The organism is Tardiphaga sp. 866_E4_N1_4 (assembly GCF_052076075.1).
In the GTDB taxonomy this organism is placed as follows: Bacteria; Pseudomonadota; Alphaproteobacteria; order Rhizobiales; family Xanthobacteraceae; genus Tardiphaga; species Tardiphaga robiniae.
The window spans coordinates 5,906,642-5,964,312 of record NZ_CP197242.1 but is presented as its reverse complement, the minus strand read 5'-3'; the positions used below and the strand labels follow the sequence as shown (position 1 = coordinate 5,964,312).

At 62.2% G+C, this 57,671-nt stretch carries 52 protein-coding genes (2 of these 52 running past the window's edge); 30 read left to right on the top strand and 22 right to left on the bottom strand.

Features of this window, described 5'->3' with window-relative positions; genetic code table 11:
* A protein-coding gene (locus AB8B20_RS28725; RefSeq protein ID WP_439070583.1) for an ABC transporter substrate-binding protein crosses the window boundary here: on the bottom strand, positions 1–80 show its start. 1,507 nt of this gene lie to the left of the window's left edge; the window shows 80 of its 1,587 coding nt (coding positions 1–80); it begins with the start codon at positions 78–80; its stop codon lies off the left edge, out of view.
* Between the two features lie 161 nt (positions 81–241).
* Positions 242–1,171, bottom strand: a complete 930-nt coding sequence (locus AB8B20_RS28720) for a 2-hydroxyacid dehydrogenase (RefSeq protein WP_439070582.1) — start codon at positions 1,169–1,171, stop codon at positions 242–244.
* Positions 1,172–1,415: 244 nt separating this feature from the next.
* On the opposite strand from AB8B20_RS28720, the gene AB8B20_RS28715 reads away from it, so the two are divergent.
* A complete protein-coding gene (locus tag AB8B20_RS28715; protein WP_210291527.1) occupies positions 1,416–2,294 on the top strand; it encodes an AraC family transcriptional regulator in 879 nt (292 codons plus the stop codon).
* A 16-nt stretch (positions 2,295–2,310) separates the two neighbouring features.
* On the opposite strand, the gene AB8B20_RS28710 is transcribed toward AB8B20_RS28715, so the two are convergent.
* The 3 genes from AB8B20_RS28710 to AB8B20_RS28700 all read right to left on the bottom strand — a co-directional run bounded on the left by AB8B20_RS28710 (position 2,311) and on the right by AB8B20_RS28700 (position 4,572).
* Complete coding sequence (locus AB8B20_RS28710; RefSeq protein ID WP_139285955.1) at positions 2,311–2,520, bottom strand: hypothetical protein; 210 nt, start codon at positions 2,518–2,520, stop codon at positions 2,311–2,313.
* Positions 2,521–2,537: 17 nt separating this feature from the next.
* Positions 2,538–2,756: a hypothetical protein gene (locus AB8B20_RS28705; protein WP_120288809.1), complete on the bottom strand. Its 219-nt coding sequence runs from the start codon at positions 2,754–2,756 to the stop codon at positions 2,538–2,540.
* A 274-nt stretch (positions 2,757–3,030) separates the two neighbouring features.
* The gene (locus tag AB8B20_RS28700; protein WP_089268028.1) at positions 3,031–4,572 is read right to left on the bottom strand and encodes an acetolactate synthase large subunit; all 1,542 of its coding nucleotides are present in this window, start codon (positions 4,570–4,572) and stop codon (positions 3,031–3,033) included.
* Between the two features lie 239 nt (positions 4,573–4,811).
* Between AB8B20_RS28700 and AB8B20_RS28695 the strand changes: the two genes are divergently transcribed.
* Complete coding sequence (locus AB8B20_RS28695; RefSeq protein ID WP_081422064.1) at positions 4,812–5,426, top strand: L,D-transpeptidase; 615 nt, start codon at positions 4,812–4,814, stop codon at positions 5,424–5,426.
* 105 nt (positions 5,427–5,531) lie between these two features.
* Positions 5,532–6,350 carry a DUF2927 domain-containing protein gene (locus AB8B20_RS28690; protein ID WP_089268029.1) on the top strand — a complete coding sequence of 273 codons (819 nt, stop codon included), beginning with the start codon at positions 5,532–5,534 and terminating at the stop codon, positions 6,348–6,350.
* Between the two features lie 918 nt (positions 6,351–7,268).
* Here the strand turns inward: AB8B20_RS28690 and AB8B20_RS28685 are convergent.
* From AB8B20_RS28685 to AB8B20_RS28675, 3 genes are all read right to left on the bottom strand, one after another.
* Positions 7,269–8,855 carry an MFS transporter gene (locus AB8B20_RS28685; protein WP_089268035.1) on the bottom strand — a complete coding sequence of 529 codons (1,587 nt, stop codon included), beginning with the start codon at positions 8,853–8,855 and terminating at the stop codon, positions 7,269–7,271.
* On the bottom strand, positions 8,842–10,023 hold the full coding sequence (locus AB8B20_RS28680; protein ID WP_439070581.1) for an HlyD family efflux transporter periplasmic adaptor subunit: 1,182 nt from the start codon (positions 10,021–10,023) through the stop codon (positions 8,842–8,844). The genes AB8B20_RS28685 and AB8B20_RS28680 overlap by 14 nt, the downstream gene beginning before the upstream one ends.
* Before the next feature lie 127 nt (positions 10,024–10,150).
* On the bottom strand, positions 10,151–10,843 hold the full coding sequence (locus AB8B20_RS28675; protein ID WP_439070580.1) for a MarR family winged helix-turn-helix transcriptional regulator: 693 nt from the start codon (positions 10,841–10,843) through the stop codon (positions 10,151–10,153).
* Positions 10,844–10,986: 143 nt separating this feature from the next.
* On the opposite strand from AB8B20_RS28675, the gene AB8B20_RS28670 reads away from it, so the two are divergent.
* Together AB8B20_RS28670 and AB8B20_RS28665 are read left to right on the top strand one after the other, a co-directional pair.
* On the top strand, positions 10,987–11,568 hold the full coding sequence (locus AB8B20_RS28670) for an amino acid synthesis family protein (protein WP_231077768.1): 582 nt from the start codon (positions 10,987–10,989) through the stop codon (positions 11,566–11,568).
* A gap of 48 nt (positions 11,569–11,616) precedes the next feature.
* Positions 11,617–12,816, top strand: a complete 1,200-nt coding sequence (locus tag AB8B20_RS28665) for an amidohydrolase family protein (RefSeq protein ID WP_439070579.1) — start codon at positions 11,617–11,619, stop codon at positions 12,814–12,816.
* Between the two features lie 245 nt (positions 12,817–13,061).
* Here AB8B20_RS28665 and AB8B20_RS28660 read toward each other — a convergent pair whose 3' ends face one another.
* Positions 13,062–14,570 carry a 4-hydroxyphenylacetate 3-hydroxylase family protein gene (locus AB8B20_RS28660; protein WP_439070578.1) on the bottom strand — a complete coding sequence of 503 codons (1,509 nt, stop codon included), beginning with the start codon at positions 14,568–14,570 and terminating at the stop codon, positions 13,062–13,064.
* A gap of 187 nt (positions 14,571–14,757) precedes the next feature.
* Here AB8B20_RS28660 and AB8B20_RS28655 point away from each other — a divergent pair, with 187 nt between their 5' ends.
* The 7 genes from AB8B20_RS28655 (at position 14,758) to AB8B20_RS28625 (ending at position 21,596) form a co-directional block, all read left to right on the top strand.
* Positions 14,758–15,429 carry a MarR family winged helix-turn-helix transcriptional regulator gene (locus tag AB8B20_RS28655; RefSeq protein ID WP_439070577.1) on the top strand — a complete coding sequence of 224 codons (672 nt, stop codon included), beginning with the start codon at positions 14,758–14,760 and terminating at the stop codon, positions 15,427–15,429.
* Between the two features lie 449 nt (positions 15,430–15,878).
* Entirely contained in the window at positions 15,879–17,105 is a 1,227-nt protein-coding gene (locus AB8B20_RS28650; RefSeq protein ID WP_439070576.1) for an ABC transporter substrate-binding protein, read from the top strand.
* 89 nt (positions 17,106–17,194) lie between these two features.
* A complete protein-coding gene (locus AB8B20_RS28645) occupies positions 17,195–18,073 on the top strand; it encodes a branched-chain amino acid ABC transporter permease (protein WP_175366873.1) in 879 nt (292 codons plus the stop codon).
* The gene (locus AB8B20_RS28640) at positions 18,073–18,909 is read left to right on the top strand and encodes a branched-chain amino acid ABC transporter permease (RefSeq protein WP_068738541.1); all 837 of its coding nucleotides are present in this window, start codon (positions 18,073–18,075) and stop codon (positions 18,907–18,909) included. The genes AB8B20_RS28645 and AB8B20_RS28640 overlap by 1 nt, the downstream gene beginning before the upstream one ends.
* Entirely contained in the window at positions 18,906–19,658 is a 753-nt protein-coding gene (locus AB8B20_RS28635) for an ABC transporter ATP-binding protein (protein WP_439070575.1), read from the top strand. Before AB8B20_RS28640 ends, AB8B20_RS28635 begins: the two co-directional genes overlap by 4 nt.
* Positions 19,658–20,365, top strand: coding sequence for an ABC transporter ATP-binding protein (locus AB8B20_RS28630; RefSeq protein ID WP_439070574.1), 708 nt, complete (start codon positions 19,658–19,660; stop codon positions 20,363–20,365). Before AB8B20_RS28635 ends, AB8B20_RS28630 begins: the two co-directional genes overlap by 1 nt.
* 274 nt (positions 20,366–20,639) lie before the next feature.
* Positions 20,640–21,596, top strand: coding sequence for an IS110 family transposase (locus AB8B20_RS28625; RefSeq protein WP_439070573.1), 957 nt, complete (start codon positions 20,640–20,642; stop codon positions 21,594–21,596).
* Between the two features lie 63 nt (positions 21,597–21,659).
* Here the strand turns inward: AB8B20_RS28625 and AB8B20_RS28620 are convergent, their stop codons facing one another.
* The gene (locus tag AB8B20_RS28620; RefSeq protein ID WP_439070572.1) at positions 21,660–22,775 is read right to left on the bottom strand and encodes a DSD1 family PLP-dependent enzyme; all 1,116 of its coding nucleotides are present in this window, start codon (positions 22,773–22,775) and stop codon (positions 21,660–21,662) included.
* Positions 22,775–24,241: a dihydropyrimidinase gene (hydA, locus tag AB8B20_RS28615; RefSeq protein ID WP_439070571.1), complete on the bottom strand. Its 1,467-nt coding sequence runs from the start codon at positions 24,239–24,241 to the stop codon at positions 22,775–22,777. Before hydA ends, AB8B20_RS28620 begins: the two co-directional genes overlap by 1 nt.
* A gap of 87 nt (positions 24,242–24,328) precedes the next feature.
* Here hydA and AB8B20_RS28610 point away from each other — a divergent pair, with 87 nt between their 5' ends.
* Positions 24,329–24,988, top strand: coding sequence for an aspartate/glutamate racemase family protein (locus tag AB8B20_RS28610; protein ID WP_439070570.1), 660 nt, complete (start codon positions 24,329–24,331; stop codon positions 24,986–24,988).
* Between the two features lie 274 nt (positions 24,989–25,262).
* On the opposite strand, the gene AB8B20_RS28605 is transcribed toward AB8B20_RS28610, so the two are convergent.
* Positions 25,263–26,192 carry an N-carbamoyl-D-amino-acid hydrolase gene (locus AB8B20_RS28605; RefSeq protein ID WP_439070569.1) on the bottom strand — a complete coding sequence of 310 codons (930 nt, stop codon included), beginning with the start codon at positions 26,190–26,192 and terminating at the stop codon, positions 25,263–25,265.
* A 212-nt stretch (positions 26,193–26,404) separates the two neighbouring features.
* Here AB8B20_RS28605 and AB8B20_RS28600 point away from each other — a divergent pair, with 212 nt between their 5' ends.
* The 6 genes from AB8B20_RS28600 (at position 26,405) to AB8B20_RS28575 (ending at position 34,451) form a co-directional block, all read left to right on the top strand.
* Entirely contained in the window at positions 26,405–26,947 is a 543-nt protein-coding gene (locus AB8B20_RS28600; protein ID WP_184514310.1) for a DUF4142 domain-containing protein, read from the top strand.
* 80 nt (positions 26,948–27,027) lie between these two features.
* Positions 27,028–29,145, top strand: a complete 2,118-nt coding sequence (locus tag AB8B20_RS28595) for a catalase (protein ID WP_439070568.1) — start codon at positions 27,028–27,030, stop codon at positions 29,143–29,145.
* Positions 29,146–29,371: 226 nt separating this feature from the next.
* Positions 29,372–30,985 (top strand): ABC transporter substrate-binding protein, encoded by a 1,614-nt coding sequence (locus tag AB8B20_RS28590; RefSeq protein WP_315841036.1) that lies wholly within the window; start codon positions 29,372–29,374, stop codon positions 30,983–30,985.
* Between the two features lie 24 nt (positions 30,986–31,009).
* Positions 31,010–31,987, top strand: a complete 978-nt coding sequence (locus AB8B20_RS28585) for an ABC transporter permease (protein ID WP_439070567.1) — start codon at positions 31,010–31,012, stop codon at positions 31,985–31,987.
* 2 nt (positions 31,988–31,989) lie between these two features.
* Positions 31,990–32,820, top strand: coding sequence for an ABC transporter permease (locus AB8B20_RS28580; RefSeq protein WP_068738869.1), 831 nt, complete (start codon positions 31,990–31,992; stop codon positions 32,818–32,820).
* Positions 32,817–34,451 carry an ABC transporter ATP-binding protein gene (locus AB8B20_RS28575; protein ID WP_439070566.1) on the top strand — a complete coding sequence of 545 codons (1,635 nt, stop codon included), beginning with the start codon at positions 32,817–32,819 and terminating at the stop codon, positions 34,449–34,451. Before AB8B20_RS28580 ends, AB8B20_RS28575 begins: the two co-directional genes overlap by 4 nt.
* A gap of 135 nt (positions 34,452–34,586) precedes the next feature.
* Here the strand turns inward: AB8B20_RS28575 and AB8B20_RS28570 are convergent, their stop codons facing one another.
* A complete protein-coding gene (locus AB8B20_RS28570; RefSeq protein WP_439070565.1) occupies positions 34,587–35,891 on the bottom strand; it encodes an NAD(P)/FAD-dependent oxidoreductase in 1,305 nt (434 codons plus the stop codon).
* Positions 35,892–36,015: 124 nt separating this feature from the next.
* Between AB8B20_RS28570 and AB8B20_RS28565 the strand changes: the two genes are divergently transcribed.
* Positions 36,016–36,873: a VOC family protein gene (locus AB8B20_RS28565; protein ID WP_439070564.1), complete on the top strand. Its 858-nt coding sequence runs from the start codon at positions 36,016–36,018 to the stop codon at positions 36,871–36,873.
* A gap of 189 nt (positions 36,874–37,062) precedes the next feature.
* Here AB8B20_RS28565 and AB8B20_RS28560 read toward each other — a convergent pair whose 3' ends face one another.
* The 6 genes from AB8B20_RS28560 to AB8B20_RS28535 all read right to left on the bottom strand — a co-directional run bounded on the left by AB8B20_RS28560 (position 37,063) and on the right by AB8B20_RS28535 (position 41,987).
* Positions 37,063–38,448, bottom strand: coding sequence for a M20 family metallopeptidase (locus AB8B20_RS28560; protein WP_439073722.1), 1,386 nt, complete (start codon positions 38,446–38,448; stop codon positions 37,063–37,065).
* A 1-nt stretch (position 38,449) separates the two neighbouring features.
* On the bottom strand, positions 38,450–39,793 hold the full coding sequence (locus AB8B20_RS28555; protein ID WP_439073724.1) for an aspartate aminotransferase family protein: 1,344 nt from the start codon (positions 39,791–39,793) through the stop codon (positions 38,450–38,452).
* Between the two features lie 41 nt (positions 39,794–39,834).
* Positions 39,835–40,833 carry a phosphotransferase gene (locus AB8B20_RS28550; RefSeq protein WP_439073726.1) on the bottom strand — a complete coding sequence of 333 codons (999 nt, stop codon included), beginning with the start codon at positions 40,831–40,833 and terminating at the stop codon, positions 39,835–39,837.
* 349 nt (positions 40,834–41,182) lie between these two features.
* A complete protein-coding gene (locus AB8B20_RS28545) occupies positions 41,183–41,419 on the bottom strand; it encodes a DUF6719 family protein (protein ID WP_439073728.1) in 237 nt (78 codons plus the stop codon).
* Positions 41,420–41,424: 5 nt separating this feature from the next.
* Entirely contained in the window at positions 41,425–41,565 is a 141-nt protein-coding gene (locus AB8B20_RS28540; RefSeq protein WP_439073730.1) for a hypothetical protein, read from the bottom strand.
* 161 nt (positions 41,566–41,726) lie between these two features.
* Complete coding sequence (locus AB8B20_RS28535) at positions 41,727–41,987, bottom strand: hypothetical protein (RefSeq protein ID WP_141137206.1); 261 nt, start codon at positions 41,985–41,987, stop codon at positions 41,727–41,729.
* A gap of 318 nt (positions 41,988–42,305) precedes the next feature.
* On the opposite strand from AB8B20_RS28535, the gene AB8B20_RS28530 reads away from it, so the two are divergent.
* Positions 42,306–42,704 carry a hypothetical protein gene (locus tag AB8B20_RS28530; RefSeq protein WP_439073732.1) on the top strand — a complete coding sequence of 133 codons (399 nt, stop codon included), beginning with the start codon at positions 42,306–42,308 and terminating at the stop codon, positions 42,702–42,704.
* 39 nt (positions 42,705–42,743) lie between these two features.
* Here AB8B20_RS28530 and AB8B20_RS28525 read toward each other — a convergent pair whose 3' ends face one another.
* From AB8B20_RS28525 to AB8B20_RS28515, 3 genes are all read right to left on the bottom strand, one after another.
* Positions 42,744–44,063 (bottom strand): UDP-glucose dehydrogenase family protein, encoded by a 1,320-nt coding sequence (locus AB8B20_RS28525; protein WP_089268057.1) that lies wholly within the window; start codon positions 44,061–44,063, stop codon positions 42,744–42,746.
* Between the two features lie 71 nt (positions 44,064–44,134).
* Entirely contained in the window at positions 44,135–44,926 is a 792-nt protein-coding gene (locus AB8B20_RS28520) for an FkbM family methyltransferase (RefSeq protein WP_089268058.1), read from the bottom strand.
* Positions 44,927–45,052: 126 nt separating this feature from the next.
* A complete protein-coding gene (locus tag AB8B20_RS28515; RefSeq protein WP_068738572.1) occupies positions 45,053–45,820 on the bottom strand; it encodes a sugar transferase in 768 nt (255 codons plus the stop codon).
* 818 nt (positions 45,821–46,638) lie between these two features.
* Here AB8B20_RS28515 and AB8B20_RS28510 point away from each other — a divergent pair.
* From AB8B20_RS28510 to AB8B20_RS28470, 9 genes are all read left to right on the top strand, one after another.
* Positions 46,639–47,367, top strand: a complete 729-nt coding sequence (locus tag AB8B20_RS28510; RefSeq protein ID WP_439074059.1) for a metallophosphoesterase — start codon at positions 46,639–46,641, stop codon at positions 47,365–47,367.
* Between the two features lie 191 nt (positions 47,368–47,558).
* A complete protein-coding gene (locus tag AB8B20_RS28505; protein ID WP_439073734.1) occupies positions 47,559–48,098 on the top strand; it encodes a polysaccharide biosynthesis/export family protein in 540 nt (179 codons plus the stop codon).
* 309 nt (positions 48,099–48,407) lie between these two features.
* Complete coding sequence (locus AB8B20_RS28500; protein ID WP_439073736.1) at positions 48,408–49,832, top strand: outer membrane beta-barrel protein; 1,425 nt, start codon at positions 48,408–48,410, stop codon at positions 49,830–49,832.
* Positions 49,813–52,125, top strand: a complete 2,313-nt coding sequence (locus AB8B20_RS28495; protein ID WP_439073738.1) for a GumC family protein — start codon at positions 49,813–49,815, stop codon at positions 52,123–52,125. The genes AB8B20_RS28500 and AB8B20_RS28495 overlap by 20 nt, the downstream gene beginning before the upstream one ends.
* Positions 52,122–53,543 carry a VpsF family polysaccharide biosynthesis protein gene (locus AB8B20_RS28490; protein ID WP_439073740.1) on the top strand — a complete coding sequence of 474 codons (1,422 nt, stop codon included), beginning with the start codon at positions 52,122–52,124 and terminating at the stop codon, positions 53,541–53,543. The genes AB8B20_RS28495 and AB8B20_RS28490 overlap by 4 nt, the downstream gene beginning before the upstream one ends.
* Positions 53,540–54,622 carry a glycosyltransferase family 4 protein gene (locus AB8B20_RS28485; RefSeq protein WP_439073742.1) on the top strand — a complete coding sequence of 361 codons (1,083 nt, stop codon included), beginning with the start codon at positions 53,540–53,542 and terminating at the stop codon, positions 54,620–54,622. The genes AB8B20_RS28490 and AB8B20_RS28485 overlap by 4 nt, the downstream gene beginning before the upstream one ends.
* Positions 54,623–54,689: 67 nt before the next feature.
* A complete protein-coding gene (locus AB8B20_RS28480) occupies positions 54,690–55,796 on the top strand; it encodes an acyltransferase family protein (RefSeq protein WP_439073744.1) in 1,107 nt (368 codons plus the stop codon).
* Between the two features lie 4 nt (positions 55,797–55,800).
* Complete coding sequence (locus AB8B20_RS28475) at positions 55,801–56,853, top strand: acyltransferase family protein (protein ID WP_439073746.1); 1,053 nt, start codon at positions 55,801–55,803, stop codon at positions 56,851–56,853.
* A gap of 2 nt (positions 56,854–56,855) precedes the next feature.
* Positions 56,856–57,671, top strand: partial view of a lipopolysaccharide biosynthesis protein gene (locus AB8B20_RS28470; protein WP_439073748.1) — the 5' portion only. It continues 624 nt past the right edge of the window; 816 of the gene's 1,440 nt are visible here — the first part of the coding sequence; it begins with the start codon at positions 56,856–56,858; its stop codon lies beyond the right edge, outside the window.

Below are 57,671 nucleotides of genomic sequence, written 5' to 3'. Positions count from 1 at the left end.
GCGCGGGTAATGCCGAGCGGGATGCCTGACAGCGCTGTAGCGCTCAGACCCAGCAATTTCGCAAACTCACGTCGATTCATTCAGCTCTCCCGATGGACACAGAGGGTTGAACGTCAGGGTTGCACTGACGCGCAAGGATGAGCTTGCAAAATTCAAGCCGCCGCCGTCGCCGGGCCGATCATCATCGCGATCGGGCCGGCGTTGTCCGAGAACCGAGCATGTTCCGTGAATGAGCAGGCATTCAGTATCCCAGTGCCGGATCGACGCGGTTGAGTAGAATCTCTCCAGTCTTGAGACGGCGGATATTCTCGGCAATCTGGTCGGCAATGACGCGCGGTTTGGCCAATCCGGCCATGTGCGGCGTCACCAGAATACCCGGCTCCGTCCAGAGCGGATTGTCAGGCTGCAGCGGCTCTTTGTCGAACACATCAAGAATTGCGCCGCGCAGATGGCCCGATCGCAATGCGGCGACGAGGTCTGGAACGTTCAGATGCTCGCCACGGCTGCAGAGAATAAGCGCCGCCCCTTTCGGCAGGCGGGCGAAGCGGTCAGCATTCAGAATTCCCACCGTGCTCTGCGTTAGCGGCAGCAGACAGACCAGGATGTCGGTCTGCGCCAGGAAATCGTCGAGCGCGGCGTCGCCGGCGAAGACGTCCACACCCTCGACCTGTTTTGCGGAGCGCGACCAGCCGGAGACCTTGTAGCCGACCGATTTCAGCAGCGTGGCAGCCAGGATTCCGAGGGTGCCGAGACCGAGGATACCGACGCGCTTGTCGGCGGCAGCGACCTGATCGTAGCGATGCCAGTGGCCGTTGCGGGCATTGGCGGAGACACGATCAAACTCGCGGTGAAAATACAGCGTGCCCCAGAGCACATATTCAGCCATCGCCTTGCCCAGCAACGGATCCACGATCCGGCACAGCGGCAGGTCCGGCAGTGCCGTGTCGGACAACACATTGTCCACACCAGCCGCAATCGAATGGATCAGCCGCAAGTTCGGCATGGCCGCCATCACGCCCGCGGGTGGTTTCCAGCAGACCACAACCTCCCCGTCCAGCGCGCCCTGCTCCGGCCAAGTGGTCACGACCGCGCCGGGAACCACCCGCTTCAGGTGGTCCTCCAGAAAGCCCATGGTGTTGGACAGGGTCGTCATGAGAGTAATGCGGGTCATCGAATTCCTGCGTTTGTTTCTGCCCGAGCCTTTTCCGTTCCAATTGAATCGGAACGGGGCTCAGGATTGTTGTTTTACGTGTTTTCTTAACGCGAACCGGTACCCACTTCGCTGGAAAACGCGCTAGTGGCATGAAGCCTGCTTTGAGAATGGCAACGTTGGGAACGATGCGCCCAAAACCTCTATCCTAGGGTACGATGTCGGCGCATCATCTCCGTCTTCACAGGGTCAGGATTTGTCGCGTATGGGCCATATCTCTTCAATTTCGTGCAACACGCCGCGCCAGCGCGTCGCGCCGCCGGCCATGGTGAGTTTTTCCGGCTTCGAGGCCAGCGGCCGCCGCGCCGATGCACTCCAGGGTGCACAACGCCCGGTGGTTGCGATGGCCGCCGAATTCTCCTCGGGCGGCGTTGGCGTGCGGCACAGCCACCGTCGCGCGCAATTTCTGCACGGCCTGACCGGGGTCATGACCGTGATCACCGAGACCGGCAGCTGGACCGTATCGCCGCAGCACGCGCTGTGGATCCCGCCCGGCGTTGTCCATCAAAGCCGCTGCTGGGGCACCGTGCAGCTGCGTACGCTCTATGTCGAACCCGACGCGACGATCGGCCTGCCGACCTCGTGTCAGTTGATGGAAGTGTCGTCGCTGGTACGCGCGCTGCTCAACGAGGCCGTCACTTTCCCGACCGAATACGACATGGATGGCCGCGAAGGGCAGATCATGAATTTGATGCTCGCGGAAATCGGCCGCATGCCGGCCGTGCCGCTGCGTGCGCCGATGCCGCAGGATCGCCGCCTCGCGCGTATCTGTGAAGCGATCCTGCGCGAGCCCGGCAACAATCAGGATCTGGAATCCTGGTCGCAGATCGGCGGCCTCGGCCGACGGACGCTGACACGGCTATTTCGCCGCGAGACCGGCATGAGCTTCGCCGAATGGCGCCAGCAGGTGCGATTGATGGAAGCGCTGTCGCGCCTGACCATGCGCGAGCCGGTGACCAATGTGGCGCTCGATCTTGGCTATGATAGTCCAAGTGCCTTCAGCGCCATGTTCCGTCGCTCGATGGGGATTTCACCACGCGACTATCTGCGCTGGAGCGAACAGACGGAGGACTTGGCAACGTAACCGACGCGCACCGAGCTTAGGACTCGACCGCTGGCCGCGCTTCCATCGAAGCACGCAATCGGCGAATACCGGCTTCGATTTCGCGGATGTCGTCGTCGAGCTGCCCGAGCAGTACGCCGAAATTGAAGTCCATTCTGTTGCGGACGGACGCCGCCAGCGTTTCGCGATGCACCTTGAGATCTTGCAACGCACTTAGCTGGTTCGTATCGACATAGGCGGCAACCACAAGCTCAATCGCGCTTTTCACCGCAACGCTTTCTTCTCGGCTTCATCGATTTGGGCCTTCAACCGCGCTTTAGTCGCTCGAACACCGGGGAATGGTGCTCCGAGCCGGCGTGCCTGGATCTGAACGGAACTCTGCGGTCGTTTCATGATCACTGCGGCTCTGGCCAGCGATACTTTACGCGCGATAAGCCCTTTCAAAATTTCAATCTGTTCCTCGTCCCAACGATTTTTTGCCATCTGATCTTATGAGTGCGCTGAAATAACTTGTCTGTACGGTAGCTGTCCCTTTGCAACGCGATGTTCACAACTATTGTTCCCGATGCGCGCAGGTTGCAGAGCACAATCCCTGCCGGAGAAAGCGCTGCGTGGAGTTGCGCCGAAAAATCGGAACGTGTTTCAATTGATATCGTTTCGCCAGCAGGGAACACTACTGAAAAGGCTCCGGAGTGATCCGGAGCCTTTCTCTGTTTGGCAGGCACCCCGCTTGGTAGCGGGGTATTTGTCAGCGGGCTTACATCACCACTTCGATCAGCTTCGGACCTTTCGCAGCGATCGCGTTGGCGAGCGCCTTGTTGAAGTCGTCGACGTTGGACACCGAAACGCCGGGGACGCCCATGCCCTTGGCGAGCGACACCCAGTCGAGCGTCGGACGGTCGAGGTTGAGCATATCGAGGGCGCGCTGGCCGGGCTCGCCGGCATCGACGCCGGCGAATTCACCGAGCAGGATTTGATACTTGCGGTTGGCGAACACGATGGTGGTGATGTCGAGCTCTTCGCGGGCCTGGGTCCACAGCGACTGCAGCGTGTACATCGCGCTGCCGTCACCGACCATGCAGATCACCTTGCGGTCCGGGCAGGCCACCGCGGCGCCGGTGGCGACCGGGGTCGAGAAGCCGATCGAGCCACCCATGTTCTGCAGCCAGTCATGCGGCGCAGCCGCTGCGGTCGGCGGGAAGAAGCCGCGGCCGGTGGTCAGCGACTCATCGACCATGATGGCGTTTTCCGGGATCGCATAGGCAATCGCCTGCGCAATCGTGGTGTGGTTCAGCGCGCCGGTCGGCTTCACCAGTTCGGCGAGCTTCTGCGGCTTCACATCCGACGGCTTGGCACCGAGCGCGCCGGCCAGCGCTTCCAGCGCAGCGATCGAGTTCTCGCCGCCTGCGGTGATGCGATGCACTTCGCAGCCTTCCGGCTTCAGCATGCTCGGCTTGTTCGGATAGGCGAAGAATGCGACGGGATCGTTGGCTTCCACCAGCACGATGTTCTTGAAGTCCTTCAGCAGCGGAAGCGCGGCTTCGATCACATAAGGAATGCGATCGATGGAGAAGCGGCCGCGGCCGCGTGCCATGCGCGGATTGTAGGTCTGGCCCATCACCTTGCAGCCGGTCTTGCCGGCGATCTGCTCGGCCAGCGCCAGGCCCTTCTCGGTCAGCCCCTGGCCAGTCATCAGCAGCAGTGTCGAGGCGCCACCGTCCTTCATGATCCTGGCGGCGGTCTCGACGGCCTGTGCCGAATAGCCGGCGCTCTGCTTCTCGGCCGGCACCGGCGCCACACCATCAGCCGCGCCCCATGCGGTGTCAGCGGGCAGGATCAGCGTCGCGATCTGGCGATCCTTGGCGGCGGCAATTGCTGCGGCGCCGTCCTTGGCCACCGACTTGGAATCCGGCGAGGTGTGCACCCACTGCGACATCGGACGGGCGAGGCCCTCGATGTCCGAGGTCAGCGGCGCGTTGTATTCGATGTGATAGACGGCATGCTGGCCGACGATGTTGACGATGCCCGAGTTGGCCTTCTTGGCATTGTGCAGGTTGGCAAGGCCATTGGCGAGGCCGGGACCGAGATGCAGCAGCGTCGAGGCCGGGGTGCCCTTCATGCGGAAGTAGCCATCCGCCGCGCCGGTGACGACGCCTTCGAACAGGCCGAGCACGCAGCGCATGCCTTCGACGCGGTCGAGCGCCGCAACGAAATGCATTTCCGACGTTCCCGGATTGGCAAAGCAGACATCCACATTGCCCGCCACCAATGTCCGCACCAGGCTTTCCGCACCGTTCATCGTCTCACTCCGTTTGATTCAGGGTCGTATCTCGGTTTCTTGATCTCGGGGGCTGATGAACCATTGTTCGGAGGGCCCGTCAAAGGGTCGGAACGCAAGGCTTCGTTGTGAGGGCCGCGGGGCGGGCTGAACGCCGGTTATTATCGCTCCATCCGGGCTGTCCTCACACGGCCGTGGGTTGCGGATCGGGGCGATTTATGGCCTGTCTTGGGCCTCAATTTTTTCTGGCGAGGACCATGATGAAGCGCCTTTTTGCTCTCTTTTTTGCCGCAGCCGCGTTCACCACAATTGCGTTTCCTGCCGATGCACGCGTTCGCAACCAGCCGCCGGCACAGGACTTCGAGGTCGACGACGGCCCGTCGCTCTCCAACTTCTTCTCCAATTTCGGCAATGGCGGCGGCAACAGCTCCGGCCCGATCCAGCGCCAGACCGTCGGCTTCCACAGCAATTACGCCCCGGGGACCATCGTTGTGAACACCGCCGAGCGCCGGCTCTATCTGGTGCAGCCGGGCGGCCAGGCGCTGCGCTACGGCATCGGCGTCGGCCGCGATGGCTTCCGCTGGGGCGGCGTCCACCGCGTCACCGCCAAGAAAGAATGGCCGAGCTGGACCCCGCCGGCCCAGATGCTCGCCCGCCGCCCCGACCTGCCCCGCCACATGCCCGGCGGCATCGACAACCCACTCGGCGCCCGCGCCATGTATCTCGGCTCGACGCTGTACCGCATCCACGGCTCCAACGAGCCGGAGACCATCGGGCAAGCCGTGTCCTCGGGCTGCTTCCGCATGACCAATGACGATGTCACCGATCTCTATAACCGCGTCTCGGTCGGCGCGACGGTCATCGTCAAGAACTGAGCTTGACCTGAGAACGAAGGCTTCCTGCGGGAAGCCTTCGAATTGTCCGCGGGGGCGGCACTGAACGCTTGCGCAAATACGCGCATTGCGAGAACTTGAGTAATAATGCCCGCCCCGACACCAGATCGATTCATCGTCCGGACGATTGCCGCGCTGCTGGCGCTAGCGTCTTTGACCGCCTTCGTGCCGCAGCCGTCTTATGCCGGTGCGAGCGAGCCGCCCGCCGTTACGGCGCGCCAGCGCACCGAGAAGAAAACCTTTACCGACAGCGAGATCATCGACGGTTTTTTCAAGACCGCCTTTGGCGCCGAATATCACCTCGCCGGCCGCGTCGATCGCATCCGCAAATATGAGCTTCCGGTGCGGGTCTTCGCCGAGGGCCGTGCCGACCGCAAGGCTCAAATCGCCAAGGTTGTGACCGATATCGCGCGCCGGGTGCAGCATCTCAACATCGCCATGGCGGACAACCGCGACGACGCCAATGTACTGGTGAAGCTGGTGCGCGACCGCGATCTCTATCGCACCATCTCGACCTTCTATGGCACCGACCGGGCCAACGAGATCCGCGACTCCCTCGATCCGCAATGCCTGTCCGGCTTCCGCAAGAACGAGGCCTTTGAGATCGAACGCTCCGACGTGATCCTCACTGTCGACAATGGCGACTTCGTCTTTCTCGACTGCGCCTATGAGGAATTGCTGCAGTCGCTGGGCCCGATCAACGATACCAGTACGGTGCCGTGGACGATGTTCAACGACAACGTCCAGATGGGCTTCTTCGACGTCTACGACCAGTACATCCTCAACATCCTCTACGATCCCCGCATCAAGGCCGGCATGACCGTGCAGGAGGTCAAGGACGTGCTGCCACAGGTGCTCACTGACGTGCGTATCTGGGTGAGCAAGGTGAACGAGCTGCAGGATTAACGGCGCTTCTCTTATCCCTCCCCCGCGCGAAGCGAAGCTTCGCCAGGCGGGGGATTCCACGAACGCCTGCGCGTCATTGCTGATCCAAATTTCAAACAGCCACTACCCTTCAGACATGCGCCATCGCCCCCATTGTTTGCGGCGCGGGGGGCGCCGTCGTTGCTTGCATTCCCGCCCCCTTGTGAGAGCGCGTGCGGAACGCCGGGTGCCCGTTGCACCCTTGGGCCTGATGCGAATGCGGTCTTCCGCAATCTAGAGTGCATCAGGACTTTCGGAGGCGCCGAGCAAGTGCCCGACGTTCCGCCTGCGGTGTTTTTTCGGTTGCTTGCACTTTGCCTCGACGAACGCTCCGATCGCGAATTAAAGTCCCAAGGCGATGGGAAGGGAGCCTCAAGCGACTAGGCCGAACGCGTTTCGAGTTGGTCGTCCGTCACACTGTCCAGGAGTCTTTCCATCCGAAGGCCAAACGTCTCCTTGCCAGTGGCAGTGCTGGCGCAGATCCGTCCTGCCCGAAGACAGACGTTCCCCCATGAACCGCGTGACGCCGCAGCTCCGGCGTCCACCGCATCCCACCCCGCGAACGTGACGATCGCGATCGCCCCTCTCGGTGGGGCGGGACGGAGGAGAATATAAACCTGATGGGGATGGTGTCAACGGAAGATAGGAAAAAATGTTTAGGCACTGTCTTGCCGCCCCACCCCCGTCATTCCGGGGCGGGAGCGGCGCCGGAGGCGACGGGACCGAGCCCGGAATCTCGACCTGTTTTGCGCTGAACATGTCGGGATTCCGGGTTCGCATTGCAGCGGCTTCGCCGCTTTCATGCGCCCCGGAATGACGAGCTTGGATCGAGATTCCGAGCTCAGTCCGACCCCCAGGCACACCAATTGGTGTGCCTGGGAATGACGAGAGAGATCCCCCTCACCCCCGCGGCTTCGGCGTGAACGGGCCCTTCGGCGCATTGCCGATCAGCGACACGACGATCAGCGCTGCCATCGCGAACCAGAAGGTGAGCCAGAAGCCGTCGATATAGGCCAGCGTATTGGCTTCGCGCTGCACGAGGCTTGCGAGCGTCCCGATGCCGCGCGCTTGGGCGAGACCCTCGCCATGGCTGGCGAAGCGGCCGGTGAGTTTGGCAAGAATGCCGACGACATCGGCATCGCCGCTGGCGACATGCTGGCCGAGCAGATTCGAATGGATCTGCTCGCGCACGCGCAGCCAGGTGCCCATCAGCGCAATACCGATCTCGGCGCCGCCGAGTCGGAAGACCTGGATATAGGCCGCAAAGGCGGTGGCGCGCGACGGATCGGAATTCGACAGTGCGATGATCACGATGGGCAGCAGCGTGAAGCTCTGCCCAAGCGACTGCAACATCACCATCGGGATGAAGTCGCCAAGCGCCCATTCATGGGTGAGCTGCGTGCCCAGGAGGGCGGCGGCGGCGAATGCCGCAAGGCCAATGATCAGCGTCAGCTTCACGTCGTAGTAGCGAATGAGCCAGATCGACAGCGGCACCAGCACGATCATCGGCACGACGGCATAGAGCAGAAACAACATGCCGGACTGCTCCGGCCGCAACAGCGCGATGTTGGTGAGAAAATTCGGCGCCAACGATGAATTGGACAGGCTGGTCATGGTGTAGAGAATGATCGTCAGCAGCGCGAGACCGATATTGCGCGACAGCAGCACCTCGGCATGCGCCCATGGCCGTTTGACCACCGACTCATTGATGAAGAAGCCGACGGTCAGGACCGTGCCGCCGCCAAGCAGCGCCACCACCGTACCCGAACCCAGCCAGTCCAGCCGGTTGCCCTGATCGAGCCCGGCATAGATCATGGCCATGCCGGTGCCGAGCAAGAGCATGCCGCCCCAATCGGCCTCACACAGCACGAAGCGATTGATCGGCTCGCGCGGTGTGCCGAGCCAGACGAACAGCGCGAGCAGCGGCGCGATGATGACATCCTGCCAGAACATCCATTGCCAGCCGATGTGGCTGACATAGAAGCCGACCAGTGCAGTGCCGGAATTGAGCGAGAAGCCGACGCGAATGGAATAGATCGCAATGGCCGGTAGCCACCACTTCATCGGCAGATTACGAAAGATGATCAGCAGCGTTGCCGGCACGAAGGTGCCAAGCAGCATGCCGTGCACGATGTTCAGCACCAGCAGCAGATTGTAGTCGCGCACCAGCGGGATCACCAGCGAGATCGCCGCATAGACCAGGGCAGGAATGCCGAGCACGCGGCGCAGCCCGAACACGGTGGCCATCCAGGCCACCGCCGGCGCGATGAAGATCTGCGACGCGGTTCCGGCGGTGGAGAGCCACGCGCCTTCGTCGAAACTCAGCCCTAGCGCCCCGCGCAGATCGGCGAGGCCGATGGAGAAGATGCGCGTATCGAAATTCGCGAGGAACGCGCCGAGCAGCACTGCGCCGACCGCAAAGATCGGATGGTGCGAAACGCCCCCGGTCGAGACCGGGCCGCTTTCGATGACCTTACTTTCCGCCATTGCCGGCCGCCGGCGCGTCGGTGTTGATGCTCGCGGTTACCGACATGCCCGGCAGTAAACGGTCGAGCAGCGGCTGTCCCTTGTCGAGCGTGATGCGGACCGGCACGCGCTGCACGACCTTGGTGAAATTGCCGGTAGCGTTATCCGGCGGCAGCAAGGCGAATTGCGATCCCGACGCCGGCGAGACGCGCTCGACACGCCCGCGCAGGGTCTCCGCGGAGAACGTATCGACCACGATATCGACAGGCTGGCCGGGCTTTACGCGGGTAAGCTGCGTTTCCTTGAAATTGGCGATCACATAGACGTCGGGCAGCGGCACGATGCTGATCAGGCTGGAGCCGATATTGACATAATCGCCCGGCTGCACCTGACGCTCGCTGACCACGCCATCGAAGGGCGCCACGATCTTCGTATAACCGAGGCGTAGCCTGGCAGCATCGAGCGTCGCCTTGGCGCCGAGCAGATCGGCGGCGCGCTGCTTGCGCGTGCCGGCAAGCACTTCGAGCTGATGCTTCTGGGCGGCGATCACCGCGCCGCTTGCCTTCACGTCGGCCTGTGCCTTGGCATAGGCGGCAGTCGCCTGTTCGAAGCGCTGCCGCGTGCCGGCTTCGGTCTGCGTCAGCGAAGCCTGACGTTCCCGCTCCTGCTGCGCCTGCACTTCCATCGCCTGCGCAGACACACGCTGCGCCTCGGCCTGCGCGATGGTGGCATATTGCAGCTCGACCTGGTTGGCGAGATTGTCCAGCGCCGCCTGCGCACCGGCCACGCCCGCCTCGGCCTGCGCTACCTGCGCCTCGTAATCCGCGGGATCGATCTGGATCAGCAGATCGCCGGCTTTGACGTGCTGGAAGTCGTTCACCGGCACGGCTTTCACGGCACCGGCCACGCGGCTCGACAGCCGCGTTGTCTGCGCGCGGATATAGGCATCGTTGGTGGTTTGCACCGCGCGGTTGCCCATCCAGATGTCCCAGCGGGTGGTGGCCAGAACGATGAAGACAACCGCGGCAGCAACGGCCAGCAGCGGAATCGCAAGACGACGCCACGCCTGCTGTGCTGGCGTCAACGCCGCAGGCTGTGCGGGCGGTTGCGCAACCGGTTGTGCCGGTGTCGGCGCAACAGGTTGTGACGGCGCCGGTTGCGGCGTTGGGGATGCATCAAGCTGGGACATGTCTTCCTCGCAGCGACCTGAGTGACATTATGTCTCATGTCGTCGCACCCGATTCAATCGCCCGATATCGGCAATCCATACCGGTGCCGCAGCATTCGGGTTCGATTCGTACCAAAGACCGCAGATTTTATATCTTTTTGCGGCGTGCCGGTTTGTCGCCGCCCTGAGATGGCGCCGGAGTATCCGGACCGCGCGGCTGCAGATAGCGTTGCAGCGCAATGGCGCGCTCGCTGGATTCGACGAGTCGCTCGACGCTCCCCAGCAATTGATGAAATTCGTCCGCGTTGAGACAATCGAACTGTACGTCATTGACCTGACGCTGCGTGAGATTGAGGCTTGCCAGCAGCGCATCGCCGGCCTGCGTCACCATGAGACGCAGGCGCCTGCGATCGGCGGGATCCACGAGCTTGTCGAGCAATCCCATCTGCTGCAGCTTGTTGGACACCGTGGTGACGAAAGCGCCGCTGAGATGCAGATGCGCTGCGAGTTCGCGCACGCTGACATCGCCTTCGGCGGCCAGATATTTGACCGAGATCAGCACAGTGTATTCGATCCCCGCCAGGCCGATCGCGGCGGCATGCCCCTCACGCACGGTCTCGTGACGCGCGAGGAACGCCAGCAATGTGTGTACGAGTTGCCGGAATGCATGATCGGAGCCATCGACCAGCAGCGCCTTGCGCGACGTGGTCAGCGCCGGGGCCGGAAGTTTCGCCTTGAGCGCGGTTTTGGCTCCCGTCTTCACCGCGGGCTTGGCCGCGGCCTTTTCGGATTTACGCAGTGCCGGCGTCTTGGAGAGCGGCGCAACCTTGGAACGAGACATACCGCTTCCCAGTGAACGATCCGCTACAGGATTGGCTGGCGCCCCCTGCTTCGTCAAGCGATTCTGCATACCTTCTTAACGAAGCTATTGATCAAATGCATTTACTGGGTCAGGATCGGCGCCAAATCTGACGGGAGAACATCATGAAACTCGATATCAGGCGCCTGCTCTGCTTCACCGACCACAAGGAGGTCGAGGCCGGCCACCGGCACGAGCAGCCGCTGCGCCGCGTCGCCGCCGTGGCCATCGTCGCCAATCCCTATGCCGGACGCTATGTCGAAGACCTCTCCGAGGCAATTGCCGCCAGTGTCGATGTCGGCGCCGTGCTGGCCAAGCTCGCCGTCGAGGCGATGGGATCATACAAGGTCGAGAGCTACGGCAAGGGCGGCGTCGTCGGCCTCGGCGGCGAACTCGAACATGCCAATGCGATGCTGACCACGACTTTCGCCACGCCGCTGCGCGAGGCCGTGGGCGGCGCCGAAGCGTGGATCCCCTCTTTCACCAAGCTCGCCGCTCCCGGCTGCCTGATCGACGTTCCCCTGGCGCACAAGGACGCGCTCTACGTCCGCTCGCATTACGACGGCGTCTCGGTGACGCTGCCACCCGATGCGCCGGCCGCCGATGAAGTCGCGCTGATCGTCTGTCTCGCCAATCGTGGGCGGCTCAATGCGCGGGTCGGCGGGTTGAATGCGAGGGATATCGGCGGCAAGGACGGCTTGCGCTAGGCTGCGGCTTTGTGCGCCTTGGACGGCCTTGAGATTGCGGAGACGGGTATGAAAACGGCCATCGTCAATATCGGCACCATCGTCACCGGTGATCTCAAGGCGCCGTTCGCCGACGGCGACGGCATCCTGATGCAGGATGGCCGCATCAGCGCGATCGGCACGCTGTCATCGGACCAGGTCTCATCGGCCGATGTGGTGATCGACGCCGCCGGCACCACGGCGATTCCCGGCCTGATCGACAGCCACGTGCATATCACCTTCGGCGATTACACGCCGCGGCAGCGCGTGGTCGGCTATCTCGAAAGCTACGTGCATGGCGGCACGACGACGTCGATCACGGCATCGGAAGTGCACGTGCCCGGACGTCCCAAGGATCCTGCGGGCGTCAAGGCGCTGGCGCTGGCCGCCCGCGCCTGCTTCCTCGACTATCGCCCCGGCGGCATGCGCGTGCATGCCGGCTCGATTATCCTCGAGCCGGGACTGACAGAGGCCGATCTGGAAGAGCTGGTCAAAGCGGGTCTGTGGCTCGCCAAGGCCGGCTTCGGCGCCTTCGAGACACCGTTCGACTATGCGCCGCTGATGCAGGCGGCACGCAAGCTCGGCATGGTCACCACCATGCATACCGGCGGTTCATCGATCCCCGGCTCATCGGGCATCTGGGCCGAACATGTACTGAAGTCCAATCCAAGCGTCTCGTTCCACGTCAATGGCGGACCGGTGGCGATGCCGGAAGCCGGCTTCGCGCGGCTCGTCAATGAGAGCGACATCGCGCTGCAGCTCTGCACCGCCGGCAATCTGCGCACCGCCCTGCTGACGGCGAAGCTGCTCGACGAGGCCAAACAGCCAGAGCGGCTGCTGATCGCGACGGATACGCCGACCGGCAGCGGGATCATGCCGCTCGGCATGTTCTACACCATCAGCCATCTGGCGAGTCTCGGCGGCATGCCGCCGGAACAGGCGATCGCCGCGGCGACGGGGAACAATGCAACGGTCTACCGGCTCAACAGTGGGTTCCTGAAACCCGGCAAGGATGCCGACGTGGTGCTGATCGACGCCTGTGCCGGCGGCTCGCAGGACAATGCGCTGTCGGCGCTCCGTAATGGCGACGTGCCGGCGGTGAGCGCCGTGATCACCGACGGCGTGCCGCGCTTCGTCGGCCGCAGCCGGAACACGCCAGCGGGGATGCGTAATGTGCGCGTGGCGGAGACGAGATTGCCGCGGGATTTCTCTGGCGCTGCGGCGCATTGATTGGATTTACGCTGGAGTCGCGACAAGCGCTGCAAGCTCCCTCTCCCCGTTCTGCACAGGGAGAGGGGTGGGGTGAGGGGCAGGGCACAAGACTCGCCGCAATTAATCCCTCGCAGATCGGCACGTTCTCCGAACTGCACACACTGCGCTTGCATTGAACACCGAGAATGGCCCCTCACCCGCCGCGAAGACGCGGCGACCTCTCCCCGTAAAGGACGGGGAGAGGTTAAGGAAGCGACTGCGCTTTAGTTGCTGTCCTTGAACTCCGGCAGATCATATTTCGCCGTCATCTTCTCCGCCATGCCCGCCGCGCGCTCCCAGTCATAGGTGCGATAGCTGTGGCCGCGGGTGACAAACTGGGCGCCGGCATAGAACATCTCATATTGCAGATGGCGCGAGGCGAATTCGGAGCCGACGGCGTCCCAGGTCAGCTTCAACAGCTTGACGCGGTCCTGGCCCGACATCGCCGGCGAGATCTGGGTCAGCCCAATAATATCAGCGATCTCCGGATTGCTGAAATCATCCACCGAGGACGGCAGCATCAACAGCGCGCCGCCGGCGAGCTCGCGGATAGTCGCGATGATCTGGCCATACATCTCCTGCGACTGCACCTGCGCCGCATAGAGCAGATGCCTGTTGGGCAGAAAGTAGTCGCCGCGCATCGCGCCGCCGGCTTCCATGCCGAGCACCATGCCCTCGATCAGCGCCGCCTGCGAGGCCAGCTTGCCAAGCGTATCGACCACGGGCGGGAAATTGATGGTGCCGATGGTCTTGGCGATGCCGCGCGCGAGGCCGACCAGGAAACGCAGCTTTACCGACAAGCGGATCTGCGCCTGATAGTTCTGATAGACATGGGCCGGTGTGTCATGGAGCTGGGCGCGGCACATATCGGTGTTGCGCAGCAGGAACACGCGCTCCCACGGCACTTTCACGTCGTCGAAGAACACCAGCGCGTCGTTCTCGTCATAGCGATAGGCCAGCGGATTGTCGTATTCGTTTGGCGCATGGGCCTCGAACGATTTCCGCGACAGCATCTTGAGGCCCTTGGTGCCCATCGGCAGCGCGCAGGAAAACGCCAGATGCTCCTCGCCCGGCCGCAGCGGCTGGCCGGAGCCGACGAAGATCTCGTTGGCCATGATGGCTGACGTGGCGAACAGTTTGGCGCCGCGGATGGTGATACCCGACGCATCCTCGTCGACAATGCGCGCCACCATGTCCTGCGCATTCTTGCCCTGATCGCCGAACGCCTTGGAGCGATCGCCCTGCACGTTGTTGATCACATAGGTCAGGAACAGGTCGCTCTTGCGCGCGTAGTCGTACCAATCGCGGAACGCCTGTGCGCGTTTCGGGTCGTAACTGTCGAACACCTCGATGCCCATCATCATGCCGGACATGGATGAGGCGACATGATCGGGCGAGCGGCCGAGGAAGCCGCCGGACAGTTCGGCCCATTCCACCAGCGCCTTGCGACGCTCGACCAGTTCCGCGTAGCTGGTCGGCAGTTGCCAGGCGCGATTGACCCGGCGGCCGCCTCCGATATCGAAGGTCATGCGTTCGATATTGGCGGGGTCGGCCTGATAGTCATACAGCGCGCCGGCCGAGGCGACCGCATGGCGATAGGCCGGATGGGTCGAGACGTCGTCGACCTTCTTGCCGTCGAGATAGACCGCACGGCCGTCGCGCACAGCGGCGACATGCTCGGCGCCAGTCTTGACGCCGGCAACTGCCGCCCCGGATCCAAATGCCTTGTTCATCACTTTTCTCCGTCACCTGCTGCCGGCCGCGCGCCGGTCATCACTATTAATAGCTATCATCCGAAGCTATTTTGAATCCGTTGTCAAGCGGACCTGTGGCATTCGCACACTTGCATCGTTCGTCGTGATTGCAATTACCGCGCGAAGCCGCCAAGCTCGGGCAAGTTTTGATACATGGGATCATCACGTGGCCAAATCCGCAGCGCGCTCCACTTCGATCGGCAAATCAGTTGGCAAGGAGATCAGCAAGAAGCCTGCCACAGGCCGGCCGGCGTCCCGCGCCGCATTGACGGTCTCCCGTCCGGAGCTGCTGGTGGACGGTTCGGATGCCCAGTTCCGCCGCCTCGTCCACAGCCTGTTCGGCTTTCTGGTCCGCCATCAGACCTTGCGCGAAGGTCACGCCGCCGTCATCGGCCTCGCCGGCATCGAATACACGACCTTGATTTCGATCCGGCATCTGTCGGCGCAAGGCGACGTCCATGTGCGCGCCGTCGCCGATCACCTGCATCTGAGCGGCGCCTTCGTCACCACGGTGACCAACAAGCTCGAAACCAAAGGGCTGATCACCAAGACCTCGCACACCGGCGACCGCCGCCGCATCAGGCTCGTGGTGACGCCGCATGGCGCCGAATTGCTGGAGCGGCTCGCGCCGACTCAGGCGCAGGTGAACGACGTGCAGTTCGGTTGCCTCGGCACCCGGGAATTCCACCAATTGCTGGACATGGTGCAGCGGCTGGTCGATTCCAGCGACCGCGCCATTGCATTGCAGCGTTATCTGGCCGACACCAATGTGAAGCAGCTCTCGCCCGAGGCCCAATCGATCGCCCTCGCCAAGCGCGGCAAGCCGCGCAAGGGCTGAATCCGGCCTTGTAATCGGGCACGCGCCAGGACCAGCGGTTGCGCCCGGCCAAGGCCCCGGGGACAGCCATAGCCCGCGTCGCCATTGCTGCGACAAAACGGCGCGCGTGCGCGCAGCCCCTGCCCGCCCAGGGGCGACACGGGAATCAGCCGCGACGCGCCCGCAACCACCAAACACCCGTGAAACAGGCAATTGCGCGCATTCCCGCCAGCTTCGAATTGCTGCATTTCCGGGCCGCACTGCCGCATAAATTAGCTTCTTAAGAGAACTATTTTATAAAGATACTCAGAATGACGATTGTCAAAGCCTGAAATTTATTGGACGATCCGACCAACGCTGTCATTCCGCTGTCACAGCCGGCGATGGCACATGGCGTGCATAGAAATCTTTATCTGGATTATGCTGCGGATCGCTGCAGCAAAAGCATCAGCAGAAGAGGACGATCGTCGATGTCACGGATCAAATCGAATTTGCCGCGCGTATTGGGCACAGTTGCCGCCGTCACGCTTTCCGCCATGGTTGGCGGTCAGGCATGGGCGCAGGAAATCGCCATCGGCGCGGTGGTGCCGAGCTCCGGTCCGTTCGCCGAGTGGGGCCGCAGCAACACCGTGACGCTGAAGATGCTGGAACAGCAGACCAACGATGCCGGCGGCATCAATGGCGCCAAGCTGAAGATCACCATCCTCGACGACGCCGCCAAGCCGGCGCAGGCCGCAAGCTCGCTGCGCAAGCTGGCCGGCGACGAGAAGGTTCTTGCCGTGGCCGGTCCGCTGACCTCGAGCGCTGCCGAAGTGACCTTCCCGGTCGCCAATGAAATGAAGGTGGTCTCCACCTCGCAGGCCTCCTCGAAGCCGGGCGTGGCGAAGCTCAACCGTCCGTGGGCGTTCCGTAACACCATCGACGAAGGCGTTCTCGCCAAGACCACCGTGCCGTTCTACAAGAAGGCCTTCAACATCAAGACCGTCGCCGTGATCTTCGACGCCAAGGACGCCACGGCGTCCACCGTCGGCAAGGTGATCATGCCGGCCGTGCTGAAGGCCAATGACATCATCGTCGCCAACGAGAACGATCTGCTATCGTTCAACACCGGCGACCTCGACGTCTCCGCACAGGTCACCAAACTGAAGGCCCTGAATCCCGACGGCGTCGTTGTCAGCGCCGATTACAGCCAGGCCATCACCGTGCTGCGCGAGATGAAGCGCCAGGGTCTGATCAAGCCCGTCGTCGGCGCCACCCAGTTGATCTCGTCGGCGATTCTCAAGGCTGCGCCGGAAATCCCGGTGATCGCGCCTGCGACCTTCTACGCCACCATGACGGGCCCGGCACCCGAGAAATTCACAGCAACCCTGACGCCGCTGCTGCGCAAGGAATCGGGCCTGCCGAAGGACATCGAACCCTCGATGTATGACGCCAACATCTACGAGATCGTCTCGATGTATATCGACGCGATCAAGAAGGCTGGCGTCACCGGCAAGCCGGCCGATCTCGAAGCCGACCGCACCAAGATCCGCGATCACCTTGCCAAGCTCGAAGGCTTCGCCGGTCTCGGCGGCCCGATCGGCTTCAACGACGACGGCGACGCGATCAAGGCCTTCTATGTGCTGCAGGGTCAGAACGGCGCCTGGGACACCAAGGTCAAGGGCTGCAGCTCCGCGCCGAACCATCCGGCCTGCTGATCTTCTGCACCATCCACGCCGCTGCGGCCGGGAAGTCTTCCCGGCCGCAGTCATGATGACGACCACCTGATTTAACGATTGCAATCCCCATGCTGATACAGCAACTCGTCAACGGCCTGACGCTCGGAGCGGTCTATACGCTGCTGGCGCTGTCGTTCTCGCTCGTGATGGGCATTCTCGGCATTCTCAATCTCGCGATTGCCGAACTCTTCATGATCGGCGGCTATCTCGGTTTCACGCTGATCACCGCAGGCTTCCCCCTTCCGGTCGCCGTGCTCGGCGGCATGCTCGGCGCAGCCGTGATCGCCATCGCCATCGAGAAGATCGGTTACCAGCCGCTGCGCGACGCGCCGCTGGTGACGCCGATGCTGTCGACGCTGGGTTTCTCGATCATCCTGCAGAACGTCGCCACCAACATCTGGGGCTCGGATCCTGCCCAGCTCCCCGACGAGTATTTCGGCAAGCAATATGCGTTCGGCCCGGTCAATATCGGCGAGATGCAGCTGATCGTGCTCGTCGCCACCGTCGTGCTGGTCGCGCTGGTTGCCTATATCGTGCAGAAGACCCCGATGGGCCGCGCGCTGCGCGCCGTCGCCGAGAACCGCGAAGTCGCAAGAATCCTGGGCGTCTCCGCTGACCGCCTGACCATGCTGGCCTTCATCCTGTCGGGCTCGCTCGCCGGCGTCGCCGGCGTGTTGATCGCGCTGCATTATGGCACCATCACGCCCTATCTCGGCGTCGAGATCGGCCTCAAGGCCATCGCCGTGATGGTGATCGGCGGCACGCGCCAGATCTGGGGCGCGCTGGTCGCGGGTCCCTTGATCGGCATCGCCGAAGTGCTGACGGTTGCTTACGGCGGCTCGCAGGTGCGCGACTTCGTCGTCTACGGCTTCATGATTTTGATTTTGTTGCTGCGTCCGCAGGGCCTGCTCGGCGGCGCGCGGTCCGATCAGGGGCAGCGCGTCTGATGTCGACCTATTATGCAAGCCTGCTCGCCGAGTCCGGCATCCTCCTGCTCGGCGCACTCAGCGTCTATATCATCCTCGCCACCGGCCAGCTCTCGCTCGGCAATGGCGCCTTCATGGGAATCGGCGCGTATCTGTCGTCATACCTCACCGTCGCGCTGAACGTGCCGTTGACCCTCGCCCTGTTGATCTCGGCCATCGCCGCCGGCATCATCGGCGCCATCGTTGCCTTCCCGGCGCTACGCCTGAAAGGCATCTATCTCGCCATGGCCACCGTCGGTTTCGGCGAAATGGTGCGCAGCTTCTTCCTCAATTTCGACGCCATGGGCGGCTCCGGCGGCTATCGCGGCATGCAGCACATCTCGGTCGGCTATGTCTGGCTGTGGGCCGGCGGCATCCTGATCGCCGTGATGCTGCTGGAGCGCTCGCGCGTCTGGCTGGAAATGCAGGCTGTCCATGATGACGAGACGGCCGCAGGCCTGATCGGACTCAACACCACCGTGACCAAGATCGGCGCCTTCGGTGTCGGCGCCGCCGTGGCCGCGATCTCCGGCGGATTGTTCGCGCATCACAATGTCTATATCGAGCCGGCCAATTTCGGCTTCGATCGCTCGATCGAATTCGTGCTGGCCGTGATCCTCGGCGGCTCCACCGTCGGACCGGGATCGCTGGTCGGTTCGCTGCTGCTGGTGTTCCTGCCTGAATTCCTGCGCCCGATCGCCGACTGGCGGCTCGCCGCCTTCGGCACGCTGCTGATCGTCGTGCTGCTGGTACGGCGTCAGGGCATTCTCGATCGTTCGCTGATCCGAACGCTTACCTTCCGGAGGGCTGCGGCATGAGCAATGCGCTGCTTCAACTCACCGGCGTCACCAAGACGTTCGGCGGCATCCATGCGCTGTCCGGCATGGACTGCGAAGTGCCGGAAGGCAAGATCGTCGGCGTGATCGGCCCGAACGGCGCCGGCAAGACGACTTTGTTCAACACCATCACAGGCGCCTATCGCGCCGATGCAGGCGAAGTGAAACTCAAGGGCGTGGACGTCACGCAGTGGCCGTCCTATCGCATCGTGCGCGAGGGCATCGCCCGCACCTTCCAGAACATCCGGCTGTTCGGCAGCATGACGGTCTGGGAGCATTTGCTGGTGGCGCAGCCGCATAGCGAAAGCGCATGGCGGCGTCTGCTGCCGATCTCCTGGGCCAATCCGGCGGCGCAGGAACGCGCCGAGGAAGTGATGGCGTTCTTCGGTCTCACCGAACTGCGCGACCGCCCGGCCAAGTCGCTGCCCTACGGCATCCAGCGCAAGGTGGAGATGGCGCGCGCCGTCACCGCCAGGCCGAAGCTCTTGCTGCTGGATGAGCCCGTCGCCGGCATGAATCATGACGAGGCCGAGGAGATCCGCGCGCTGATGATCCGCTTGCGCGACACCGGCCTCACCATTCTCCTGATCGAACACGACATGAATTTCGTGATGCGGCTCTGCGACTATCTCTATGTCCTCGATTTTGGCGTGCTGATCGCCGAAGGCAAGCCCGAGGAAGTACGCGCCAACCCTGTCGTCCTCGACGCCTATCTCGGAAAGGACGACTGATGCTCACCATCCGAGGCTTGCAGGTCCGCTACGGCGCCATCACCGCGGTGCGCGGCGTCGATCTCGATATCAAGCAGGGTGAGATCGTCGCGCTGCTTGGCGCCAACGGCGCCGGCAAGAGCACGATTGCGCGGTCCATTGCAGGACTGCTGCCATTCCAGGGCGACATCACCTATCAGGGCGAGAAGCTCGTGCCGAATGCGGCCGAAAAGAACCTCCGCCGCGGCATCGCGCTGGTGCCGGAAGGCCGCGGCATTCTGGCCCGCATGACGGTCTATGAAAATCTGCTGATGGGCATCTACACCCGCAGCGACAAGTCTGCGGCGATGGCCGATGTGGAAAAGATGCTCGAGCGCTTTCCGATTCTCGGCAAGCGCCGCGACGGCCTCGCCAGTCTTCTCTCTGGCGGCGAGCAGCAGATGCTGGCCATCGGCCGCGCGCTGTTGTCGAAGCCGAAGCTGCTGTTGCTCGACGAGCCATCGCTCGGCCTCGCACCGCTGATGACCGCGAGCCTGTTCAGCATGATCGCGCAATTCCGCGATGAAGGGCTGACAGTGCTTTTGGTCGAGCAAAAGGCGCGGCAGACGCTGAAGATCGTGGACCGGGCTTATCTGCTGGAGACCGGCCGCGTGGTGACCTCAGGCACGGCGCAGGCGCTGATCAATGACCCGACGGTCTCGGATGCGTTTTTGGGTGGGCCGCATTAACGCAGTACTTGTCTTAGCCACACTCTGTCATTCCGGGGCGCGGCCGACTCTTGTCGGACGCGAGCCCGGAATCCCGAGATAGTTGAAACGCCGGGGAGCCAAGCCACTCCGGGATTCCTGTATCTGGCGATCTGTCACGCGCATAGTGACGGCAGGCGGAGATAGCCCGTTAGATTCCAGGCCCAATCGGCCGTAACCCGGCATGGCATCTCGCCTGTTTTGTCTGATCGAACAGTCGCAAGGGCACCGGTTGCCCGCATACAGGTCTGATCCCATGACAGCTCAAGCGCTTGCAGTCGCAGCCGGCATCGATGTCGGCCAGCGTTTTCTCGATATCGGCCTTGCCCCCTCGGGCAAGACCTTCCGTGTTGCCAATGCGTCGACCGGCATCGCAGCCATCGTTGCGCGCCTGGCGCAGGATGGCGTCAGACGTGTCGTGCTCGAGGCGATCGGCCCCTATGCGCAGCGATTGGTCCTTGCGCTCGCCGCCGCAGGCTTCGAGGTCGGCGTCGTCAACCCACGGCGGATCAAGGCATTCCGCGATGCCGAGGGCCGCCGCGCCAAGACCGACGGACTGGACGCACGGCTGATTGCGCGGTTTGCTCTCGCCATGACCGATGCGATCCGCCCGCTGCCATCTGCCGATCAGCTTGCTCTCAAGGCCCTCTCGACGCGCCGCCGTCAGCTCACCGAGATGATCGCCATGGAGAAAAGCCGGCTCAAGCAGACCGACGAGCCGCTGCTGCTCGCCAGCCATCGTGCCGCCATCGCGGGCCTCACCGAGCAATGCCGGCAGATCGAGGCGGAGCTGGCGCGACGCATCGCCGACAATACCCGCCTGGCAACGAATTTCGGGATCCTGACCTCGATCCCGGGGATCGGCGAGCGCATTGCCACCGTCCTGATGACCGATCTGTCCGAGATCGGCACCATCGACCGCAGGGCCATTGCAAGCCTTGCCGGGCTGGCGCCGCATGTCAGCCAGTCCGGCAATGCGCCACCGCGGGCGATGATTGCCGGCGGTCGGCCCTGCGTTCGCGCCGCGCTGTACATGGCAGCTCTCGTTGCCTGCCGCCATCATCCGCAGATGAAACAAGCCTATCAGGCCCTGCGGTTGCAGGGAAAACCGGCCAAGGTGGCGCTCATCGCCATTGCCCGAAAGCTCCTCATCACCGCCAACGCGCTCGTCAAAGCCAACAAACACTATGACGGAGAGACCCAGCCCCATTGACAGACAAGACAGTCGCCGGGTTCGCGAACTTCGTTCGCGCCCCGGAATGACGAGCGTGGGGCGCTACGCCCCATACCGCGCCAGCACCGGCCAGGTCTCCACGCCATTATTATGCCCGACCACCTGATAGCTCGCATGCAAATTCACCGTGGGATCGCAATGCGTCGTCAGCAGCAACACGCGACTGCCGAGCTTCGGCGCCTCGGCCCCCGCCGGCGTCGTGATCATGCCGTGCTCATCACCGCCGAAGCGATAGGTTGAACCTTCCGGGGCGCCGATCATCCGCGACGGCACCGGGCCGTTGAAGGCCATCGCCTTGACGCCGGCATCGACGGTGAATTCGCCGGCACGATTGACCGACGTGACCGTCGCGAGAATGAACAGACTTGGATCGTAAGGCAGCGCGCCACCCTCGTGCTCCAACTTGCCGTAGTCAGAATCCATGAACACGTAGGAACCGACCTGCAACTCGGTGAAAGTGCCCGTTGCATCATAGGCACAAGCTCCAGTGCCACTGCCGGTGACGATCTCCGCCTTGATGCCGGCTTCCGTCAGCACATGCAGATGCTCGTCGAGCATGGCGCGCACGCGCGCAGCACCTGCCCTGCGCTCCTGCGAGTCGATCACGTGCTGCACATGCCCCGCAAAACCCTGGATGCCGCCGAATGTCATGCCCGGCGTGGCTTCGATCAGTTGCGCGAGCGCGAGTGTCGATACCGTATCGACCACACCGGTGCGGCGCTGGCCGACATCGATATCGATCAGCACCTGCAGCGGACGACTGCCCGCATCGAGCAACTCGTGCAGCACGTGAACCTGGTCGGCGTGATCGACGACGATGCTGATGTCGCTGTGATCCGCGACAGCGGCCAGACGGGCGAGCTTCGGCCGGTCGGCGACCGGCGTGGTGAGCAGCAGACCTGTGATACCAGCCTGCGCAAAGGCCTCGATCTCGGCCACCGTCGCGCAGGAAATGCCGACGGCACCGGCCTCAATCTGCAACTGCGCGATACGTGTCGACTTATGAGTTTTGGCATGCGGGCGAAGCGCAACGCCGTTGGCTTTGGCGAACTCGGCCATGGCCGTGATGTTGCGCTGAAGCGCCGACGCATCCAGCACCAGCGCAGGCGTCTGGATATCGGCGAAGGCCGGCAGATTAGGATCGAGCGTGTTTGGCATCACAGCAACTTCGCGCCGAAGTTCTTCGCGGGGTCCATTTCGGCAGCGAGCTTGCCTGACGGCGTCGCGGCCCTGCCGCCCTCGCGCAGCATCAGGCGTCCCTCGCCCGGCTTGCTGGTGAACGTATCGCCATCGACCAGCACGCGGCCGCGCAACAACACCTTCTCGGGCCAGCCGGTCACGGTGCGGCCGGAGAACGGCGAGAAGCCGGTGAGATCGTGCATCATCTCGTCCGTCAGCGTCACCTTGCGGACGGGATCCCAGATCGCGATATCGGCATCGTTGCCGATGGCAATCGAGCCCTTCTTCGGCAGGTTGTAGATCTGCGCCGGCGCGGTCGATGTGAGCTCGACGAATTTCGACAGGCCGAGGCGCCCTTTCGACACCATCGCGTCGAACAGCAGCGGCAGGCGAACTTCGAGGCCCGGCAGGCCGTTGGCGACCTGCTTGAACGTCGGGTTCGGCCCGGCGCGCAGCTTGCCGGTCTCGTCATAGCGATAGGGCGCGTGATCCGACGAGATCAGTTGCAGATCGCCGAGGGCCAGCGCGTGCCACAGCGCCTCCTGATCGTCCGTGGTGCGCGCCGGCGGGCTGCACATCCACTTCGCGCCTTCGGCGCCGGGCTTGTCCATGTCCTCGGCGGTCAAAAACAGATATTGCGGGCAGGTCTCGGCGAAAATCTTGACGCCGCGGCCGCGCGCCTCGCGGATCACGGCGGCGCCTTCGCGCGTCGAGACGTGGAAGATCATCACCGGCTGGTCGAGCAATTCGCTGAAAGCGATCAGCCGCGTGAAGGCTTCGGATTCCGACACGCGCGCATGGCTGACAGCGTGATATTTCGGCGCGGTGTAGCCCTTGTCGATCAGGCGCTTCACCATCCAGGCAATGACGCCGTGGTTCTCGGCGTGAACGCAGACCAGCGCCTTCGCCTCACGCGCCGCGGCGAGAATATCCAGCAGCTTCTCGTCGTCGACCTTGAGACGGTCATAGGTCATGAAGATCTTGATCGAGGAATGGCCTTCCCTGACCAGCGCCGGAATATCCTCGGCGATGACCTTGTCGGTGACGTCGGAGACGATGATGTGGAAGGCGTAGTCGATCATTGCGCCCTTCTTCGCCAGCGCCGTGTAATCGGTCACGACCTCGCGCACATCCATGCCAACATGCTGGGCGGCGAAAGAAATCACGCTGGTGGTGCCGCCAAAGGCCGCGGACCGCGTCGCGCTCTCGAAGGTGTCCGCATTCATGATGCCGGCGGCGGAGAGCTGCTCGATATGGGCATGGGCATCGACGCCGCCGGGCAGAACCAGCTTGCCTGTTGCATCGATCTCCGTCATGCCGGCTGCAAGCCCACTGCCCAAAGCCACGATGGTCTCGCCGGTAATACCGACATCGGCGGCAAATACATCGCTCGATGTGGCGACGGTGCCACCGCGGATTACGAGATCGTAGACGGGATCGGACAAGGGCAGAACTCCAGATATGCGAACAATTTACAGGCTTTGACGGTGCGCACTTTCCGGTAATACTGCTGTCCTGACAAGGAGCCGAATATGCAGCCCCGCAAGAAGATTCTGGTGGTCAATCCGAACAGCAATCCGCAGGTGACGCGCAACCTCGCGGAGGCGTTGCAACCGGTGATGTTCGAGGCCGGGCCCGAGATCGAATGCGTCACGCTGGCGGAAGGACCATTGGGCGTGCAGACGCAGGCCGATCTCGAAAGCGTCACGATACCGCTGAGCCGGCTGGTGGCCGCGGACAATTCCGCCGATGCCTTCGTCATCGCCTGCTATTCCGATCCCGGCCTGCACGTTTGCCGCGAGGCGACGCAGCGCCCGGTCTTCGGCATCGCCGAATCCGGCGTGCTGACCGCGTTATCGCGCGGCGACCGCTTCGGCGTCATCGCGGTGGCGCAGGGCTCGATCGGCCGGCACATGCGTTATCTCCGCCAGATGTGCCTGATGGATCGCTTCGCCGGCGAACGACCGCTCAACATGAGTGTGGCGGAAGCGGCTTCCGGCGACGACACGCTGGTGCGTATGATCAAGGTCGGCCGCCAGTTGAAGGACGAAGACGGAGCCAACGCCGTGGTGATGGGCTGCGCCGGCATGTCGCGTCATCGCAGCGCGCTCGAGGATGCGCTCGGCATTCCGGTGATCGATCCGACCCAGGCTGCGGTGAGCATGGCCATCGGCACGGTGATGTTTCAGTAGTGGATTTCACTCCGGCGGGAATGCGCTCCCTCTCCCCGCCTCTTGCGCGGGGAGAGGGTTGGGGTGAGGGGCGAGGCACGAACTCAGCCTTAACTCTACAGCAAGTGAACTGCTCGACGACCGACACGAGAATCCGACATTAACGCGACTGCGGTGAACCGCCCCTCACCCGCCGCGAAGACGCGGCGACCTCTCCCCGCCTAGCGAAGCTTCGCTTCGCCCGGGAGCGGGGAGAGGTTAGGTCAGCGCTTCTCGTCGATTTAAGAGCGTCGCCTCACTCCGGCGGCAGGACCACGCCGGTCTGGCTGGTGATCCGGCCATAATGCTCGATGCGGCGGTGGCGCTTGAAGTCGAAGATGGTGTCCTTGCCGAATTTCGTGTCGTCGAGATCGACGGTGCACACTAGCAGCTCATCGCCTTCGGTCTTGGCTTCGGCGAGAATGACGCCGTTGGGATCGACGATCAGTGAACCGCCGATCAGGGGATGACCGTCTTCATCACCTGCCTTGGCGACGGCGACGACGAAGGTCGAGTTCTGATAGGCGCCGGCCTGCACCGACAGGCGATTGTGGAACAGGCGCTGCTCCGGGCCCTCGACCGACTTCTGCGAATTCACCGACGGCGTGTTGTAGCCGAGCACGATCATCTCGACGCCCTGCAAGCCCATCACGCGATAGGATTCCGGCCAGCGGCGGTCGTTGCACACCATCATGCCGAAGATGCCGTCCAAAGCGCGGAACACGGGGAAGCCGAGATCGCCTGGTTCGAAATAGCGCTTTTCCAGATGCTGGAACGCACGCTCGGTGTCGAATTCGACATGTCCGGGCAGATGCACCTTGCGATATTTGCCGACGATCTTGCCGGTCTTGTCGGTGAGGATCTGGGTGTTGAAGTGATGGCCGTCGGGCGTCAGTTCGGCGTAGCCGATCGACAGCGCGATACCGGCCTTGGCGGCGGCGTCGAACAGCGGCTGCGTCGCAGCGTTCGGCATTTCCGACTCGAACCAGGTGTCGACCTCCTTCTGGTCGGTCATGTACCAGCGCGGGAAAAATGTCGTCAGCGCCAGTTCCGGGTAGACGACGAGGTCGGCGCCCTTCCCCTTGGCTTCGTCCAGCAGCGCCAGCATGCGCTTGACCACGGCCTCGCGGCTTTCGGCTTTCTGAATTGGGCCCAGTTGGGCAGCGGCGACGGTAAGCTTACGCATAAAATTATCCGGGTTCGAGTTGCGTGCGGTTTGTACCAGAACCGAAAGCAATGATCGAGCCAACACGAGGCCCTTCCGGCACGGTTGGGACCGGGCGGCCCAGACAGGCCTGATCCGGGCCTTCGCCCCCATGACTCATTTGGTCCGGAACACAACACGATTGATCCGGTTGTGCTGACACCTGATGCCCTCGTCCAAACAGTGGAAAAATCATGAAACGCCGCACCCTCATTGCCGCGAGCCTGTTGCTCGTGTCCTCCGCCCTCGCCCCAGCCGTTTACGCACAGTCCGTCGGCGAAAAGACGGGCGTCAATTCCGTTCTCGGTGTCAGCCCGAGCACCCCTGATTTCGTCAAGCAGGTCGCGATCAGCGACATGTTCGAGATCCAGTCCAACACGCTGGCGGAAAGCAAGGGAAATGCCGCCGAGAAATCCTTTGCAGCCATGATGGTGAAAGATCACACCAAGACCAGCACCGAGCTGAAGGCGATGGTCAGCAGCGGCAAGGTCAAGGCCGAACTTCCGGCAGCGCTCGACAGCGCGCATCAAAGTAAGCTCGACAAGTTGAAGGAACAAAGCGGAGCTGACTTCAGCAAGAACTTCAATTCGATCCAGGTCGACGCCCACAAGGACGCGGTTGATCTGTTCGAGCGCTACGCCAAAAGCGGCGACAATGCCGAATTGAAGGACTGGGCGGGAAAGACGCTGCCGGCGCTGAAGCATCACCTCGAAATGGCGCAGAACCTCGGCAAGTAGCGCCTGCCCAACGCCGAACTCCCTGAGGCCCGCGAACGCAATCGCGGGCCCTTCTCCCGGTAACTTCTGCGAGACATTCCATGGCTAAATCATCGACGCCCAAGAGCGACACCACCAATGTAACGATTCACGATCAGACACTTGTTCGCGGTGAAGGCGGCGAACTCCATCAGATCGCCGGACCAGATGACGCGTTGCTGACGACGGCCCAGGGCGGCCCGGTTTTCGACGATCAAAACTCGCTCAAGGCCGGATCGCGCGGACCGACGTTGCTCGAGGATTTTCACTTTCGTGAAAAGATCTTCCATTTCGATCACGAACGGATTCCCGAACGCGTGGTCCATGCACGCGGTTATGCCGCGCACGGCTTCTTCGAAAATTACGGTTCACTGGCCAAGCATACCCGCGCAGATCTGTTTCAGCGCGCAGGCGAGCGAACCCCCGCCTTCGTTCGATTCTCGACGGTCGCGGGCAGCAAAGGCTCGTTCGACCTCGCACGCGACGTGCGCGGCTTTGCCGTCAAACTCTATACCCAAGAGGGCAACTGGGACCTGGTCGGCAACAACATCCCGGTGTTCTTCATCCAGGATGCAATCAAGTTTCCCGATCTGGTTCATGCCGTGAAGGAAGAGCCCGACAGCGCCTTCCCTCAGGCGCAGTCGGCGCATGACAACTTCTGGGATTTCATTTCGCTGACGCCCGAAAGCATGCACATGGTCATGTGGCAGATGTCGGACCGAACGATTCCCCGCTCTTTCCGCTTCATGGAGGGGTTCGGCGTCCATACGTTCCGCTTCGTAAACGCCAAGGACGAATCGACCTTCGTCAAATTCCACTGGAAGCCGAAGCTCGGTCTGCAATCGGTGCTGTGGAACGAGGCCGTCAAGATCAACGGCGCCGATCCGGATTTTCATCGCCGCGACTTGTGGAGCGCTATCCAGTCCGGCGACTATCCCGAATGGGAGCTGCGGGTGCAGCTGTTCAACAACGAGTTTGCTGACAAATTCGATTTCGACGTGCTCGACCCCACCAAGATCATCCCCGAAGAACTCGTGCCCCCCATCGCTATCGGCCGTCTGGTGCTGGACCGCATGCCGGACAATTTCTTTGCTGAGACCGAGCAGGTCGCGTTCATGACGCAGAATGTTCCGCCCGGCATCGACTTCACCAATGACCCGCTGCTGCAAGGCCGCAACTTCTCCTATCTGGATACACAGCTGAAGCGACTCGGCAGTCCGAACTTCACCCATATCCCGATCAATGCTCCGAAATGTCCGTTCGGACATTTCCAGCAGGACGGGCACATGGCCATGCGCAACCCGGTCGGTCGCGTCAACTACCAGCCGAATTCGTTCGGCGTAGGCCCGCGCGAGTCAACCGCCAAAGGCTTCAAGACATTTGCTGACATAGAGCAAGGCGCGAAGCGTCGGCTGCGCGCGGAGAGCTTTGCGGATCACTACAGCCAGGCACGGCAGTTCTTCATCAGCCAGACCAGGGGCGAGCAACACCATATTGCCGCAGCGCTGACTTTCGAATTGAGCAAAGTGAAGACACCGGTAATCCGCGAGCGCATGGTCGCGCATCTCCTGAACATAGATGAAGGACTGGCCAACAGGGTCGGCACCATGCTGGGTCTTCCGACGATGCCGAAGCCTGCTGACGCGGCGATGCCCACGCGGCAGGATCTGGCGGAGTCGCCAGCGCTCAGCATTGTCGCAAATGGCCCGCAGCGTTTCGAGGGCCGCAAGCTCGGCATCCTCGTCACCGACGGGGTCGATGCCAAACTGCTTGCCGCCCTGCAAGGCGCGGTGACGGAGGCCGGCGCAACATACGAGATCATTGCGCCAAAGGTGAACGGGGTTGAAGCCAGCGATGGCAGCCTGGTCGCCGCCGACCAGATGATCGATGGTGGCCCGTCCGTTCTCTATGACGCAGTCGCCTTGCTCCCGGCGGAAGCCGGAATCGACGACCTCTTGCAGGAATCAACCGCCCGCGACTTCGTCACCGACGCCTTTGCCCACTGCAAGTTTATCGGACATTCCGAGGCCGCCGAGCGGTTGTTCGCCAAAGTGGGAATCGCGGACGACCTCGATGAAGGCGTCGTTGCGCTGGGCAGCGCCGACGACGTGGCGGGCTTCATGGACAAGCTGGCCAAGCTGCGGCTCTGGAGCCGCGAACCGAGCGTCAAGATGCGCTGAAACGTGCAGTTGTCCGCCCTGTGTGCGGGCCGGCATAACTTTTGAGCAAAGCTTTCAGATCGAAGCAATGGCGCGGCATTTTATGCTGCGCCATTGCTATGTCTTGCAAGAATTCTCTGAGCCGCCGCAGCATTAGGGAATGACTTGGCCGCCGGTTATGCCCTAGGTTGCGCGGGCTATGCGCTGGTTCCATCTGCGCAGGCACGACGCAGGAGACTTCGACACCATGACCCGCCTGGAAATGACCCGCCGCACGGCGCTGCTGACCTCCGCCGCCATTGCCGCCAATGTCGCGAACCCGCTGCGCGCCTTCGCGCAGGAAACGCCCCGCAAGGGCGGCGTGTTCAATGTCCATTACGGTGCAGAACAGCGTCAGCTCAACCCCAGCATTCAGGCCTCCACCGGCGTCTACATCATCGGCGGAAAGATCCAGGAAGCGTTGGTCGATCTCGACGCCAATGGCCAGCCGGTCGGCGTGCTCGCGGAGAGCTGGGAATCCACGCCGGACGGCAAGACCATCACCTTCAAGTTGCGCAAGGGCGTGACCTGGCACGACGGCAAGCCATTCACCTCCGCCGACGTCCAATTCACCGCCATGAACATGTGGAAGAAGATCCTCAATTATGGATCGACCCTGCAGCTGTTCCTCACCGCTGTGGAAACGCCGGACGCACAGACCGCGATCTTCAAATATGAGCGGCCGATGCCGCTCGGCCTGCTGCTGCGCGCGCTGCCGGACCTCGGCTATATCTCCGCCAAGCACCTCTATGAGGGCAGCAGCGACATCCGCCAGAACCCCACCAACCTCGCCCCGGTCGGCACCGGCCCGTTCAAATTCGTCAAATATGAGCGCGGCCAATACATCATCGCGGAGCGCAACGAGAATTACTGGCGCCCGAATGCGCCCTATCTCGACCGCATCGTCTGGAAGGTCGTCACCGATCGCGCCGCGGCCGCCGCCCAGATGGAAGCCGGCGACATCCAGTACAGCCCGTTCACGGGTCTCACGATTTCCGACACGGCACGGCTGAGCAAGGACAAGCGTTTCATCGTCTCCACCAAAGGCAATGAAGGCAACGCGCGCACCAACACCATCGAGTTCAATTTCCGCCGCAAGGAGCTGGCCGATATCCGCGTTCGCCGCGCCATTGCGCATGCGATCAATGTGCCGTTCTTCATCGAGAATTTCCTCGGCGACTTCGCCAAGCTCGGCACCGGCCCGATCCCCTCGGTCTCCACCGACTTCTATCCGGGTCCGGACACGCCGCAATATGCCTATGACAAGAAGAAGGCGATCGCGCTGCTCGACGAGGCCGGCTTTAAGCCCGGCGCCGGCGGCACCCGCTTCTCGCTGCGTCTCCTGCCCGCGCCATGGGGCGAGGACATTTCGCTGTGGGCGACCTTCATCCAGCAGTCGCTCGGCGAAGTCGGCATTCCCGTCGAGATCGTCCGCAACGATGGCGGCGGCTTCCTGAAGCAGGTCTATGACGATCACGCCTTCGACCTCTCAACCGGCTGGCACCAGTATCGCAACGATCCCGCCGTCTCGACCACGGTCTGGTACCGCTCCGGCCAGCCGAAGGGCGCGCCCTGGACCAACCAGTGGGACTGGAAGAACGACGCCATCGACAAGGTGATCGACGATGCCGCCACCGAAATCGATCCGGTCAAGCGCAAGGCGCTCTATGCGACCTTCGTCAAGGAAGCCAACACCGAACTGCCGGTGTGGATGCCGATCGAACAGATCTTCGTCACGGTGATCACGGCCAAGGCGCGTAACCATTCCAACACGCCGCGCTGGGGATCGTCGAGCTGGCACGATCTTTGGCTTTCCGCCTGAGCCAAACTTCGCCACAATAGCCAGATGCGCATCCTGAGCCTTGCGGGGCGGCGGCTCGCCGCCTCGATACCCACACTATTCCTGATTCTGATCGGCGTGTTCCTGCTGCTGCAATTCGCACCGGGAGACACCGTCGATGCCATGATGGCGCAGATGGGCGGCGGCGATGCCGCGACCGCCCGCGAGCTGCGCAAGTTCTATGGGCTCGACCTTTCGATCCCGATGCAGCTCGGCAACTATCTGTGGCGACTGATCCGCCTCGATCTCGGCTTCTCCTCGATCTATGGCAAGCCAGTCGCCACCGTCATCCTCGAGCGGCTGCCGCCGACGATCCTGCTGATGACCGCGTCGCTGTCCTTTGCGTTTTTCTTCGGCCTGCTGCTCGGCGTCATCGCCGCACGCGGCGTCAACAAATGGCCGGACACGCTGATCTCCACCCTCGGCCTCGTCTTCTACGCGACTCCGTCGTTCTGGTTCGGTCTGATGGCCATCGTGGTGTTCTCGATCTATCTGCAATGGCTGCCGGCCGGCGGCTTCGAGGATATCGGCGCCGTACAGACCGGATTTGGCCGCACCATCGACATCGCGCTGCATCTGATCCTGCCGACGCTGACACTGGGCCTGATCTTCCTCGCGATTTATCTGCGCATCATGCGCGCCTCGATGCTGGAAGTGCTTAACCTCGATTTCGTGCGCACCGCGCGCGCCAAGGGCCTCGACGAGACCCGCGTGGTGGTGAAACACGTGCTGCGCAATGCGCTGCTGCCGATGGTGACGCTGATCGGTCTGCAGGCCGGCACCATGCTCGGCGGCTCGGTCGTGGTCGAAAGCGTATTCTCCCTGCCCGGCCTCGGACGGCTGGCTTATGAGTCTGTCGTGCAGCGCGATCTGAACACGCTGCTCGGCATCGTCTTCGTCTCGGCGCTTCTCGTGATCCTCGTCAACTTCCTCGTCGACCTTCTCTATGCGCGGCTCGATCCGCGTATCCAGGCGGAGGGCTGACGATGGACGCCGTAAAACGCTATTTCCGCAGCCCGGCAGCCGTCGTGGGCCTGCTGCTCCTGCTGGTGGTCATCGTGATGGCGATCACCGCGAGCTGGATCTATCCGCGCGATCCGCTGGCGCTGGCCGGCCGGCCGCTGATCTGGCCGTTCTCCAATCCGCGCTTCCTATTGGGCACCGATAATTCCGGCCGCGATATCGCGGCGCAGATTTTCTACGGCGCGCGCATCTCGCTGCTGATCGGCGGTGTGGCGACTGTCATCGCCGTCGTCATCGGCGTGCTGATCGGCGCTTTTGCCGGCTATTATGGCGGCTGGGTCGATACGGTCTTGATGCGCATCACCGAGGCGTTCCAGACGCTGCCGAATTTCGTGCTGCTGCTGGTGCTGGTCGCCGTGTTCGGCTCGACCATCACCACCGTCACCATCGCCGTGGGCATCGTGTCATGGCCGGCACCGGCGCGATTGACGCGCGCGGAATTCATGTCGCTGCGCAGCCGCGAATTCGTGCAGGCCGGGCGGACGCTCGGCATGAAGGACATTCAACTGATCCTCGGCGAGATCCTGCCCAATGCGCTGCCGCCGGTCATTGTCTATGCCAGCGTGGTGATGGCGCTGTCGATCCTGCTGGAAAGCGCCCTCGCCTTCCTGCGCCTGTCCGATCCCAATGTGGCGTCATGGGGCAATCTCATCGGCCTCGGCCGCGACGTGCTGCGCGTGCAGTGGTATGTCTCCGCGATCCCCGGCATCGCCATCCTGCTCACGGTGCTCGCGGTGTCACTGGTCGGCCAGGGCCTCAATGACGCGCTCAATCCGAGACTGAAAAGCCGATGAGCGCCGTGGACAATCCGATCCTCACCATCGACGGCCTCAGCGTGAAGCTGCCCAAGGGCGCCGACCGCTCGCATGCGCTGAACGGCGTCTCGATGGCGATTTCCGCCAATGAGATCGTCTGCGTGGTCGGCGAGTCCGGCTCCGGCAAGTCTGTCATGGCCAACGCCATCATGCGGCTGCTGCCCGGCGAAGTTGCCATCGATGGCGGCCGCGTGCTGTTCGAGGGCAAGGACCTTGCCAGCGCGTCGAATACCGAGATGCGCAAAGTGCGCGGCGCCGGGATCGCGATGATCTTCCAGGAGCCGATGACGGCGCTCAATCCGCTGCGCACCATCGGCGACCAGATCGGCGAGATGTTCGAGATCCATACCGAACTCTCCAAGACCGAGATCAAGGCACGCGTGCTGGGGCTGCTGCAGGACGTGCACATTCCCGATCCCGTACAGGCCGCGCGTGCCTATCCGCACGAACTCTCCGGCGGCCAGCGTCAGCGCGCGATGATCGCCATGGCGCTCGCTCTTGATCCGCGGCTGTTGATTGCCGACGAGCCGACCACCGCGCTCGACGTCACCACACAGGCGCAGATCCTGAAGCTGGTCAAGGAATTGCAGAGCCGCAGGAATACCGCGGTGCTGTTCATCACCCACGATTTCGGCGTGGTCGCCGAGATCGCCGACAGGGTCGTGGTGATGCAACACGGCAAGGTGGTCGAACAAGGCGCGGTCAAGGACGTGCTGACGAATCCGCAGCATCCCTATACGCAGCAACTGATCGCCGCGGTGCCGCCACTGACGGCGCCGCCGCCGCGCGCACTGTCCGACGACATCATCCTGACGCTCGACAACGTGTCGAAGACCTATCGCAATGGCGGCTTTCTCGGACGCGGCGTGCGTGTGACCCATGCGGTGAAGTCCGTCTCCCTGAAACTGCCACGTGGTGCGACGCTCGGCATTGTCGGCGAGTCAGGTTCGGGCAAATCGACGCTGGCCCGCTGCATCATCAGGCTGATCGATCCCGATGGGGGATCGATCGTGCTGGAAGGCAAGGACTGGGCGAAGCTCACGCGCGACGAGGTGCGCCGCGAGACCAGACACATCCAAATGGTGTTTCAGGACCCGTTCGCCTCGCTGAACCCGCGCCGCAAGGCCGGCGACCTCGTGGCGCAGGGTCCGATCGTACACGGTACGCCGCGTGCGCAGGCAGTGGCACAGGCGAAGGAGCTGTTCCGACTGGTCGGCCTCGATCCCTCGGCCATCGATCGCTTCCCGCACGAATTCTCCGGCGGCCAACGCCAGCGCATCGGCCTCGCACGTGCGCTCGCGCTGAAGCCCGACGTGCTGGTGGCCGACGAGGCTGTCTCGGCGCTCGACGTCTCGGTGCAGGCGCAGGTGCTGAAGATGCTGCACGAACTGCGCGAGCGGCTTGGGCTCTCGATCGTCTTCATCACGCACGATCTGCGCGTCGCCGCGCAGATCTGCGATCTCGTCGCGGTCATGAAGGACGGCGAAGTCGTCGAACATGGATTGGCCGGCGAGGTGTTCGGCAATCCGCAGCATGCCTATACGCAGGCGCTGCTGGCCTCGATCCCCGGCGGCGATTTCGCGCGCAGCCGGAAGCCGGTGACGGTGTAGCTCCATCCCTCATGGTGAGGAGCGCGCACTTGCGCGCGTCTCGAACCATGAGATGGCTAGGTTCCGAGCTCGCGCCCATCCTTCGAGACGCCGCTGCGCTGCTCCTCAGAATGAGGGCTGAGTGCGTGGCGTACGCTAAGCCATCTCCTTCGCGTCCCTTCGCCGGTACACCAGCAGCATGAACGGCGCGAGCAGGCGCATCAGGCCGTGGGCTGCGATCGGGACTGGCTCGGAGAATGGCAGCGCCAGTTCGCTCTCCGGCACACCGCGCACCACCTTCGAGAATTCATCGCCGAGCGCCACCGACAGCGCCACGCCGCGGCCGTTGCAGCCGGTCCAGCCATAGGCATTCGGCCCGAGCTTGTGCATGCGCGGCAGGAAGTCCGTGGTCATGCCGACATAGCCGTTCCAGACATAGTCGAACTGGACATCGCCTATCTGTGGCCACAGCCGCTTCAGACGTTCCGCGACCATAACTTTCAGCCGCTCCGTCTTGTCGCCGAGCCCAACGACATTGCCGCCGGTGACGAGGCGATTGCGCGCGTCGTAGCGCGCGAAATAGAGCTCACCATGCGTGTCGGACATCGACTGCCGACCGGGGATGATGGTCTTGCGCGCCTCGTCCGACAGCGGCTGCGTCGCCATCTGCCAAGACAGCACCGGCATCACCTCATTGGCGATGCCGGGCGAGAGCTGCTTGGAGAATTCGCCGGTATAGGCATTGGTGGCGACGATCAGGCTGCGCGCGCTGATCTCACCATTCTTCGTCTTGACGATCCAGCGATCGCCCTTGCGCTCGTAACTCGCCACCGGCGAGCGCGCATAGATGCGACCGCCCTGCTCCAGCACCACGCGCGCAAGACCGCGCGCCAGCGCCAGCGGATTGATATGGCCGCCGGTCTTGTTCCAGAAGCCGCCGAACCATGCATCGGAGCCGAGCAGCGTGCGCATCTGTTCGCGCGACAACAGCTCGACCGGCGCGCCATGCTTTGACCACTGCCGCACGCGGCGCTCGGCGATCTTGATGCGGCCCGGCGAATGCACCGGCTGAATCCAGCCATTCTGTTCAGCCTCGGCCTGGATCTGATAACGGCGCGTGAGGTCGAACAGGATCGAGGCGCTGTCGCGGATCAGCCCGACGAGGCGCTCGCCGGCGGCGCCGTAGCGCTTGATGATGTCTTCGGGATCGGGCCGCGACAGCGTCGGGATCACCTGGCCGTTGTTGCGCCCCGACGCACCCCAGCCGGGCTCCATCGCCTCGACCACGGCGACATCGACACCGGCTTCTCGCAGATGCAGCGCCGTCGAGAGCCCCGTGAAGCCGCCGCCGATGACGACCACATCGGCATCAACAGCGCCTTTCAGCTCGGGCAAGTCCGGACCCGGAGGCGTGACGCCGGCCCAGAGCGACTTCGGCCAGGGCACAGTTGCGGTATCCATCGTCACGCCTTTCTGCAGCATCAATCATGCATTGCGCCGCGCAAACCGAACATAACCGTTCTCTTGCGGCACCCCTGCATTCTGCATAGTTTACGGCCCTGATCCATTGCAAGGTAATGAGCACGTGACGCTGAAAAACATCGTTGGAATCGACCACGCCGTGGTCGTCGTCAAGGACCTCGACGCTGCTGCTGCGAACTGGAAGAGCCTCGGCTTTACGGTGTCGCCGCGCGGCACCCACAGCGCCAAGATGGGCTCCGGCAATTACACCATGATGCTCGGCCCGGACTATGTGGAGCTCTTGGGCGTGCTTAACGAGACCGAGCACAACGCGCCGACGCGGGCGTTTCTCGCCAAGCGCGGCGACGGTATCGAGCGCATCGCCTTCACCACCACCGACGCCGCTGTCGGCGCCGAGGAAATCCGCGCGCGCGGTTACACGCCGATCGGCCCGACCGATTTCGAACGCCCGGTGACGATGCCGGATGGCAGCCTGAGCGCGGCGAAATTCGCCACCTATCAGTGGCCCTATGAGGAAGCCCCCGGCGGCCTCCGCATCTTCGCCTGCCAGCACAAGACCCGCGAGACCGTCTGGATTCCCGAGCTGCAGGTGCATGCCAATACGGCGAAGCGCCTGAAGAAGGTGTTCATCGTCACGCCGGAGCCGGAGAAGGACGCACAGCATATGGCGAAGCTGATCGACGGCACTGCAAAGACGGAAGCCGACGGCGCTGTCGTCGTGCCGTCGGGCGGCGACCGCGCCGACTTTGTGTTCGTCACCAAGGACGTGCTTGCGAAACACTTCCCCGGCACATCGCTGGCCGGCATTCCCGAGCGTGGCGGCATTTCGCTGGTGTTCGGCGTGGCTGATATTGCAGCGGCCGAGAAGGCCGTTGGATCAGCTGGCAGCCGCAGCGATGTCGGCGTCGTCGTGCCGCCGAGCAAGGGCAACGGTGTGTTGCTGGCGTTTGTGAAGGATTGATCTTGCTTACCTCGCCCCGCTTGCGGGGAGAGGTCGACTTTCACTTGCGCGAGCAAGTGGAAGTCGGGTGAGGGGGAGCCAGTGTTTCACTCGCTGGCTCCCCCTCACCCGTCTCGAATGACCTTCGGTCATTCGATCCACCCTCTCCCCGCCTAGCGAAGCTTCGCTTCGCCGGGCGGGGCGAGGGACCTACGGCGCCCGACTCTTCACTTCACCCAAATCCCAGAACAGCCCCGCCATGATGTTCAGCGCCTCCTCCGTCACCGGCAGGAGAATGTGCTCATCGGGCGCGTGCTGCGAGCAGCCGGGATAGGAATGCGGCACCCACACGGTGGGCAGGCCGAGAATATCCGTGAACACGTCATTCGGCAGCGAGCCACCGAAATTCGGCAGCAGCGCCGGCGCGCTACCCGTGGTCTTGCGAACGGATTCGACGGCCCAGCCCACCCATGGATTGTCGATATCCGTGCGCGAGGCCGAAAAATATTGCGACTGGCTCACCTTGATGTCGGCGAAGCCGTTTTCAGCGAGATGCTTCTGAATGGCCGGCACGACATTTTCGATATCGGTGCCGACCACGAAGCGCAGCTGCAACACCGCGCTTGCCCTGCCGGGAATGGCATTGGCCGGATTATTGATATTGCCGGCATTGATCGCCAGCACTTCCAGCGTATTCCAGGCGTAGAGCCGTTCCGCCGGCGACAGGCCGTCCTCGCCCCAATTCTCGGAGAGTGCAGGCTCATCGGCCGACGGCGCGACGACCACATCGGCCAGCGCTGCGCGCACCTGATTGGAAATGCGCGGCGGCTTCAATGCGTCGAGCAGGATGTGGCCGTTGCTGTCGACCAGCGTCGCTATCGCCGAAGCGAGGATCGTCGCCGGATTGGCAAGCAGCCCGCCCCAGTTGCCGGAGTGATGCGCGCCGTCGCGCAATTCGATATCGAGATGGATGCGGCGGCCACCACGGCAGCCGAGGAAGATCGTCGGACGCTCGGCAGAGAGACGCGGGCCATCGGAAGCCAGAAACAGGTCGGCCTTCAGCGCATCGCGATGGGCTTCGCAGACCTTCGGCAGATCGGGTGAGCCGATCTCCTCGCCCATCTCGATGATGAACTTGGCATTGAAGCCCAGTTTGCCGCCGCGCGCTTCATGCACGGCGCGGAGGGCCGCGATGTTGATGGCGTGCTGGCCTTTATTGTCGGCGGTGCCGCGGCCATAGACGCGCTCGCCGACGGTGGTGCAGCGCCACGGATCGAGCCCGTCGCGCCACTCGCCTTCCATGCCGGGGACCACATCGCCATGGCCATACATCAGCACGGTCGGCAGGTCGTCGCTCTCATGATAGGTCGCGAGCAGATGTGGCCCGCGCCCCGACGGCGACGGGATGATGTCAGTCGTAAAGCCGAGCGCCGTGAAGGTCGGCGTCAGTTCCTGCTCAAGATAGGCGCGCAGATCGTCGGCGCGCTTGTCGCTCTGGCTCTCGGTCTTGTAGCCCACCATGCGATCGAGCGTGGCGAGGAAATCACCCGACGTGAACTGCGCGTTGACCCGCGCGATGGCATCGATCCGTGTCATCTCAGAGCGACGCCATCACGGCTTCGGCCTCGGTCAGCAGCCGGTCGGCATTTGCCTCGGTGAACACCAGCGGCGGACGAACCTTCAGCACATTGGCATGAGGGCCCGTCGCCGAGATCAGCACGCGACGTGCGCGCAAACCATTGACCACGGCAGATGCCGCAGCGGCATCCGGCTCCTTGGTGCTCCGATCCTTCACGAGTTCGACGCCCACATAGAGGCCCGAACCACGCACATCGCCGATCTGCTCATATTTCTTCGCCAGCGCATGGAAGCCGTCACGCAGGATCTTGCCGACGCGGAGCGAATTCTCGACCAGCTTCTCGTCGCGAATGACGTTCAGCACGGCCTGTGCGGCCGCCATCGCGACGGTATTGCCGCCGAACGTGTTGAAGTAGCGGTTGTCGCGGCCGAATTTCTCGACGATCTCCGGCAGCATCACAGCAGCAGCAACGGGGTAGCCATTGCCCATCGGCTTGCCCATGGTGATGATATCAGGCGTGATGCCGTGGCGCTGATAGCCCCACAGTTTCTCGCCGCTGCGGCCGAAACCGGACTGCACTTCATCGGCGATGAACACGCCGCCAGCCTTGTGCACGACATCGATCACCGGCTTCAGCACGTCCGTTGGATGCGAGAAGATGCCATCGGACGAGAACATCGAATCCGCAATAAAGGCGGCAACGCCGGCACCGCGGCGCTGCAGGTCGACGATCTGCTCGGACACTTTCTCCGCCATCCATGCACCAATCTTCTCCGGCGCGATGCGATAGGAATCCGGCGCCGGGACGCGGCGCACGAAGGTGCCGAGCGGCGAATACGGCCCGAGCGACGGCGAGAAGCCGGCAGTCAGCTCCGAATTGCCGTGATAGGCCTCCTCGGTGATGATGATGCCCTGATTGCCGGTGTGATGCTTAGCCATGCGGACGGCCAGATCGTTGGCTTCCGAGCCGGTGCAGGTGAACATCACATGCCGCTTCGGCCCGTCGAACGTGCCGAGCAGATCCTCGGCGTAATCGAGAATGCCCTTCTGGATGTAGCGCGTGTGGGTGCAGATGGTCTGCGCCTGCTGCGTGATCGCATCGACCACGCGCGGGTGGCAGTGACCGACCGACACCACGTTGTTGTAGGCGTCGAGATATTCGTTGCCCTCTGAATCATAGAGCAGCACGCCCTTGGCGCGCGCGACCTCGACCGGGTTGCTGTAGAACAGCCGGTAGGCTGGACCGAGCAGATCGCTGCGGCGCTTCACGAGCTCGCGGCTCTCTTCGGTGAGGCCGGTTGCCGTGGCGGGGTCGAAGCCGTTGACCATCTTGCCGCGCGGGGCGCTGGTGACTGCGGTCATGTTGTTGTTTCCTCTGGAAGCAGGGTCGGATGTGGCGGAGATTATCTGGCGAAGTCCATCAACTGATCGGAGATCTCGTCCATCGAGCGGGCGATGAACCAGTCCATCTGCACCCAGGTCTGCTCATTGTTGCGCAGAACATAGGCGGCGACGGACGGCACCCGGTTGGCCATGGCCGTGGACAGCAGCAGGCGCGTCGCCAGACGCGAGAAGATCAGATGCGGAATGAGGCTCAGTTCTTCCGCCGTCAGATCGGCGATGGAGAGATAGCCTTTCAGCAGATCGCGGCCATCGGCAAAGACATCGCCGTCCATCGCGACGGGCAACTGATTGAGCATCGCCGTCGATGCATCAATGGCGATCGCGGTGCGGACCGTGTCGCCGAAATCGATGATGCCGCTGACAAAACCCGGCAGCGACGCATCGACGACGACATTGGAGCGGGTAAAATCATTATGCAGCACCTGCATGCGGCACTGCTTGAGCCGGGTTTCGATGGCGGCGAAGCGCTCCAGTGCAGCCTCGACCTTGCGGCGCTGGCCGGCATCGGTGATTTCCGCCAGCAGATCGCGCAGCGTCAGCAGGTTCTTGACGTCCCATGCGACAACCCTTGAATCCGACGGATGGCTGAAATCGGCCAGCGCGAGGCGGAGCCGCGCCAGCAATTTGCCGATCTCGGCCCGACCCGACGCCGTGGACGGCACCTCGCTGAGAGGCTGGCCTTCGAGATAGGACATCATCCGCACCTGCCGGCGCTGGCCGGCACGATCCAGATAATTGAAATGCCGCTCGCCCTTGTCGTTGGGAATGACGCGCGGCACCGGCAGATCGGGCGCACGCGCCGCGACGTGATCGAGCACCTGCACCTGCAGATCAATCTCGGGAATGTCCTCGATGGGGTTCGCAACCTTCAGGATAAAGCGCGGCCCGCTTGCCGGCGCGATTCGGAAGGTGTCGTCCTTCTCGGTGGCAAAGCGCGTGGGACGGCCTTCGATGCCAAAACGCTCGCGGGCGAGATCGACGGCCTCATCATCCGTCATATTTATATACGATGCCGCGAGTCCGCCCTGCATTGCACCCGGACGCGCGGAAGGCTCAAATGTCACCTGAACTGATCCATCTCGATTCGGAACCCGGCACGTCGCGGCCGGTACGCGCGACCATAGCAATGCTGTTCCCGCTTGTCAGGGCGTCCGCGCGGATGCGGGCATTTTCGACGAATTAAGCCCGTATTTTCTGCCTTTGCTGCCCATTTGGGCATGGATGCCACGGAAGCCACATCCATCGCATATGCGCGGCATCGATGCGCCGGGCGCCGTCAACGCCTATGGCGTGGGCCGACCGACGATACAGCAGGCGACGGCGTAAGCGCCGTTGCGGTGGCCTTGGCTATCTGCCCTTGGCGGCGCCAGGCCGCACATCGCTGATCGGCACACAGCTCTTCTTGCGACGCTGGTTGTTCGGCGCACCTTGCACCTTCAGCACCTTGCCCGCCGAACACGAACCGTTGTCGACGAACACGGTCGCATACGGATCCATCATCAAAGGTTCGAAGGAGAGAAATTTTTGCGCGAAACACGGCTGGGCGACGGCCGTCAGGAACAGTCCAAGTAGAATAGTACGCACGACGATTATCTCACATAGATGACAAGACCGCCGATGATCACCAGGGCCGCGATAGCAAGAACATGGGCGCATGCGATCGAAACCGCCTCAAGGGCGGAACCGACCTTCTGCCTGAGCTTCGACTCCTTGAATCGGAGCATAGGCATGCGAGACGCCACTTGCGCCTTGAAACGAGAGTCAGTCAATGAGCAGTCCCCAAATGCCGGCGCAAGATGTGTCCCACTTTGCCGACGAGCAAAGACTTGCGGTCAAATGAGGCGACAGTGAGTCAGGGTAACAGCCGACAATGATCGCCGAGATTCGTCGGTCAGTTGGATTCCATGATCCATGCCCTGCCCGCTTGCGCGACGGACGGCGCAACATCGCGGCCGCAGAACTCCGCAGCGCGTTCGAATTGTTCCTGAATTTCCGATGTTACCACCCCATTTGCGGCATCGAGTTCCCGCAGCGAGATGGTCGATGTGAAGGTTCCGGCAAAACAGCTGCAGAACTTTTTGGAATCGCTCGAAGGTTTGTTCGGCCGCTTGCGAAAGTGGTTCGAACAGCTTGTTTCCAGATTGTTCGCCATCTGATCAATTTCGTTCGCATAGATCGGGGACGCGATCACGGCGGCAAGTGCCAGTATAAATGTAGTTTGTCTCATAGTGCGATCATAACCTCGGTACTCCAGCAACGCATCGTCACTCTGTCGTCATCCTCAGGTTCCACGGGAGAAAGCTCGTGCTCACGCGCCTGTGTTCGGTATTCCGACATTCGGGGTTGAATTGTTGCAATTGTGACGGTTGAACAAATGAGCCGCATTGGCGATGTTCGCGGATGGGGGGATGCCGAAAGTGATTGTGATTCTGCGATCTGCGGTCTGAGCGCCGCATTATTCGCTTATTCAATGGGTTCTCTGCTACGCGACGATCTCGGCATTTCCAGCAGACATGTCAGGTCGATAACGCTACACTGTCCGGGATTGATTGCGCTGTTGCTTGCGCTCGAATTCCTGAGCACCAACTGGACCACGCCGTTGCAGGATCGCGGCATGCCCCACAGGGACGCCTTCATGGACAAGATCGCTCCGCATAAAGTCACGAAAGCCGATATCGTCTTCTCCGTCGGCCGCGGTCTCGTGATGGCCGCAGCTATCATCGGGGCTACATATTTCCTTGGAAGCTGGTATCTCGGCGGCAGCGACCTGGAATCGATCTATCAGACCGAAAGCTATAACGACGCCTCCACGACGCCGCGAATCGAACATGCGACTGCGCCCGGCACGACGGAGGAAGCGACGCAGTAAGACACTGCGCGCCTCCCCTTATCTGCGCAGATGCGCGAGCTAGTAAGCCACCGCTTGCGGCCGCCCGACGCCGCTATAGAGAAATCCGTTCCGCGTCACTTCATCCGGCGAATAGATGTTGCGGAGATCGATGATCACCGGACAGGCCATGATCGCCGCCATCTCCTTCAGATCGAGCGCGCGGAACTGCTCCCATTCGGTGACGATGACCATGGCGTGACACCCGCGGGCGCATTCATAGGGGCCCTCGCAAAAGGTGACATTTTCGAACACCTTCTTCGCCTGCTCCATGCCCACGGGATCATAGACCCGCACCTCGGCGCCCATATCCTGCAGCGCCGTGATCAACGGGATCGACGGCGCGTCGCGCATGTCGTCGGTATTCGGCTTGAAAGTCACACCGAGAATGGCGATGGACTTGCCGCGCAGATTGCCGCCGAAGGCATGCGCCACCTTGCGTGCCATGGCGCGCTTGCGCTGGTCGTTGACGGCAACCACGGTCTCGACGATGCGCAGCGGCGCTTCGTAATCCTGGCCCGTCTTGATCAGTGCCAGCGTGTCCTTCGGAAAACATGAGCCGCCATAGCCCGGTCCGGCGTGCAGGAACTTCAGGCCGATCCGGTTGTCGAGGCCGATGCCCCGCGCGACTTCCTGCACATTGGCACCGACCTTCTCGGCGAGATCGGCGATCTCGTTAATGAAGGCCACCTTGGTCGCCAAGAACGAGTTGGCGGCGTATTTGGTCAGTTCGGCCGTGCGGCGATCCGTATACATGATCGGCGACGAGTTGAGGTGCAGCGGCCGGTAGACTTCCGCCATGACATCCTTGGCGCGCTGATCGCTGGAACCGATCACGATACGGTCGGGATGTTTGAAGTCTCTGATAGCCGCGCCTTCGCGCAGAAATTCCGGATTCGAGACCACGGCGAATTCGGCGTCCGGGTTCTCCTCGCGAATGATGCGCTCGACCTCGTCGCCGGAACCGACCGGCACCGTCGACTTGTTGACCACCACGGTGAACTTCTTGATGGCTTTTGCGATCTCGCGCGCCGCTGCATAGACATAGGACAGGTCCGCATGGCCGTCACCGCGCCGCGACGGCGTGCCGACGGCGATGAACACCACCTCGGCTGCACCGACGGCGGATGTGACATCGGTGACGAATTTCAGCCGTCCCTGCTTGGCATTGCTCGCGACCAGCGCATCGAGACCAGGCTCATGGATCGGAATCTCGCCGTTGTTCAGCGCGTCGATCTTTCCCTGATCGGTATCGACGCAGGTGACGTGATGGCCGAAGTCCGAAAAGCACGCCCCCGACACGAGCCCCACATAGCCAGCGCCAATCATGGCAATTCGCATTGCATGTCCTGTCTTGTAAACAGTCCGCGGTCAGAACGACCCGGACATCCCCCGAGAATTCCGCATGCGCCTCAGCTGTTGAGGATCAACTCGCCGTCGAGATGCTGCGGAAAGAAAAAGAAGTTGTTGACGTAAGCTTGCCCGGGTTTACGGCCACCATTGGGCAGCAGCGCATCGGCGTCCTGCATTTCCCCGGCGTTGAAATGATCGATGGAGATCACCTCGTCGTCCTGGAGGAAAAAGCCGCGATAGGATTTGTCGCGAAAGAAATCGAACACCGAGCGCGTCGCCTCGGCACGGTGACGATCCTCTGCCTCGACAAGGAAGACCGGCTGGCACCGGTCGATCAGGCCGACGGCTCCATGCAAGACGCTCAACTCGTGCCCCTCGACGTCCACCTTCACGAAGGACACGTCCTCGCGCACGACACCATCGAGACGCGCCAACGGAACATGCGTCGTGATCAGTTGCTTCACCGACGGCTCATATTGCTGTTCGAGCGATGCCCGCCCGTAAACAAGGCCATCCTCGCCTTGCGGTGTGTAGAGCTCGGCATCGCCTTCATGATCCGAGAGAGCCACTTCATGAATGCGGACATTGGACGCGGAGGTGCGCCGGAGGAGATCGGCCATCTCATGCGACGGCTCGAACGCATGGACCTGACCGGACAACCGCGCCAGTTGCTGGGTATAGAGACCGCAATTGGCGCCGACATCCACCGTGACGGCACCCTGCGGCACGATCTTGTCGAGATAGGCCAGTTCACGCTCCGCCGACTTGGGACGCTTCAGGAAGCGCCAGCGCAGATACATCGACGGGAAAGCGTCTTTCAGAAGCTGCTTGGTCCGTTGCGTCGCCGTCATGGCTGTCACCCTTCGTTCGAGGCTGGTTTCAAGGCAAAACAATTCCGGGCGCCGGACGGAGGTCCGCCAGCGCAATGTCTGCAATGTGTGGTTTGATCGATGCCGCCGCTCAATCGGTCGTGGGCATCAGAAGGCATTACCGGAGAGGAATTCGCGCCGGACCGTCTGCACGATGATCATGATGTCCATACGCATCGACCATTTCTCGATATATTCGAGGTCGTAATCGATGCGCGAGATCGCCCGGGGCGCCTCCACGGTGCTGCCCCGGCAGCCGCTCACCTGGGCCAGACCGGTGATGCCGGGCCGTGCGCTGTGACGCGTAAAGTAATACGGCACGAGATCTTCATAGAGCACGTTGGCGGCCAGCATGCCCGGGACATGGGGCCGCGGCCCAACCAGAGACATATCGCCCTTGAGCACGTTGATCAGCTGCGGAATTTCGTCGAGGCTGGTCTTGCGCAGCAGCTTGCCGATCCGCGTCACCCGGGCGTCGCCTTCGACCGTCTGCTGAATGCCGCGCTTGTCGCCGGCATCGGTGCGCATCGAGCGGAACTTGTAGATCTTGAAGAAGCGGTTGCGGTAGCCGTAGCGATACTGGGTGAAGAACACCGGTCCCGGCGAGGTCGCCTTGATAATGATTGCGATCGTGATCAGCAGCGGCGCGAGAAACAGCAGGGCCGAGCCCGCGGCCGCAATGTCGAACAATCGCTTGGCAATCGACTCCGACGGCTCGCACCGGGCAACCTGGTTCGTCCGGCGGCTGCGATAGGCGCTGTTCCGATAGGACCCGTGGCCGGCAAACTCGACCGGCCGCACTGAAATGAACTGCCGCTCTTTCCAGAGCGGCGTCACCTTGTTGCGATCAAAACCAACTGAAACTGTAGAGGCCATGCTCTCGCTCCCTGCTGGAACTTTGGTGCGCGATAATCGAACAGAAACATGCCTATGTGGCAGGCATGCGAATTCAGAACCCTTCCCTTCGACGAACATTCGCAATTGCGAAACCATCTTCGTCGATCAGCAAGAACCTTCATCCCTGAAGATTTCTTAACTGTGCGAACGAATTAGGGCGGCAAAACGGTATTGGCGTGTAACATTACGCAGTCGCAATATTGATACAATTGTGCGGCGCGCAAAAATCTTTGTGCACGGAAGCGCTTAGATCGTTTTGTTAGTCTATTGCGCTGCATCACGCTCACAGCAGCCATGCAAAATAATTACACGACGCAGATCGATGAATTGCATCGCGTCGCTGTGAGATCGGGTGCATGATCTCTGCAATTAACAAATAGCCACCAAGCGGCAATCGATTCGAGCTTGATTTTTCACTCGATACTAAAGCGCACCCATTATGTTGCGCACTGAGACTGCTCACTCCGCCAGATATTTCGGCATCGCCATGGTCGCTCGACGAACACCTCAGATGACTACAGGGGACATTTCATTTCCCCCGCGCGCGATCGCCGTGGATAAGGCGGCGATCTCAAGCCCTGTGGACAGTTCTACCAGCGATGTGCACAACGCATCTGGCCGCAAACTGCGAAACAGACTTCTTCTTATCAATGCAGCCGTCTGGGTCGCTGTGATCGTCGCCGTTCGCATCATTTTCTTCTGAGCTCATCGCTATCCCCAAAGCTTTATGAGTCCCAAGGCGTTGCGCGGCCGATTGAATTTGACCGCGACGGTTCCCTGATCGTAGCTTGCGCGAAATGCCGCGCTCCCTCTCCAGGTCAGATTCGAACAAGGCGGCACTGCCGCCCGATACGCGTATCTATGCCATCGGTGACATTCACGGACGCGCCGACCTGCTGCAGGAAACCATCGCGCGCATCGATGAGGACATCCGACGTCGCCCAATCACCTATGCGGCGGAAGTCTATATCGGCGATTACATCGATCGTGGCGCAGATTCGAAAGGTGTGATCGATTTGCTGGCAGTCCGCATGGTGCACAACCATGCAATCTGCCTACGCGGCAATCACGAAGCCATCATGGAAGACTTCCTGGAGGATGCCAGCGTGCTTGAGCACTGGCGCCAACTGGGCGGACTTCAGACTCTCGCGTCCTATGGCGTTTCTCCATCGCGCACGGCAACGGCGCGCGATGTACAGAACGCCTTTCGCGCCGCATTCCCTCCGGCACATGACGCTTTCTTGCGTTGCCTGCGGAACAATATCAGATGCGGCGACTTCTTGTTCGTTCACGCGGGCATTCGTCCCAATGTTCCGCTGTCGTCTCAAGATCCGCATGATCTGATGTGGATCAGGGACGAGTTTCTGAATTCAAAGCGCAGTCATGGCGTCTATGTGGTGCACGGACACACACCGGTTCCCCATGCAGATATTAGAGATAACCGTGTGAATATTGACACAAGTGCGTGGCGCAGCGGCATCCTCACGTGCATTGCCATCGAAGGCACAGAGATTCTGGTTCTCTAAGAAGACATTAGTACGCAATCTGCGCACTCTCTGAGTACGCCACATTCTTTCGCCGTTTTTTGCCGGACACTCTCGCGCAATTGTCGTCTGCATCAATTGTCATCGAATTGATGCAGATGATCACATTGATGTTGTGTTGGGGGTCTACCATGTTGCGAACGAACCGATGCGCCGGCATTTTGATAGTACCGGTGCTTTCATTTTTCCTTGCTGGCGTCGCTCCGTCGATCGCGCTGGCACAGGACCAGCGGGTTTCTGCGGCTTCGCCGTCAGGCACCTATCTTCTTGGACCGACTGACCGCGTTCGTCTGAAGGTCTATGGCGAAGCTGATATCACCGGTGAATATGAAGTCGACAGCAACGGATTTGTATCGATTCCCCTTGCGGGCCACGTGAAGGCCGCAGGCCTGACCACACGGCAATTAGAGAAGGGCATCTCCTCCGCGTTGGCCAAGGGAATCGTGCGAGACCCACGCGTGAATGTGGAAATCGCACTGTATCGCCCCTTCTATATCCTCGGCGAAGTGAAGAAGAGCGGCGAATACCCTTATCGCATGGGCCTGACCGTGATGGACGCCGTCGCAACTGCCGGTGGATTCACCTATCGCGCCAATGAGAACAAAGTGTATTTGCGGCGATCGGGCTCAACGGTCGAAGAGATCTATGCGCTCGATGCGCCAGTCCTGGTATTTCCCGGCGACAATGTGCGTGTCCCAGAACGATACTTCTGAACTCATCATTTTTGATTTTGTCTGATGTGTAGTGACCGATGCGCGCCTTCATGTCGCGCGTCGCCATAGTCTCGACTTTTTGCGGTGCGTATTCTTGTGCAGTGCGACGAACTTTACTTCGTACTTCGCATTGTGGGCAGCAAAGAGAAGGGCGTTTCATCAGACGAGTGTTGAGTGCGCTAGTGGGGGCGCGACATTCATCACGGGCTTGCTGAGTTTGTAAGCGCCGGGATGAATTTCTAAGCGGCAATCAAGTCTCGACGACAATTCGATAGCGGAGGAATGCATGTCCTTCGCAAGGGATGAGTGATGAAATGTACGTTTGTATCAGCAGGATCGGATGCGATCGGCGAAGGACCGGAGGGGCTGCGGCCGATTCCCGTCACGCGCCGCACTCTCCGTATCGCGCCATGGCCGGTCACGGCGATTCTGCTTGGTATTGCATCACCCGCCAATGCTCAGGCGATCCCGGCAACCAGCGACGAGCTCGCGCCGCCCTGGAATGCGCAACGGATTTTCGAACCGTCCGCGCTGCCCGATCTGGTCGACCGGGATAACCGCGAAGCAATAGCGCCAGAGGACATGCCAGTAAAAAAGCGACAGCAACCTGGTTATGAACCCGTCGGCATCCGCCAGGGATCCTGGATGTTCAACCCGTCGCTGATGACGGGCGCGCTCTATGACAGCAATGTGTTTGCCTCGAACACCCAGAAGCGCGGCGACGTCGCAGCGGTGATCGAACCCAGCCTGCGTGCGCACACGCTGTGGGAGCGACACGGCATCGACATCAAGCTCAATTCACGAACCACGGCCTATAATGAAAATTCGAGCCTCGACCAGACCGATGTGAGCCTGAAGGGCGCCGGCTGGATCGATATCGCCAACGACATGGTCGTGCTGGGCAGTTTCCAGATCGCGCATCTCAATGAGGGTGTGGGTTCGCTGAGCTCGCCTTCCAATGCCGTGACACCGACGCCTTATAATCTGATGTCCGGCGACCTGACCGTCCGCAAGGAATTCAACCGGCTGGCGACATCGATCGGCGCACGCGTCGACTCGTACGATTACGGCACGGCGCGCGCGCAGGATGGCAGTCTGATCGACCAGAGCAGCCGCGACGGCCAGATCTATGCGCTTCACGGCCGCGTCGATTATGCGTTCTCGCCTGTGCTCGGCTGGTTCGGCGGCGTCGAAGGCAACCAGCGCAACATCCGCGGCGTGCCCGGGCAGACGCTGGACTCCACCGGCTATCGCGCTTTGTCCGGCTTGACCGTCGGTTTCGGCAATCTGCTCCGCGGCGAGTTCGGCGGCGGCTATGTCGAGCAGCGCTTCGACAATCCTCTGATCGGCACCGTCGACGGACCGTCCTATCGCGCCAAGCTCACATGGAGCCCGACGCGATTGATGGACATCCACGTCAAGGCCGAACAGCTGGTCACGCAGACATCCGATACCAGCTCGACCGGCGTGCTGGCCAATGCGGTGCAGGTCGGCGTCGACTACGAACTGCGTCGCAACGTCATCCTGTCGCTGGCGGGCGCCTATGAGATCGATCGTTTCTTCGGCCAGGCCCGCAAGGACCGCGTGACCACGACCAATGCCAGCGTGAAGTATTTGATGAACCGCTTCAGCGCGATCTCGGCCTATCACCGCTACACATCGCGCGACAGCGATATACCCACCTTCAGTTACGACAAACACCAGGTAGGGCTCAATGTTACAGCGCAATTTTGATCAGCCTTATCCGGCGGCACCGGAACCGGTTCCGACCGCCGTTGCCGGTTGGCAGGCGCCGACCGTCGATCTCCGGGAAATGGCGCGCATCCTGCGCCGGCGCTGGCGCGCGGTCGTGCTGCCCGCCGCCGTGCTCGGTGGTATCGCCCTCGCTTATGTGGCGACGGCGACCACACTCTATACTGCGAACTCCACCGTACTGGTCGATCCCCGGCGCGCCAATGTGGTCGAAACCAATCAATCGGTGCTGACCAATTTCGGCACGGACGATGCGACCATCGAAAGCCAGACGCTGCTGATCCAGTCGCTCACGATCCTGCAGCGCGTGGTCGACAAGTTGAAGCTGACGCAGGATCTCGAGTTCATGCCAAAGCCCGGCCTGCTCGATCCGATCCGCAATCTGTTCCGCAGCAGCAGCCCGGTCGATGGCGTGAGCCCCGAAGACGCCGCGCGTGCATACTCTATATATCTGCTCCAGCGCCGCATGAAGGTGACACGACAAGGCACGACATTCTTGGTCGATATCGCCGTCAGCTCGGAATCGCCGCAGAAAGCCGCGACCATAGCCAATGCGGTGGCTGACGCCTATTTCGAGGAACAGGTCCGCGCCAAATTCGACGCGACGCGCATCGCAGCCAAATGGCTCGGCGGCCAGATCGATGCGCTGAAGAACCGCGTCGTCACCTCCGAACAGGCCGTCGCGGACTATCGTTCCGCCAATAACCTCGCGGTCTCGCAGGGCGTGACGGTCAACGACCAGCAGATCACCGATCTCAACAGCAAGCTGATTGCTGCCCGGGTGCAGACCGCCGAGGCGCGTGCCAAGTTCGATCAGGTGCAACAATTGGCGAAAACCGGCGGCGATGCCGGCGGGCTCAATGCCGCCGTCTCCTCGGAGATGGTGACCAAGCTGCGCGCGCAATATGCCGATATCGCCAAGAACGAAGCCGACCTGACCAGCAAATATGGTCCGCGGCATCCGCAGGTCGCCAATGTGCGGGCACAGCTCAAGGACACGCAGCGGCTGATCAACGAGGAAATCGGGCGCATCGTGCAGGGCACGGCGCATGATTATGACGTTGCGAAATCGCGCGAGGCGTCGCTGCAGGACAGTTTCGACAAGCTGCAGGGCGTCTCCAGCACGTCCGGTCAGGCCGTGGTCCGGCTGCATGAGCTGCAGCGCGAGGCCGAGGCCAACCGCACGCTCTATGAGTCATATCTGGCGCGCTCGAAGGAGACGACGGCGCAGGAAAGCCTGGAGATGCCGGACTCCCGCATCGTCAGCTTTGCCAGCATCCCGCTCAAGCCCTCCGCACCGAAGACGATGCTTATTCTCGGCTTTGCGATCCTGCTCGGCCTCGGCGGCGGCACCGTGCTGGCATTCCTGACCGACTATCTCGACGGACGGATCAAGACGCTGGAACAGGCCGAAGAGATATCAGGCGTCCCCGCTCTGGCCGCTCTACCCTCGATCAGCAGTCGCGAACTCGCCGGGCGTGCCAAACGCGGCCGCACCGAACTCGGCAGTTACGATCCGCGCACCATGCGGCTGCTGCCGGCTGCATTGCAGCCACCACTGATGCGCTATGCCATCGAGGAGCCCGGCACATTCTTCGCCGAAGCGATCCGCGCCGTTCGTCTGGCAATCCAGCGCGCGCGCAAGATCGACACGGTCAAGGTCGTGCTGGTAACGTCGGGCCTCGAAAGTGAAGGCAAGACGACCTTCGCCGGCAATCTCGCACTGTCCTTTGCCACGCTGGGCATCAAGACGCTGCTGATCGACGGCGATCTGCGCAATCCCGGCCTGACCCGCGCCGTCAGCCCCAATGCCGATGCCGGCCTCCTGCAGGTGGCAACTGGCGAAGTGACGCTGGAGCGCGCCATCCTGCTCGATCGCAGCACCGGCCTCTCGATCCTGCCCTCGCCTGCCATCAAGGATGTCGATGCCATCACCGAGTTGATGTTCTCCGAGCAAATCGTCGAAATCCTCGACCGCCTGAAGTCGCACTATGAACTGATCATCATCGACTCGCCGCCGCTGATTCCGCTGGTCGACGGCCGCGCGCTGGCCGAACTCGCCGACCGAATTTTGCTGGCCATGGCCTGGAATCAGACACCGCGCGAAGTCGTCGCCCACACGATGGAGCTGCTGGCTCCGGTGCATGATCGCATTCTCGGCACCGTGCTGACCCAGGTCGATCTCAGCAAGATCCGCTTCTACGACTATTATCGCAGCTCGGCCTATCTGAAGCCCTATGGCGTTGCCGCCGCCAGTGCGGGAGCTGCGCGTTGACATTGGCCCGGACCGCGCCGCTCAGGCTGCATCGCAACGGCGCCGTCGCCGCGGCGGGCTCGCGTGCACGCGTTCCGCAACGACGCCAGATCGTCAACACCGCCCAACTCATTAATTTAATGATCGTCAGCGTGCTGCTGGGCGCCATCGTCGCGATCTTCACGCTGTCCGGCGGCGTTCTGACCAATCTCAAGATCCATTACCTGACACCCGGCGGCAATTTTCTCGAGAAATTGCACCCCGGCACCTATGCGACATTCATCGCAACGCTTTTGCTGCTGATGCGCGACGGTGACCCGATCGGCGAGATCAACCGCGCCTTCACGGACGCCAAGCTTTTGCTGGTGCATCTGTTCTGCTGGTTCGTCCTGCTGATCCAGATGTTCGTGCTGGAACGCCCGTTCACGGTCATCATCGACACGTTCCTGCTGCCAGTGCTGCTGTGCCTGCTGATCTGGCGGCTGACGCCGGCGCAGCGGCGGCCGCTGGTCTGGGCCATCCATGCGACACTGCTGCTCAACATCCTGATTGGCTATTACGAATATTTCTCCGGCCATCGCATCATTCCGCTGACACTCGGCAGCGTGCTGGTGGTCGGTGAATGGCGCTCGGCTGCGCTCCTCGGCCATCCGCTGACGGCCTCGGGCATCGTCGGCGCCTATATCATGGCGCTGGTGCTGCGACCGGCCATCTGCCCGCCGATCATCATCCGCGTGCCATTGATCGCCTTCGGTCTGGGCTCGCTGATGGCCTTCGGCGGCCGTACCGCACTGATGACAGTATTGTTCGTGTTGGCTTGCCTCGGTCTGCTTGAGACGATCCGGCTGATCCGGGGCAAGCGCGTGCCGCTGCTGTTCGCTGTCGGCGCAATCTGCTTTCTTTTTGCGGCGGCAGGCGTCGTGTTTGCTGCGCTCTATCTCGGCATCTTCGACAAGATGCTGCTGCGCTTCTCGTCGGACAAAGGCAGCGCCCTGGCTCGCTTTGCGACCTTCGACATGCTCAATCATTTCCAGTGGAGCGAACTGATCCTCGGACCCAATCCGGTTCGCGTGAACGCGCTGCAGTCGCAGCTCGGTTTGAATTATGGCATCGAGAATTTCTGGGTGTCCTGCATCGTGCAATTCGGCCTGATCCACACCATCCTGATCACGCTCGGCCTGACCTGCTTCTTCATCGAACTGCTGCGCCGGTCGGACCGAGCAGCCTTCGCCATCTTGCTGCTGATCCTGATGATTGCGGCAAGTTCGGTGAGTTTCTCGTCGAAGAACATTCAGCTGGCGCAGCTCGTTCTACTCATTGCGCTGCTGTTGCCGCGCGAACGCGCGCCGGCCGTGGCGCCACCCCGCTATGTCCATCAGCGGCCGCCGATGGCGGCCCCGCATGTCCGCGCCGTCCCCCGGGATCAGGAGTTTGCATGACTATCTATGTCGATCACACCCATCTCGGACGCCATGTGACCGGACTCGAACGGATCACACTGGAGCTGTTCTCGGAACAGGCGCTGGCGCCGCTCGATGTCGTGCCCATCACCTCGCGCGGCACCGGCCAGATGGTGGCGACGCAGACTTTCGGTCTGCCGATGCGCCTGGCGTCTCCCTCGTCGTTCCTGCTGTGCCCCGGTTTTCCGCCAAGCCCGCTGCTGCGGATGTTTTCATCACGTGTGCTGCCCTATATGCACGACGACTTCCTGCTGACGCGACAGGCCGATCTCAATTCCCGCGCGCGACTCTATATGGCGACGCCTTTCAAGATCGCGCTTAAAAACTATCCGCGCTTCCTGACCAATTCGCGCGACACCCAGCGCAAGCTCGCCGAGCATTGTCGCCCCGACGCCGAGATCACGCTGTATCGCCCGCCGGTGCGCAACGTGTTCAAGCTGGAATCCGCCGAGCGCGCCGAGCGCGAACCCGAGACGTCGCCGTTGCGCGTCGTGGCCCTCGGCACCGTGGAGCCACGCAAGAACTTCATCGCCGCAGCCAATATCGTACGTGAATTGCGCCAGCACGGTTTTCCCGGCGCCACCCTCGACATCGTTGGCCGCAAAGGCTGGGGCGATGACTGGAAGACGCTGGAGCGCATGTCATGCGTGACCTTACATGGGTATCAGTCATCCGAGAACGTGGCGCGCATTCTCAATGAGGCCGATATTTTCCTGTGTACCTCGCATGATGAAGGTCTCGGCTTGCCCCTGCTCGAAGCCCAATATGCCGGCCTGCCGATCGTGGCGCCGAATGCCCCCGTCTTCCATGAAGTATTGGGCACATCCGGCATCTTCATCGATCCGTCGGACCACGGCACCGCAGCGTCACAGATCGGCGGGGCTATCGCGGCTTCTCAGTGGCGCAGGCAGTATGTTGCGGCAGCTACCGAGAACCTCGCGCGCTGGAACGCGCTGGCAGCGAGCGACCACGACATCGTCATCGACCTGATCGCCGAACTCGCCGGCGGGCAACTGGGCGGCCGTCGTTCGGCGGCAAAGCCCAACGTCGCGCATTAGGATCGTGACGCCGGCGTCCATGCCGGATCGGGGCCACGCTTGGCCCGTTCAACAGGGGACATGCTTCTTGCAGGATATCGACACCAGCACACGGCATCTGGACGGGCTGCGCATCGTTGCGGCCAGCGCCGTCGTGGTCCTGCACTATTCGGATTACATCAAGGAACTGCCAATTGGTCGCTTCATGGTGGACCACACCTGGCACTTCAATCTGTTCGTCGATCTGTTCTTCGTCATCTCCGGCTTCGTCATTGCCAGCCAGTATCTGGCGAAAGTTGGCTCACCCGCCGCGGTCGGCCGCTTCCTGTGGCGGCGCCTGGCGCGGATCTATCCGCTGCATCTGGCGACGCTGGCTTTCTATATCCTGATCGCACTGGCGCTTCATGCGGGCATCGCCAAGACCGACAACCCGGCGCGCTATCCATTCTCCGATCTGCCGGCGCAGTTCCTGCTGCTGCACGCCATCGATGGCGACCGGCTGACCTTCAATTTTCCGAGCTGGTCGCTGTCGGCAGAGTTCTTCTGCTACGTGTTGTTTCCGCTGATGGTGCTGACGATCGCGCGGAGCAGGACGGTGATTGTGGCCCTCGTCGTGCTGCCGCTGCTGGCCAACAGCATCTATGCCGTTGCCATGGGCACCGAGCCCTGGCCTGACTGGATCAATAAGGGCGGCGCCTTCCGCGCCTTGCCTGCCTTCAATCTCGGCATCGCCTGCTGGCTGTTTCGCGACCGGATTGCCCGGCTTCCGGCGATACCGGGCCTGCTGACCACGGCCCTCGTCCTGTTCCTGATCTTCGGCGCGCAGCTTCCGATCATGGCAGCACTGGCAGTCATCTATCTCATCGCTGCACTCGCCATTCATCACGACCTCTCCAGCCAGACCACCCTGTTCTCGCGCCTTGGCTTTGAGCGCTGGTCCTCGCTGACCTATTCCTCCTACATGCTGCATATTCCGGTCGCGACCGTCGTCCTCACGCTGGCGGCACGCTTCCTTGCCCCCGTCATTCCCGGTGGCAAGCTCACCCTGGTGCCGCTGGCCGTCGCCGTTCTTGCCGCTGCCAGCATTCTGTCCCTGCGTTATTTCGAGACGCCCATGCGGCGCGCTCTCAATGAGGCTTATGATCGCCATTTCAGCACGCGAATTGCCGCGGCGACGGTGCCAAGGCAGACGTGACCTGATGGTGGATGCAACGCAGACAATGTCCGGGACGGCGCGGCCGCTGGCTCAAACGAGGACGGCCAGCCGGGATGTGGCCATCGACAGCATGCGCGGCCTCGCCATTCTGATGGTGATCGGCATCCATTCGCTGCAGCAACCGCTCGATGCATCGTGGAAGACCATGCTCGATGCGGCGTTGCGTCCCTGTGTGCCGATCTTCCTGTTCGCGTCCGGCTATCTGACCGCGCTGTCGGGCCGCGTTCCACTCGGCAAGCGCGTCATGGCCGCATTGATCCCCTATGCGATCGCTTTCGCTGCGGCCTATCTCTACATGGCGCTGCAGAACCCGGCGATGGATCACCGCCCAACGACAACGGCTGCGCGTTTCGTGCTCGCTTACGTGTTCGTGTATTATTATGTCTTCGTCTATCTCGGCTGTACGCTCATGCTCTGGCTGACCCTGTGGTTTGCCCATCGTGAGCCGACCCAAGCCAATGAGCGACTGCGCCTCGTCCTGATGCTCGCCCTCGCCTTCGGCCTGATCATCGGCAGCTACGTCGATCCCCTGCTGATCCAGCGCGGACTGTCCGATGGGCTGATCGAGGAAGTGCGCATGCGCGATATCCCATTCTGGTTCAGCTTCGTGGCCCTGGGAATGCTGGTCGCCGGATCGACGGCGCGGCTGGCCCTTCCGCGGATGCGCCTGACACTCACTGCCGCGGCACTGCTGGCCTATGTGATCTATGCGGCAGCGAGACTGCTCAAGATCGGCGACGCCGCCGATTATGATTCGATGGCGTTCTTCGGCTATGCCGCAGCGCTCTGCGTCCTGTTGCTCGCACTCGGCATCCGCGCGCCGGTCCTGGCCCTGCTCGGGTCCGGCAGCTACTTCATCTATCTCTGGCATATTTTCATTGTCATGGCCTTGCGCGATCATGGCGGACTGCGCCAGTTCGGCCCGGTTGCGGGGACATTTCTGATGTATGCCATCACCGTCGCCTTGAGCCTTGTCGCGTTGCTCGCCGTGCAACGATGGGCGCCGCCGCGCGCGGCCCGCTGGCTCGGAGCCTGACCATGCTGCTGAAGCGCACGATCCTTTATCTTCCCGCTCAGATCGTCGGGCCGATGTTCCAGCTGATCGCGATGATCGTGTGGACCCATGTGGTCAACGAGCATACGCTGGGTGTGATCACGCTGATCACGGCAACGCATGAGCTGCTGCAGATCGCGTTCCTCGCGTGGTGGTCGCAATATGCGCTGCGCTTCTTCGGCCGCTATCAGGACGGCGAACAGGCCGAACGCTTCTATCGCACCGAGAATGTCGTCATTCTTGTTTCGCTGGTGTTGCAGAGCGCCGCCGTGATCGGCGTGCTCTATACGGTCATCGCGACTGACACCAACCCGGCGCTGCTCGGCGCCACAATCGCTTATGTCATCAGCCGCTCGCTCAATCTCTATATCGCTGAACGCGCCCGGGTCCGGCACCAGATCGGCGTCTATTCGATCCAGCAGATCGTCGGGCCGTCGATCGGCTTCATTCTTGGCCTGATACTCATCAAGCTGATCGGCCCATCGCCGGAATGGCCGCTGCTGGGCTATGCCGCCGCGCAGCTCTTTGCCGCTTTGGTCGTCCTGCCCCACACCGGCTACAGCCACCGCCTGTGGCCGATCGATCGCGAGATCATTCGCCATGCGGTGAGCTACGGCATTCCGCTGATTATCGGTGGCGCGCTGGGCTGGGTCGGCCTCAATGCGTCGCGCTTTATCGTCAACGACATGCTCGGCGTTGCCGCCGCCGGTCTCTTTGCCGTTGGTTATGGTCTGGGCCAACGCGCCGCGGCAGTGGCCGCGATGCTGGTGACGGCAGCGGCTTTCCCGCTGGCGGTCAAG

Coding starts and splice junctions, on each gene's coding strand:
- AB8B20_RS28705 (WP_120288809.1), bottom strand. CDS start 2,756: ATGGCAAAAAATCGTTGGGACGAGGAACAGATTGAAATTTTGAAAGGG.
- AB8B20_RS28670 (WP_231077768.1), top strand. CDS start 10,987: ATGAAACTCGATATCAGGCGCCTGCTCTGCTTCACCGACCACAAGGAG.
- AB8B20_RS28600 (WP_184514310.1), top strand. CDS start 26,405: ATGAAACGCCGCACCCTCATTGCCGCGAGCCTGTTGCTCGTGTCCTCC.
- AB8B20_RS28570 (WP_439070565.1), bottom strand. CDS start 35,891: ATGGATACCGCAACTGTGCCCTGGCCGAAGTCGCTCTGGGCCGGCGTC.
- AB8B20_RS28605 (WP_439070569.1), bottom strand. CDS start 26,192: ATGCGTAAGCTTACCGTCGCCGCTGCCCAACTGGGCCCAATTCAGAAA.
- AB8B20_RS28550 (WP_439073726.1), bottom strand. CDS start 40,833: ATGACGGATGATGAGGCCGTCGATCTCGCCCGCGAGCGTTTTGGCATC.
- AB8B20_RS28695 (WP_081422064.1), top strand. CDS start 4,812: ATGAAGCGCCTTTTTGCTCTCTTTTTTGCCGCAGCCGCGTTCACCACA.
- AB8B20_RS28660 (WP_439070578.1), bottom strand. CDS start 14,570: ATGAACAAGGCATTTGGATCCGGGGCGGCAGTTGCCGGCGTCAAGACT.
- AB8B20_RS28620 (WP_439070572.1), bottom strand. CDS start 22,775: ATGCCAAACACGCTCGATCCTAATCTGCCGGCCTTCGCCGATATCCAG.
- AB8B20_RS28540 (WP_439073730.1), bottom strand. CDS start 41,565: ATGCCTATGCTCCGATTCAAGGAGTCGAAGCTCAGGCAGAAGGTCGGT.
- AB8B20_RS28500 (WP_439073736.1), top strand. CDS start 48,408: ATGAAATGTACGTTTGTATCAGCAGGATCGGATGCGATCGGCGAAGGA.
- AB8B20_RS28640 (WP_068738541.1), top strand. CDS start 18,073: ATGTCGACCTATTATGCAAGCCTGCTCGCCGAGTCCGGCATCCTCCTG.
- AB8B20_RS28585 (WP_439070567.1), top strand. CDS start 31,010: ATGCGCATCCTGAGCCTTGCGGGGCGGCGGCTCGCCGCCTCGATACCC.
- AB8B20_RS28590 (WP_315841036.1), top strand. CDS start 29,372: ATGACCCGCCTGGAAATGACCCGCCGCACGGCGCTGCTGACCTCCGCC.
- AB8B20_RS28700 (WP_089268028.1), bottom strand. CDS start 4,572: ATGAACGGTGCGGAAAGCCTGGTGCGGACATTGGTGGCGGGCAATGTG.
- AB8B20_RS28650 (WP_439070576.1), top strand. CDS start 15,879: ATGTCACGGATCAAATCGAATTTGCCGCGCGTATTGGGCACAGTTGCC.
- AB8B20_RS28515 (WP_068738572.1), bottom strand. CDS start 45,820: ATGGCCTCTACAGTTTCAGTTGGTTTTGATCGCAACAAGGTGACGCCG.
- AB8B20_RS28510 (WP_439074059.1), top strand. CDS start 46,639: ATGCCGCGCTCCCTCTCCAGGTCAGATTCGAACAAGGCGGCACTGCCG.
- AB8B20_RS28520 (WP_089268058.1), bottom strand. CDS start 44,926: ATGACGGCGACGCAACGGACCAAGCAGCTTCTGAAAGACGCTTTCCCG.
- AB8B20_RS28720 (WP_439070582.1), bottom strand. CDS start 1,171: ATGACCCGCATTACTCTCATGACGACCCTGTCCAACACCATGGGCTTT.
- AB8B20_RS28535 (WP_141137206.1), bottom strand. CDS start 41,987: ATGGCGAACAATCTGGAAACAAGCTGTTCGAACCACTTTCGCAAGCGG.
- AB8B20_RS28530 (WP_439073732.1), top strand. CDS start 42,306: ATGGGTTCTCTGCTACGCGACGATCTCGGCATTTCCAGCAGACATGTC.
- AB8B20_RS28680 (WP_439070581.1), bottom strand. CDS start 10,023: ATGTCCCAGCTTGATGCATCCCCAACGCCGCAACCGGCGCCGTCACAA.
- AB8B20_RS28690 (WP_089268029.1), top strand. CDS start 5,532: ATGCCCGCCCCGACACCAGATCGATTCATCGTCCGGACGATTGCCGCG.
- AB8B20_RS28580 (WP_068738869.1), top strand. CDS start 31,990: ATGGACGCCGTAAAACGCTATTTCCGCAGCCCGGCAGCCGTCGTGGGC.
- AB8B20_RS28575 (WP_439070566.1), top strand. CDS start 32,817: ATGAGCGCCGTGGACAATCCGATCCTCACCATCGACGGCCTCAGCGTG.
- AB8B20_RS28595 (WP_439070568.1), top strand. CDS start 27,028: ATGGCTAAATCATCGACGCCCAAGAGCGACACCACCAATGTAACGATT.
- AB8B20_RS28665 (WP_439070579.1), top strand. CDS start 11,617: ATGAAAACGGCCATCGTCAATATCGGCACCATCGTCACCGGTGATCTC.
- AB8B20_RS28645 (WP_175366873.1), top strand. CDS start 17,195: ATGCTGATACAGCAACTCGTCAACGGCCTGACGCTCGGAGCGGTCTAT.
- AB8B20_RS28715 (WP_210291527.1), top strand. CDS start 1,416: ATGGGCCATATCTCTTCAATTTCGTGCAACACGCCGCGCCAGCGCGTC.
- AB8B20_RS28555 (WP_439073724.1), bottom strand. CDS start 39,793: ATGACCGCAGTCACCAGCGCCCCGCGCGGCAAGATGGTCAACGGCTTC.
- AB8B20_RS28485 (WP_439073742.1), top strand. CDS start 53,540: ATGACTATCTATGTCGATCACACCCATCTCGGACGCCATGTGACCGGA.
- AB8B20_RS28675 (WP_439070580.1), bottom strand. CDS start 10,843: ATGTCTCGTTCCAAGGTTGCGCCGCTCTCCAAGACGCCGGCACTGCGT.
- AB8B20_RS28625 (WP_439070573.1), top strand. CDS start 20,640: ATGACAGCTCAAGCGCTTGCAGTCGCAGCCGGCATCGATGTCGGCCAG.
- AB8B20_RS28560 (WP_439073722.1), bottom strand. CDS start 38,448: ATGACACGGATCGATGCCATCGCGCGGGTCAACGCGCAGTTCACGTCG.
- AB8B20_RS28495 (WP_439073738.1), top strand. CDS start 49,813: ATGTTACAGCGCAATTTTGATCAGCCTTATCCGGCGGCACCGGAACCG.
- AB8B20_RS28525 (WP_089268057.1), bottom strand. CDS start 44,063: ATGCGAATTGCCATGATTGGCGCTGGCTATGTGGGGCTCGTGTCGGGG.
- AB8B20_RS28630 (WP_439070574.1), top strand. CDS start 19,658: ATGCTCACCATCCGAGGCTTGCAGGTCCGCTACGGCGCCATCACCGCG.
- AB8B20_RS28475 (WP_439073746.1), top strand. CDS start 55,801: ATGGTGGATGCAACGCAGACAATGTCCGGGACGGCGCGGCCGCTGGCT.
- AB8B20_RS28610 (WP_439070570.1), top strand. CDS start 24,329: ATGCAGCCCCGCAAGAAGATTCTGGTGGTCAATCCGAACAGCAATCCG.
- AB8B20_RS28635 (WP_439070575.1), top strand. CDS start 18,906: ATGAGCAATGCGCTGCTTCAACTCACCGGCGTCACCAAGACGTTCGGC.
- AB8B20_RS28685 (WP_089268035.1), bottom strand. CDS start 8,855: ATGGCGGAAAGTAAGGTCATCGAAAGCGGCCCGGTCTCGACCGGGGGC.